The sequence below is a fragment of the Shewanella sp. KT0246 genome, assembly GCF_019654955.1.
GTDB classification, from domain to species: Bacteria; Pseudomonadota; Gammaproteobacteria; order Enterobacterales; family Shewanellaceae; genus Shewanella; species Shewanella goraebulensis.
Map to the genome: position 1 here is coordinate 1 of NZ_BPEV01000024.1, position 57,671 is coordinate 57,671.

The following is a 57,671-nucleotide window of genomic DNA, read 5'->3' on the forward strand; positions in this document are numbered from 1 at the left end:
CGGAAGAATCTACATCCTGTTTGTTACATATTGCTATGAACACTCATCGTTACATTGATAATAATTTTGATTGCCACCTAAGTGACAATTTCGATTAACTCAACACCTGTGAGTGTCCACACAGATTTACTTGTTTGATTGTTAAAGAGCGTGATATCAATTTTTCAGATATCGCCGTTAGACGCTAGGTCGTTGGCTTGAGGAGGCGTATTCTACACTTCCCGTTGTTGGCGTCAAGCGTTTTTTAAACTAATTTAAAAACTCTTTTCTGCCCGTTAATTATGAAGTTTAAAAGCTTCTTAATTAACACTGATTCGTTGAGCCTATTGGCCTGCCGCCGTGTCAGTGGATGCGCATTATAGGGAGATTCTGAAACCGTGCAAGGGCTTTTTTGAAGATTATTCACTTTAAAGGTTCGCTTGCTGAGATTTTAAACTAATCAGCTATTTTTTATGCTTTTTTAGCAGCAAAGCAGCCCTTTTAGGCCTTATACTTAACCTAATTACATTAATCAGGGATTTTTATATGTTTAGCTCAATTCGTTCTTATCAGGGAATTCATCCTACTTTAGCTGATAATGTCTATGTAGATAGTGCAGCAGTAATCGTTGGTGATATCACATTAGATCATGATGCGAGTATTTGGCCAATGGTTGCAGCTCGTGGTGATGTCAATGTCATAAAGATTGGTAAACGCAGCAATGTTCAGGATGGTTCGGTATTACATGTAACTCGTAAATCACCTTCTAACCCAGAAGGAAATCCATTACTAATTGGTGATGATGTTACGATTGGTCATAAAGCTATGCTTCATGGATGCAGTGTGGGTAATCGCGTTCTCGTTGGTATGGGTGCAATCATTCTTGATGGCGCGGTAATTGAAGATGATGTGATTTTAGGTGCTGGCTCATTGGTTCCACCAGGTAAGATATTACAGAGCGGCTATTTATATGTTGGCAGTCCTTGTAAACAAGTACGCCCACTAACAGAAAAAGAACTCGCTTTCTTGCCCCAATCTGCTGACAACTATGTACGATTAAAAAACGAGTACCTCGTTGACTTGCAGCAGTCGAGCTAATTTACACTCAATCATTAGACATGAATTAAGCCTTGCTCATCGAATGATTCTGATTCGATGAGTATTTCAGCTAAATCCTCTATATCAAATCGAACAAGTTCAAACGCTGCAATTGCTTGTTGTTCATTTTGAATGTTCATCGATGCCATCTTTTCTAGAGTAGCAAGGCTAATTATACACGTCACACTCATACCTTGTACCTGAACAATTAAGGACAGCTGTTTGCTTGCTTGATCCCATTCAACTATATCTGTAAAGATAATACTTTGATTCATACTGCTAACCTTTAAGACAATTGACCACGTAGAGTGTCATGCACCACTTGAGTCTTTGGCATGACTCCACGCCAGATACTAAAGCTCTGTGCAGCTTGCCCAACTAACATTCCTAGACCATCAGCAACTTGATTCGCACCTTGAGATAAGGCCCATTGATTAAACAAGGTCACTTCGGCGCCGTAAGACATGTCGTAACATTGAGTGGCTGAATTAATAATACTTGGAGGTAAGGCAATGAGTTCTCCAGCTAGGCCAGCTGAAGTTGAATTTATAATAAGATCGAAAGGCGAATCTAACTCATCAATTGATTTCGCAGTAACATCACCAAACTCTATAAATAATTCAGCAAGGTTTTGCGCTTTACTATAAGTACGATTACAAATAGTCAGCTTTACACCCGCTTGCAGTAACGGTTTAATACAACCTCTCGCTGCACCACCGGCACCTACAAGTAATAGCCGTTTACCAGCAATTTCGCCAAAGTGCTGTATTACATCGGTTACTAAACCTACGCCATCAGTATTGTCGCCACGAATACGGCCATCAGGTAAATAGATAAGGGTATTTACTGCACCAGCAAGCTTAGCTAAATCACTTAGCTCATCACAAGCTGTAAAGGCTTGCTCTTTAAAAGGCGCAGTTACATTAGCGCCTTTGCCACCAGCAGTAAAAAAAGCCATTAATGATTGAGAGAATTGATCCACCGGCGCAAGAATTGCTTGATAGCTCATCGTTTGCTGAGTTTGTTTAGCAAACTCTGTATGAATATATGGCGATTTACTTTGTGCGATTGGATTGCCAAATACAGCATACTTATCGGTCATCAATATTCTCTCTTTCATCTATAGTTTGTTAGCTCATGCCTTACTTTGTGTAAGCCTGCGGCATTGAGGATTTGGTCATATAGCGGTCACGCAATACATCTTGACGGCTTTCAGTGCTTTGCTCTTCACCGCCAATCCACATTTTCTCAATATGGCTACTGTACTCAAACGGATCGCCACTCCACAGTACGATATCTGCTGGCATTCCAACAGCTATACGCCCAGCATCAAGGTGAAAGGTATCTGCAACATTACTGGTTATCGACGCCATAGCTTCTTGATAATCCATACCATTTGCAACGGCATTACCCGCACTGTAGCGTAAAGCATAATTACCATGAGCATCACCAGGTGTTGCGAGCACCACTTTGACGCCAGCTTTACTTAATTTGCCTGCGTTATCCAGCGAATTATGCAAAGAGTCAAAACTTTCAGGTAAGTTTCTCAGTGCGTCCATCACAACAGGAATACCCGCTTTAGCAATTTCATCAGCCAGTGTGATCGCATCAGCAGCTTCAAGTAATACCAAATCAATGTTAAATCGCTGCTTAAGTTTAATCAGCTGCAGAATATCACTGCCGCGATCAGCATATGCGATTAATGGCTTATCACCACTGAGTACAGCATTAATGATTAACTCTTCTTTAGTTGGATCTTTAGCTGCGTCTTTATCGGACTTTTTGCTTTTTGCCTTAGTAAGTGCTTTTTGACGCTCATCCAATTTATTAATTAGATTTTGCATACCAATAATACGCGAACCGTCATGCTTAGCGCCTAATGACACAAACAATGCTTGCTCGGTTGCAATCACACTGTCCCAATCGCCAGTTAGTGTGACTTCAATTGTTTGTCCCGAAAAGATAGTTTCACCACCACCTGGTGCCACAATATTACGGGTTATCCCACCTTTCCTCGCAAAAGGTATCGCTACGCTTTTTGGATTAAAAGCTAAGCTTGGATCAAAGGTCATATCAGCGGCTTTATCGTTAGTGTCGCGCGTCATTTTCTCTTGGCTCACTTCAACCAGGCCTAGTGAGTTCATCGCACCAATAAAACCTGGGGTTAAAATGCCGCCTTTAGCGTCAATAATCGTGTCGGCAGTCACAACCTCAGGATTTACCTGAATAATTTTACCATCTTCAATAATGACTGATGCATTGGTCAGCACGCCTTGATCTGTCGAGGTATAAATTTTAGCGTTAGTTACCGCCAAGGTGTCTGCTTGAACTATTGCTGGCAATAAACCTGCAAGCATTGAGATAGCAACGAGTGAATAATTAAAATGTTTCAATGTCTTGCTCCTTATTGTTGGCCTAGCATAAAGTCACTTTTTGCTCGATAAGCATCATCTTGTCTATCGAACACTTTAGCCCCGTCGATGAATACTTTATTTACCTGAGCATAAACGCTAAATGGATTGCTATTCCAGATAACTACATCAGCATTTTTACCCACTTCAAGGGAACCGGTTTTATCAGCAATACCTAGAGACTTGGCAGCATTAGAGGTGATCCAGCTGATAACATGCTCTTCAGTTAACTCAAACCCATGTTGATTGGCGCTATACATGATTTTGGCTGTTTCTTGGTTTAAACGTTGAATTGTGCTGCTTGAGTCTGAATGCACCACAGCACAAGAGTTTTTAACCGCATCAACCATTGCTACATTTTCAACGATCATATCGTTGGCTTCCATTTTAAAGCCCCACCAATCTGGCCACATGGCTGCACAATTACCATTTTCGGCAAGTAGATCAGCAATTTTATAGCCTTCAATGGCATGATGGAACGTACCAGAGTGGTAGTTAAATTCTTTGCCTAAGTCCACCATCATCGCCATTTCTTCGGCTTTATAACAATGGTTATGAATTAAGATCTCCCCTTCTAATACACTTTTCAGTGTGTCTTTGGTTAAATCCCGCTCTGGCGCTTGTGGATTTAAACCAGCAGCATAGTCTGACTCATATTTATCCCATGCACGCTTGTATTCTGTAGCTTCGATAAAAGCTTGGCGATAACCAGCCATATTGCCCATTCTCGTCATAGGAGCAACTTTTTGCCCCCTACCATAAGCCCCTTTAGGGTTCTCACCACAGGCCATTTTTAGACCATATGGCGCATCAGGAAATTTCATTGCCTGCATGGTCGTCGCAGGGGTATTTTTTAACGTAACACCACGGCCACCAATTAAGTTGGCTGAGCCAGGAAGAATTTGTAGTGTAGTCACCCCGCCTTCACGAGCGCGGTTAAATGCAGGATCTTGTGGCCAAACACTATGTTCAGCCCAGACTTCTGCTGTATTTGGGTTGGTCACTTCATTGCCGTCATTATGGGCATCAGCGCCAGGGCTTGGGTAAACACCTAAATGTGAGTGCACATCAATAATACCAGGAGTAATCCACATATCTGTTGCATCAACAACTGTAGCACCAGCAATTAACTCACCAGCAAGCTGAGCGCCTAGCGCTTTGATTTTTCCATCAATCATTAATACATCAGCTTGCTCAAGCTTTTCGCCTGTACCAGTGAGCACGGTTGCATTCGTTAATAAAGTTGAGTTACGTGGCAGAGCCTGATAAGTGCTCGGATAAGGATTTTTGTTGATAGTGACTTGTGGATCTTGCTGTTGTGTTTGATTACACCCCAGCAAAGCAACTGATATCGCAATGACCGTAAGAGACGGTGCGAATTTGGACATGTCTTACTCCCTGTTATTATTGTTTTTAATCTAACTCTAATAATTTAACGGGGTTATGAAAGGAAATACAGTCAATGTGTGAATAGATTTGTAGCAAAACATTAACAAATTGGATTTTATGGTTTTATCTTTGTGTGCACCAAGCTATAAAATGTCGCTATAATCATCAAAATAGCAATGAACTCTAATTAGCAGCATTTAATAATGAATTGGTTTAAAAAGATTTTTGCAACTAAGCAACAGCAAGATGATAGAGATCCCTCTCAGTCCAATGCCTATGATTTAATTGGTGGTGAGAAAACAATTCGCTTGATTGCTCATTGTTTTTATCAGCAAATGCAACAACGCACTGACACCCAAAGTTTACTGGCCATTCATCGAGCACCGATTGCTGACTCCGAACAGAAACTATTTGAATTTTTAAGTGGTTGGTTAGGTGGGCCGCAGTTGTACCATCAGAAATACGGCCATCCCGCTTTAAGAGCAAGGCATATGCCATTCGCTATTGATCAAACGATGGTGGATCAATGGTTAACCTGTATGGAACAAGCTATTATTCAGGCAATAAAAAAGCCTGAACATCGACAAGTGATATTTCAGGCCATTTCAACTCTCGCCAATAATATGCGAAATAAAGATTAACTCTCGAGTTTTAACCAGTCTTGTGGCTTAAGGTAACGCTCGTATAATTCAGCTTCTTGAGAGTCTTCCTCTGGCGTAAAGCCATACTCCCAACGTACTAGCGGTGGCATCGACATCAATATTGACTCGGTGCGCCCTCCTGTTTGTAGGCCAAACAATGTGCCTCGGTCATAAACCAAGTTAAATTCAACATAGCGTCCGCGGCGGTATAACTGAAACTGGCGTTCATCATCGTTATATTCAAGCTCTTTGTTACGCTCTACAATTGGCGCATAAGCATTTAAGAATCCGCTTCCCACTGCTTGCATAAATTCAAAGCTTTTTTCAAAACCATGCTCATTGAGATCATCAAAGAATAAGCCACCAACACCACGAGTTTCATTACGATGTGGCAAGAAAAAGTATTCATCACACCATTTCTTATATTTAGGGTAAACATCTTCACCAAATGGTGCACAAATGTCTGCAGCAGTTTGATGCCAAGAAACAACATCTTCCTCGAAAGGATAATAAGGAGTTAAGTCAAACCCTCCGCCAAACCACCAAACAGGATCGGCACCATCTTTATGGGCAATAAAAAATCGCACATTCGCATGTGTCGTCGGAATAAATGGATTATTAGGATGAATAACTAATGAAACGCCCATAGCTTCAAAACTACGGCCAGCTAATTCCGGTCGATGCGCTGTAGCCGAAGCAGGCATGGCAGCGCCCATCACATGAGAAAAATTAACCCCAGCTTGTTCGAACACTTTACCTTTGGTTAATACTCTACTGGTTCCACCTCCGCCTTCAGCACGCTCCCATGACTCGGCTTGAAAAGTTGCTTTACCATCCAAGGCTTCAAGGCCTTCACAAATGCTTGCTTGAAGTGATAACAAATATTGTTTTACTACTGAGGCATCAGGTAGTGCCATATCAAAATCCTTATTGTCCATTACGTAATATTTTACCACTACGGGCATCAATAATTGTCGAAGGCTGGCGTTGTGAACCTAATTCACCCACGACCAGCGCTGTAATATCGTTAGAGAAAGTATGCTCAATTTCAGCAGCAGACATCGCGGGATCATGACCCGCAATATTGGCACTGCTTGATACAAAAGGCTTGTTAACGGTATCGCATAAAGCTCTGACTACAGGGTGCGAAGAAACACGCACGGCAATTGAGTCAAACTCGCCACATAGAAGTTTACTTACACCCGCTTTAATTGGCATAACAAAGGTAAAAGGGCCCGGCCATTTGCTGAATGCAAAAGCGAGTTGGGCTTCAGATAATTGGGACTCGTCGATATAAGGCTTAAGTTGCTGATAGTCACTGGCAACTAAAATTAAGCCTTTTTGCCAAGGTCGCTGCTTTATATCCAGCAATTTTTGAATAGCAGCAAGATTATCAGGATCACACCCAAGGCCATAAACCGCCTCTGTGGGGTAGGCTATAACGCCTCCTTCAACAAACACCTTGTTAATTTCAGATGGCTGCAACCGCTGCATGAAATACCCTTTAACCTTTTTAAATTAATGGCAAATTATACAGACAATACAGATATGAACAAATACTGATATACATTCAGCTAAATGAAAATATTAAAGCGGACGCTTATATTTACAAGATTTTTGAGGACATTCTAAACGGCTACCAGCAGCACCTTTTCGTTCAACCAAAATGCCGAAGTCACATTCAGGACAGATCTCGTTATGTGGCGGGTAGTTCACTAAATATTTGCACTTAGGGTAACTGCTGCAAGCAAAAAAAGTTTTACCATAACGGCTAGTACGCGACTCAAGGTGGCCCTTTTTACAATGTGGGCAGGTTATCTCTTCCGCTTCTGCATCATGATCATGTTTTTCGATATGAGAGCAAGCTGGATAATTAGTGCAGCCAATAAAAATCCCAAATCGACCAGACTTTACAGCGAGCTCATTACCACATTCCGGGCATTCAGAACCTTCAATAACTTGTGTCTCTATTGACTCGTGTTGCACTAGCGGTCGGGTAAAATCACAAGTCGGATAATTATTACAACCAACAAAGCCACCATGTTTGCTATTTTTAACCGACAATTCGCAGCCACACTTAGGGCAGAGCTCAAACTCTTTTTCTAAAGCATGCTCGTGAGCGCTAAATAACTGCTGATCAATTTTAGACATGTGACTCTCAATTAAGATGTAAGACCGAAGCTGAGTTCTGCCTTTCATTTGTTGTATAGAATATAGTAGCAAAAATGAAGATCAAAAAAGGAGGCCTAGCCTCCTTTTTAATCACTTTGTCATAAATAGTGAAACCTTAAGAATGTAAACGGCCATCAGGCTGTTCAAAAATAAGATCTTCCATTTGTTCATAAGCTGATTCGTTACCTGGTACATTAAACAGCACCATCAACACCACCCATTTTAAATCTTCCAAGATTAAGGAGGTTTCGTCTAACGCCATTACACGCTCGATGACCATTTCACGCGTTTCAACAGTCAACACTTGGATTTGCTCTAAAAACAAAATAAAGCCGCGGCTTTCTACATCCAACTTAGCCATTTCGTCTTTGGTATAAATACGAAATGAATGCTGAGCATGATTACACAAGTAAGGCTTATCGCTTTCTTGTAAATCAGCTAAACGCTCTAGCCACGATAAGGCTTTTAAAATGTCAGCTTGATGAAAACCCGCACGGGTTAGCTCTTTAGTAAGTTCATCTTCATCAACTAATAGTTCAACTTCACTATGAACATAGTTCTCAAAAAGATACATGAGGATATCAAACATATGGTTATCTCCTCTCTAGTCTGACGTAACCACCAGGCACTTGCGTAACCCAGCCCTGTAATTCAAGTTCAAGCATTTCTACTAACACCAGATCTATCGACTTCCCGCTATGCTCGACTACCGTGTCTATACTAGTAGTCTCATAACCTACACTAGCTAACAGCGCAGAAAATGGCAAATTTGTTGTATTATCTTCTATATGGTGACGATTAGCGACATCTTCAAGGTGAAAGCTTGTCAATGTGGACAATTCTTCAACAACATCTGCAGCACACTCTACTAATTTCGCCCCATTTTTTAACAAATCATGGCAACCCTGACTGTATCCACCAGCAACAGAACCCGGCACAGCGAACACTTCACGGTTTTGCTCCATGGCTAACCTTGCAGTGATTAATGACCCACTCTTGCGTGTTGCTTCGACTACAATACTGCCAAGAGATAAACCACTTATGATTCGATTGCGCTTGGGGAAGTTACCAGCAAAAGGGCCTATTTTAGGCCAGTATTCACTGACAACACAGCCTGACTGTTGAATCTGCTGATATAAATTACTGTGTCTTTTGGGATAGATACAATCAACTCCAGTACCCAATACGGCAACCGTCGTGCCGTTATTGCCTAATGCCGCTTTATGAGCAGCACCATCTATACCCGTTGCCATACCACTGGTTATCGAAAAACCTAATTGTACCAGCTCCGCAGCCAATGCATTGGCCGTATTCAAACCGCCTACGGATGCATTTCGACTTCCCACCATACCAACAGAAGGTAACAGTAAGCTTTCTAACTGACCTTTCACGAAAAGTACTGAGGGAGGATCTGAGATTTGCTTCAATAATGCAGGATATTCGGGATCGGAAAGGCACAGAATATGGTGGTTGGAGGATTGTTGTTGCCATTCAAGCGCGGCATCAACTTTGTCAAAGTCTATCTGACATTGTGAAAGCAGCTTTGCCGATAGCGGCAAAGACTGCTTTTCGAACTCTAAACGTTGCCTTAATTCCTCAACATCCATTTGAGTCAGCAATTGTTGAATCCGAGCGGGTCCTAGCCCGGATACTGCACAAACAACTAGCCAGTCGACCAGCTTATCAGATATTTATTCGCCTCTTAAGTCAGTACTTTTGGGCGAGACCAATTTGTCATCAACACGCACAGGACGTTCATTTGCAACAATAATAGCCATACTGGTTTTTTCAAAGACTTTGAATACCATTAATTTACCGTGATAAACATCAGGCATCATGTAAACATCATCATCTGACACTTTAGCTTTCATACGGTCATAAGCACTACGTTCAAGTGTTGATACAGGCATACCATCACCATTAATAACTATTTGCTCACCATTACGATAGATTGAAAAAACATGTCCAGTCTCAATATTGTCTTGCTCACCTTTATCTAAGTAAACAATATCCAACTTACCGACTTCTCGAATATCTTTTTCAAGTGCAATGACATTAGCAGGAGCGGTTTCTGGAGCAGCTTTAGGAATAAAATAAGCCGACATCAACGCTTCGTCCTCGACAGGTGCAACCCTAAAACCTGCTTTGGTTTCACGTAAGCTACTTAAAAGCTGCACTTTTGAAATTGCGCCTGATTCCGTCACCCGACCACTAGCCGTTAAGATAATTTCTTGTCCTAAAGTATCGCCAGTTTCTTTATCTAGAAACTCACGACCTTCTAGATAAATAGCAAGTTTCTCACCAACGGGTAAATTCGCATTAATATAAACCACATCGTTAACCACATGATGACGTGATTCTCTTTCGCCATCCAATATCATCGGCAATCCTGCTACCCACTCAGGGTCAACAATGCGGTTCTGGACTAAATACGGTTGAATTAAAGCAAGATCAATAGCTGGAATTGGGCCACCTTTGGCACTAATACGCCCTTCTGGTCCTTTTTTGATATGCTGTTTTAATACCAAGCGAGGTTCACCATCGATAAATACGAGAGTTAATCTATCGCCAGGATAAATAAGATGTGGATTCGCAATCTGTGGATTTGCGCCCCATAATTTAGGCCAACGCCAAGGATCATCTAAAAAGAAAGCTGAGATATCCCAGAGGGTATCACCTTTCTTAACGATATATGAGTCAGGGTGACCTGACTTTAATGTTAATGTATCTGCATTAACTAACAGTGTACTAAGTGTCAAAAACGCGAGTAAAAATATCCGTTTCATGGTTCATTCCATGTGTTTAGCTCTTTATTAGAGCTTTTGCTGTTATTGATGGTCAGTAAGGATTAAAATTAACCCATTAACTTAGTCAGTATAGCTAACTGGCTGAAATTTGACAGACTTGTTAAGAGTTTATATATGCCATTATTAAAAGTTTTACGCTTTCCAGACGAAAGATTACGTACTGTAGCCAAGCCAGTAACCGATTTCGGCGAAGGACTACAAACCCAAATAGATAACATGTTAGAAACAATGTATGAAGAAAAAGGCATTGGTTTAGCGGCAACCCAAGTGGATTTCCATCAACAATTGATAGTGATGGACTTACAAGACGAGGTAGATCGTCCAACAATTTTCATTAATCCTGAAATTATTGCTAAAAGCGGCGATTTCACAAATGAAGAAGGTTGTTTATCGGTTCCTGGTATTTATGCCAAAGTTGATCGCTCTGAATTTGTCACTTTGAAAGCGTTAGACCGTAACGGTGAAGAATTCACAGTTGAAGCGGACGAGTTATTTGCTATCTGTCTTCAGCATGAAATGGATCATCTACAAGGTAAGCTTTTCGTTGATTACTTATCAAAGATGAAACGTGACCGCATTAAGAAAAAGCTTGAGAAAGAAGCACGTTTAGAAGCTAAAGAAGCATAGGACTCCATTTGAAACCGTTAAATATTATCTTTGCTGGTACCCCTGACTTTGCAGCTTTACACCTGCAAGCCCTTATCGACTCCGAACATAATGTGGTTGCGGTATACTCGCAACCAGATAGACCTGCAGGTCGAGGCAAAAAGCTCCAAGCAAGCCCAGTTAAGCAGTTGGCTGTTGCTAATGACATTCCTGTTTATCAGCCACCTTCGCTTCGCAAAGAGGAAGCTCAAACTGAGCTTGCCTCTTTAAATGCCGATATTATGGTGGTTGTGGCTTATGGGTTAATCCTGCCAAAGATAGTATTAGACACTCCTCGCTTAGGTTGCATTAACGTCCATGGTTCTATTTTGCCTAGATGGCGAGGCGCCGCACCTATTCAACGTGCTTTATGGGCCGGTGATAGTGAAACTGGTGTGACGATTATGCAAATGGACATCGGTCTAGATACCGGTGACATGCTGTTAAAAACCTCATTAAAAATTGAAGATACTGATACTTCAGCCACTTTATACAGCAAACTTGCTGAGCAAGGTCCTGCTGCGCTCATAGAAGCATTAGTGGGTATTAGTGATGGCTCAATCATCCCAGAAGTACAAGATGAAGCGTTAGCTAATTACGCTGAAAAATTGTCAAAAGAAGAAGCGCAAATCGATTGGAGCAAGGACGCTAAACTGCTCTGGCAAGAAATTCGCGCGTTCAATCCTTGGCCTGCAAGTCACTTTTCACTGCAAGGAAATACTATTAAGGTTTGGCAAGCGCATTACTCTGCCGAGCAAACTAATGCAGCCCCGGGAACGATTATTGAAAGTAATAAGCAAGGCGTCACTGTTGCGACAGGTAACGGCACGCTGCAGCTGCAAGTTATGCAACTACCAGGCAAGAAGCAAATGCCTGTGGCAGATATTTTAAATTCTCGCGCAGAATGGTTTGCTAAAGGCACCTGCTTTATTAGCGCTGATGAACACAAAGAGGCACAAGCTTAATGAATGTTAGAGCCCTTGCTGCAAGAGCCATTTTCAATGTGTTAGAAAAAGGTATCTCGCTATCAGTTGCCCTGCCAGATCAACAACAGCACTTAGAAAACGGTAAGGATAAAGCGCTATTAGCTGAGCTTTGTTATGGTGTAATGCGCCAATTACCGCAATTAGACAAGTGCGTTAGTGACTGTTTAAGTAAGCCATTTAAAGGCAAACAACGAGTATTGCACCAATTACTTTTAGTCGGTTGCTACCAACTCTACTTCACTCGTATTCCTGCTCATGCCGCGATTTCAGAAACTGCCGAAGCCTGTCGACAAATGAAATTTGATGGTCTTGTCAAAGTCATCAATGGTGTTTTGCGCAACATTCAGCGCAAAGATGCACCATTAAATACAGACAATGACACGTTAAAATACAACACACCAGCTTGGTTTATAAAGCGCCTTAAAAGTGCTTACCCAGCAAACTGGGCTGAGATCATTGAGCAAAGCCATCAACGTCCTCCGATGTGGTTGCGTAACAATCAATTATCGCAAACCCGCGATAGTTACTTAAGCCAACTTGCTGAACAAGACATTGAAGCAACGGCTGGTGATAGTGATGATGCTATTTTATTAGCTGCGCCAAAAGATGTCATGCAATTACCCGGCTTTGCTGAAGGTTCTGCATCAGTTCAAGATGGAGCAGCTCAATGGGCCGCAACCTTATTAGCCCCTCAGGCAAATGAGCAAGTTCTTGATGCTTGCGCAGCACCTGGCGGTAAAACCTGTCACACCATCGAGTGTGAGGCTAGTATTTCAATGGTAGCCGTTGATTTTGATGCTAAACGTTTAGAGCGAGTGCAACAAAATCTGGACAGATTAAATTTAAAAGCGCAAGTTATTCATGGTGATGCAGCCGATATTGATAGTTGGTGGCAAGGTGATAAGTTTGACCGCATTCTATTAGATGCACCTTGCTCAGCAACTGGCGTTATCCGTCGCCACCCCGATATTAAATGGTTACGTAAAAATAGCGATATTGAAGAACTAGCTCTACTACAACAGCAAATCATTGATCATTGCTGGAAATGGCTAAAACCAGGCGGCACCATGCTATATGCGACCTGCTCGATTTTGCCCCAAGAGAATAGTCAGCAAATAGAACAGTTTTTACAGCGCACACCCGATGCGACATTAGTACCGATTGCTCAGCAATCGTCAGTTGACGACATTGGATGGCAAATCCTACCCGGTCAAAACAATATGGATGGCTTTTATTACGCCCGCTTAGTTAAAGCGGATTAAGCGTGTTATAGCAGGGATACCAGCACAGTAATGAAGATTATTATTTTAGGCGCAGGACAAGTTGGCGGTACACTCGCTGAAAACCTTGTTGGCGAGAACAACGATATTACCCTTGTTGATAATGACCGAACTCGGGTTAAATATTTACAAGATAAGTTCGACTTGCAGACGGTTATTGGCCACGGTGCACACCCAAGCACCTTGAAAAAAGCCGGCGCAGAAGATGCAGACATGCTCATTGCTGTGACCAATAGCGACGAATGTAATATGGCGGCATGCCATATTGCTTATAGCTTATTTGGCACACCAACCAAAATTGCTCGTATCCGCTCAGAAGCCTATTTAGACCTTCAAGAAAAGCTCTTCATCAATACCGAAGTAAAAGGCAGTGATGCTAAAACCCGTGGTGGTTTTGTTATTGATGAACTCATCGCACCTGAACAACTGGTCACATCCTACATTGAACGCTTAGTGCAGTACCCTGGTGCGTTACAGGTGCTTCAGTTTGCCCGTGGAAAGCTTAGTTTAGTTGCTGTAAAAGCCTATTATGGTGGCCCATTAGTGGGTAACGCTCTGGCTGCACTTCGTGAACACATGCCTAACATTGATACCCGCGTTGCGGCTATTTTCCGTAAAGGCAAAGCCATTATGCCCCGTGGAACTACGATTATTGAAGCCGATGATGAAGTCTTCTTTGTTGCTGATACTCGCCACGTTCGCGCGGTAATGAGCGAGATGCAAAAGCTGGATAATTCATACCGTAATATCATGATTGCGGGTGGTGGTAATATTGGCTTTGGTTTAGCTAAGCGCCTACAAAAAAATCATTCAGTCAAACTGATTGAGCACAGTTTAGAGCGGGCTGAAAGCCTGTCTGAAAAACTCGAAAACTGCACCGTGTTTAATGGTGACGCTTCGGATCAGGAACTGTTACTTGAAGAGCACATAGATCAAACCGATGTCTTTATTGCCGTCACCAATGATGACGAAGCTAATATCATGTCTGCACTGCTAGCGAAACGTATGGGCGCCAAAAAGGTCATGGTGCTTATTCAACGAGAGGCCTATGTGGATATCGTTCAAGAAGCCAATATTGATATCGCCATTTCTCCTCAGCAAACCACAATCTCTGCTTTACTAACTCATATTCGCCAAGGCGATATCTGTAACGTATATTCATTACGACGTGGCGCTGCTGAAGCGATTGAAGCCATTGCTCATGGTAACTCATCGACGTCTAAAGTTGTCGGTAAGCAAATCAGCGACATCAAACTTCCGCCAGGGACGACCATCGGTGCAATTGTGCGAAATGATGAAGTAATCATGGGCCACGATAAAACCATTATCGAAGAAGGAGATCATGTGATTTTATTCTTAGTAAACAAGAAATTTATTGGCGATGTAGAAAAGCTATTCCAACCGAGTGCGTTTTTCTTCTAGCGACCCATGCTAAATTTAAAGCCGCTGCTATTTGTCGTTGGTATATTTTTATCTATTCTCACCGGTTTCATGCTGGTGCCAATGGCTTTTGCGCTTTTTTACCACGAAGAAACCATCGGTGACTTTATGATGTCCGGGTTGTTTACCGGGTTAGTCGCCATTCTTTGTATTCAAACTGGGCGAACGAAACACGTTAACCTCAACATTCGTGATATGTTTTTTCTCACCACCATCACCTGGTTAATTGTCAGTTTATTTGCAGCATTACCCTTTACGCTTTATCACGGTATCAACTATACCGACGCCTTTTTTGAAACTATGTCTGGCATTACGACTACTGGTTCAACCGTGTTGTCGGGGCTTGATGACATGGACCACAGCATATTAATTTGGCGCTCATTATTACAATGGCTCGGCGGTATTGGTTTTATCGTCATGGCAGTGGCTATTTTGCCCTTTCTCAATGTCGGTGGTATGCGCTTATTTCGCACAGAATCTTCCGACTGGGGAGATAAAACTACCCCTCGTACCCAACATATGGCTAAACACCTATTCAAAATCTATGTGTTACTTACAATCATTTGTGCTTTGGCTTATCACATGTCGGGAATGCATTGGTTTGAAGCGATTAATCATGCAATGACCACCCTTTCAACGGGCGGTTATTCAACTTCCGACAGTTCAATGTCTTCATTTACCCCTACTGCGCATTGGGTAGGTGTTTTATTTATGGCGGCTGGTGGATTACCTTTATTAATGTTCGTTCAGGCGATTCAACAGCGCTCATTTAAAGTGTGGAACGATGAGCAAGTAAAAGGCTTCATTAAGTTTATTACGTTTGCCTCTATTGGCCTTGGCACTTGGTTATGGCTAAAGTCCGATATGGATTACCTAGATGCATTGAGGCTTTCTAGCTTCAATGTCGTTTCAGTCGTAACAACAACGGGGTATGGTCTGACGGATTACCAAGCATGGGGAGCATTCGCTAGCCTAGCGTTTTTATTTCTGATGTTTGTTGGTAGTTGCTCAGGCTCGACATCTGGTGGCATAAAAATATTCCGCTTTCAGATATCCATAAAGGTCATGTACCAACAACTAACTCAGCAGTTTCACCCACAAGCCGTAATTAAAAAACGCTATAACAGTCGCACTATCGATAACGATATCATTCGTTCAATAATGGCATTTATTATGTTATTCCTACTGATGATTTTATTACTGACAGCCATCTTAGTGTTAACGGGTTTAGATGCTATCACCAGTATTACTGGTGCTATCACCGCTGTAACAAATGTTGGGCCAGGATTGGGGCCTGTTATCGGTCCTGCAGGAAACTTTTCTAGCTTGCCGGATATTGCGAAATGGGCTTTAGCCTTTGGGATGTTATTAGGCAGACTTGAGATAATTACTGTAGCAGTGCTATTTGCGCCCAAGTTCTGGAAATACTAGCTTTGGAAGTACTAGTTTTGGAAATACTAACGTTTCGATATTCACGCATTAAGTAACAGTGTCAGTGGTATTATCAACTACTTTTTTATTTCTTTCAGGCAATAAAAAGGTGACGCCTTTATAGCATCACCTATCAACTTTTCTTTATTATCTTTGAGAAAGCTTTTGAGTCGGCTTTTGAACAAGCTTGACTAAAATGTCTTAGCTCACCGCTTCAGGCTTAATCAAGCTAACAACATGATCAGCATAAACTTTGACGTCATCCCAATCAGTGTAATCAATCACTGTAGATGGATCGGTCGGGCCATCGGTCATTTTCATGATTAAACGAATGGCTAAACTGTCATACCAAGTCCAAGACGGGTAATTAACTTTTCCGGGAATAATCTTCACATCTTGTGGTGTCCAAGGCGAAAGCTCGATGAACTTTTGTAGATATTTATTATTCTCAGGAATACGTTTCTCTGGTTTACGAGCAACCACATTGACACAGAAGAAGCTATTCGGTTTATTGCTTAACTCAGCTTGATAGCGCGTTACAAATTCAAATACTGACTTATGGTAAGAGCCATAAAGAACGCAAGCACCAAGTGCAATTGCATCATAGCTAGCCCAATCAATGTCAGCATGATTATTATCAAGAATATTGACCACATCACACTGATGACCATTGTGTACAATCTGCTCAGCTATCGCACGACTAATTTGCGCCGTATGACCGCCTCTTGAGTAATAAATCACTAATGTTTTTGCCATTTTTACACCGATGGTTGCTCTAATAGGCAATCATTGTGGCAAAAAAAGCCATTTCAATCGTGCTCTTTGATCACAAATTAGAAATGACTCATATATTTGAACGATAAAATTGAGATCTGGGTTAGCCAGCAGTATGATGCCAATTAAGTAATAAATTAAAGTATATAGTCAGGTAAGGTATATAGATGTCTGAAAATATTGATGTAGATTCGATGTTAGGTAGTGCGGAAATGGCAGCCAAATGGCTAAAGGCTATTGCTAACCCGTATCGTTTGATGATCTTGTGTTTATTACTCGACAAAGAACACAGCGTGACTGAGCTTAACGAGAAGGTGCCACTAAGCCAATCAGCGTTGTCACAACACCTTGCAGTCATTCGAGCCCAAGATTTAGTGAATACTCGTAAAAGCTCGCAAAATGTTTACTATACATTGAAGAATGAAGAAGTGACCGAAGTCATTTCCATTTTACATCGTTTATATTGCGCTAAGTAGCTTGCTTTTTCTCTGCTGTATCAGGCTTTGACTCTAGCTCAAAGCCTAGCTTTCCCCTTCTAAAGACTCAATGTTTAGAGCAGCTTAAACTCGTTAGCAAACTCATCCACCTTTTGCCAATCAGTAAACTCATAGGTACCTTTGGTATCGGTGGGCCCTTTAGTCATCCACATAATAAAGCGAATCATGACTCTGTCGATGGTTCGATATTTAGGGTAATCAATTTTGCCAGCAAACACGCCCAGAAGTTTAGGTTTCCAAGTAGAAAGCGTTAAGAACTTTTGCATGTAGGGGTTAGTTTCTGGAGTGTTTTTCTCAGACTTTCTTGCCACAACATTTACAGTAAAAAAAGCGCTGTTAACCTTCTCTAAAGTCGCAGCATGCTGAGTAATAAATTCAAATAATGCTGGTCGATGCTTACCATAACGAATACTCGCACCAATTAAAATCTTATCAAAATTTTCTAATACCAATGAGTCAGCTTGCTCAAGGGAAGCTATTGTCACTTGCTCGTCTGTTATTTCTAATTGCTGTTTTATCTTCTCGCATATTGCCAGTGTTTGACCGTCAACGGTTGAGTAAATAATAAGGTTGTTCGACATTTTAATTCCTTGTAAATGGCCATTCCCTGTCAGTGAAGAAAAAATAAATTAGTTTTTCCAAAAAGTCGGCGTAAACAGCACTAACAAGGTAAACACTTCAAGACGACCAAATAGCATCGCCAATACTAGCACCCATTTAGCACCATCTGTCACACTGGCATAGTTACTGGCAACATCACCTAAACCTGGACCTAAGTTATTAATACTGGCCGCTGTGGCACTAAATGCGGTAATGGCATCCATCTCCATTGCCATTAGCAATACCATACAAACCACAAACACTAATGCATAAGCAGAGAAGAATCCCCAAACCGCATCAATCACACGGTCAGGCAATGCCGAACCACCAATTCGAATCGAATACATGGCTTTTGGATGAATAAGCCGTTTCATCTCGCGCGAACCTTGTAGCAGCAGTAACACGAAGCGAATAACTTTCATGCCGCCACCAGTAGAACCGGCACAACCACCAATAAAGCTAGAGAAGATCAATAAGATTGGCAAAAACAGCGGCCACGAATGAAAGCTTTCAGTACCAAAACCCGCAGTCGTTGAAATTGACACCACTTGGAAAAAAGCATAATCAAGTGTTTGTTCTGGAGTATCATAAATACCCGAACTATAAAGCGTGGCAAAACATATTGCTGTTAACGCTAATTGAATTCCGATTAATGCTTTAAATTCTGCATCACGAAAGTAAACTTTAAAGTTAATTCCGCGCCAACTAAAAGCAGCAAAGTGCAAACTAAAATTCACCGCAGCAATCAATAAGAATACAGCACAAATCACGTTAATCAGTGGGCTATCAAAATAACCGATACTGGCATCGTGAGTCGAAAAACCACCAATGGCAATTGTCGAAAATGAATGACAAATAGCGTCAAAACCACTCATACCAGCAAAGTAAAATGCAGTTGCACAAGCCACGGTTAATAATAGATAGATATACCAAAGCGCTTTCGCTGTTTCAGCAATCCTGGGTTTCATCTTGCTGTCTTTAACAGGTCCAGGGATTTCCGCTTTATATAGCTGCATCCCACCAATACCTAATAGCGGCAAAATAGCCACCGCCAGCACAATGATACCCATGCCGCCCATCCACTGTAGTAGATGACGATAGAATAAAATGGCTTTAGGCAAGTCATCGAGGCCAACAATCACTGTTGCACCAGTAGTGGTTAACGCGGAAAAGGATTCAAAAAAGCTGTCAGTCCAACTGAGATTGGGCTCTGTGGAGAAAATAAATGGCAGTGCACCAATGGAACCAAGAACGGTCCAGAATAGCACCACAATAAGGAAGCCTTCGCGAGTTCGCAAATCCCCCTTTTGACGACGGTTGGGATACCACAATAAAAAGCCTAAAAATAAGCTAACACAAAATGCCTGAATAAAAGCAGTGCCGCCGCCATCTTGATAAAGAATGGCAACCAATGCTGGCGGCAACATGGTGATAGAAAATAATCCCATCAACAAGCCGGTTATTCTGATAATTGTTTTATATTGCATTTATTATTGCACTAGTTTGCATGGCATTGGTTTTAGACCGTGTAAATTTCACAGTTATATAACCTTATATTCTGGCATACTTTTTCCAACCATCAAACGTTAAACTTCGCCTTAAGCTGCCCTTGAGTTTGGGTCGCCAGTTCTCGATTAAAATCATCATGAAATGCTTTTGCTATTTCGAATTCGATTTCTATCGCATCAGTAAAGTTTTTATTGATAATAATGCCGTCAAACTGATTGATCAGGTATTCCACATTATTAAGTTGCGGGTAACTGCATACCAAAGAAGAAGCATAACGAATGTACTTGGTGACTGTCGACAGTTCGGTTAAACCCGATTTGATCCCTGAGGAATAAGCACGGACTAAACCGCCAACCCCAAGTTTAGTACCACCAAAAAAACGCACCACGATAGCACCAATTTCACCAATACCTGAACCTTGTAATGTGGCTAACATTGGCCTACCAGCACTACCAGCTGGCTCACCATCATCGCTGCTGCCGATAGCAATACTATTTTGAGGATCGGACGCCACAAAAGCATAGCAGTAATGGCTAGCTCCTGGGTATTCGCTCTTTATGTTAGTAAGTACACACTTCAATTGAGCTTCACTAATGCAGTGGAACAGCACAGTAATGAAGCGGCTGTGTTTGATATCTTCCTCAATCGTCAGTGCTTGATTAGGAATTAAGTATTGTTCAGTCAATCAGGCCAAGCTCTCGAGTCATATTTTCATTGTGATCTTGGTGAACAATAACATTATCTTCAATACGAATACCGCCGTAAGGACGCAATTCATTAACCGTATCCCAGTTTATTTGTGATTGGCGCTGATCGGCTTTTAATTCGCCTAATAATGAATCAATAATATAAATACCCGGCTCGATAGTGAATACTTGGTTGGCTTGTATTTCACGAGTACACCGTAAGAATGGATGCCCTTCAGGAGTAGGAATGTGAGTACCACGTTCATCCAGTAAAAAACCGCCCATATCATGAACCTGTAAACCAAGCATATGGCCTAAACCATGAGGGAAGAACACGCTGGTTATTCCTTGCTCTACTAATCCCTGAGCATCACCCGTTGCTAAATTAAATTCCAACATTAATTCAGCTAATTTGGCATGAGTAGTTAAATGAAGATCGGTATATTTAACCCCTGGTTTCATCATATCGACAATGGCCAGCTGCATCTTGTTCATTTCTACAATGAGTTCATAAAAGCGGTTTTTCTCAAACGAATAAGTTCGAGTGATATCTGATGCATAACCATTATAGTTAGCCCCAGCATCAATCAAAAATGATAACCGTGGAGACGGAATTTGATGCTCAAGTGCGGTGTAATGCAAAATGGCAGCATTTTGATTAAGGGCAACAATATTGCCATATGGCACTTCATTTTCGGTTTGGCCAATCGCCGATAAATATTGCTGCTGGATTTCAAACTCACTACCACCATTATAAAAGGCATTCTTAGCAGCTAGGTGCCCTTTTACTGCAATTTGGTTAGCACGGCGAAGGCACTCTAATTCATACTGAGTTTTATCTGCACGGTGATAATGTAAGTAATTTAAAACTGAATCGGGGTTACGTCTGCTCATTCCTAATACTTCAGCGACATCAAGATGTTCACCTAAGTAAGCCCAGTCCGCAATATTATTAGGTAATAACTCAGCAACACGGTCAGCTTTAGTAAGTAGTTTAATATCAAAATGTTCAGCCCAAAAATCGTTTGGCTCATCACTGACTTTATGCCAAAAATCGACTGGACGATAAAATATTAATTGTGGTTTATCAGTGCCGTTGGCCACAATCCAACAATTAGGGTTATCCAATACAGGCAACCAAGCTTTAAATTGAGGATTAACTTTAAACGGGTAGCTTAAATCATCTAAAAACTGTCGATGATCCTGACCGGAATGTATCACCAAACCAGCAAGTTGTTCTCGAGAGACAATCTCGGCAACCCGACGATTTAATTCTGCAATGTGCGCATGATAAAAATTAGCTAGCTGATCCATTTTTGCTATCCCTGTGGTGTTATTTTTCTTGTTTAAGAACCTGTGAAGTGTATCACAAAGGGCAAAAATGCCTCCAGCAGATAAAAATTTAAACGTCCGTTTAAATTGAGTGTTGTAATTTGTCTCATTTCGTCGCACACTGTTTGGCAACTGGTCAAATGATGGCCGTCGCTGCTGTGATAAAAAGCTAGATATCAAAGCTAAATAACAACACAGTAATTGTGATGTGGAAGTCGCTTTTAGCAAAAAGGAAGCAAGCAATGATCTACCAAAGTCCTACAATTCAAGTAGAGTTATTAGAGGATAACATTGCCAAGTTGTGTTTCGATGCACCTGGCTCAGTTAACAAATTCGATAAAGAAACTCTCTCTTCATTAGATGCTGCTCTTGAAAGCATCAAGCAAAACACTAGCATTCAAGGTTTATTACTAACATCAGGTAAGAGTACCTTTATTGTTGGTGCCGATATTACTGAATTCCTAGGTTTGTTCGAACTAGATGATGCAACACTATTAGCTTGGGTTGAACAAGCTAGTGCGGTATTTGATAAACTTGAAGACTTACCTTTCCCAACAGCTTCTGCTGTTAACGGGTTTGCACTTGGTGGTGGTTGTGAAGCCATTCTTGCTACTGACTTACGTATCGCAGATACCAATGCTCGTATCGGCTTACCAGAAACCAAGTTAGGTCTTATTCCTGGTTTTGGTGGCACAGTTCGTTTACCTCGTGTAATTGGTGCAGATAACGCTCTTGAGTGGATTACCACAGGTAAAGACCAACGTCCTGAAGCTGCATTAAAAGTTGGCGCAATTGACGCTGTAGTGGCTCCAGAGAATTTAGAAGCAGCAGCATTGCAAATGCTTAAAGATGCTATTGCTGAAAAGCTTGATTGGCAGTCTCGTCGTAATCGCAAGCTTAAGGCATTAACCTTACCTAAGCTTGAAGCAATGATGTCATTCGCCACAGCTAAAGGCATGGTATTCAAAGTTGCAGGCAAACATTACCCAGCACCAATGATGGCTGTTAGCGTCATTGAGCAAGCAGCAACACTTGACCGCGCTGAAGCACTAAAAGTTGAAAACAAAGCATTCATCAAGTTAGCAAAAACTGAAGTAGCAACCTCACTGATTGGTATTTTCTTAAATGATCAATTTGTAAAAGGTAAAGCTAAAAAAGCAGGCAAGCTTGCTAAGAAAGTAAACAATGCAGCCGTACTAGGTGCTGGCATCATGGGCGGCGGTATTGCTTACCAAAGCGCAAGTAAAGGCACACCGATTGTTATGAAAGACATCGCACAGCCTGCGTTAGATTTAGGCTTAGGCGAAGCTGCTAAATTGTTAACTGCACAAGTTAAACGTGGCCGCTCTACTCCAGCTAAAATGGCTGCGGTTCTTAATAACATCACTCCAGCTTTAGATTACGCGCCAGTTAAAGATGCTGACGTTGTCGTTGAAGCCGTTGTTGAGCATCCAAAAGTTAAAGCATCTGTACTTGCTGAAGTTGAACAGTATGTTGCTGATGACGCCATCATCGCATCAAACACCTCGACCATTTCAATTAACCTACTAGCGAAAAGCATGAAAAAACCTGAGCGTTTTTGTGGCATGCACTTCTTTAACCCTGTGCATAAAATGCCTTTGGTTGAAGTTATTCGTGGCGAGAATTCATCTGAAGAAACCATTGCTTCTGTTGTCGCTTACGCGAGCAAAATGGGTAAAACACCCATCGTTGTTAACGATTGCCCAGGCTTCTTCGTTAACCGCGTATTGTTCCCATACTTTGCAGGTTTCAGTGGCTTATTAGCCGATGGTGCTGACTTTGCTAAAGTCGATAAAGTGATGGAGAAGCAGTTCGGTTGGCCAATGGGTCCTGCTTACTTACTTGATGTTGTTGGTTTAGATACAGGACATCATGCACAAGCAGTCATGGCTGAAGGCTTCCCAGATCGCATGGGTAAGAATGGTAAAGATGCTATCGATATCATGTTTGAAAGCCAACGTTTTGGCCAGAAGAACACTAAAGGTTTCTACTCTTACTCTGTTGACCGTCGCGGAAAACCGAAAAAAGATTTAGATCCAACAAGCTACGAGTTGCTTGGTAAAGAATTTGGTGAACTAAAAGACTTTGAAACTGATGAGATTATCGCACGCTGTATGATCCCTATGGTTATCGAAACGGTTCGCTGTTTAGAAGAAGGCATTATTGCTTCTCCAGCTGAAGGCGATATGGGCCTTGTTTACGGTATTGGTTTCCCACCATTTAGAGGCGGTGTATTCCGTTACTTAGATACTATGGGTGTCGCTAACTTTGTCGCAATGGCTGACAAATTTGCACACTTAGGTGGCCTATATCAAGTGACTGACGCAATGCGCGAGCTTGCAGCTACTAACGGCACATACTACCCAGCCTAATCAGCAGTAAAGGAATAACATCATGAAAAACGCTGTAATCGTCGACTGCATTCGTACTCCGATGGGCCGCTCTAAGGCTGGAGTATTTAGAAATGTACGAGCAGAAACTCTTTCTGCTGAACTAATGAAATCATTATTAAGCCGCAACAGTAAACTTGATCCAAATGACATCGAAGATGTTATCTGGGGTTGTGTGCAACAAACTTTGGAACAAGGTTTTAATATCGCACGTAATGCTGCGTTATTGGCTGGGATTCCAAAATCAGCCGGTGCTGTAACCGTAAACCGTTTATGTGGTTCATCAATGGATGCGCTTCACCAAGCCACTCGCGCCATCATGACAGGTCAAGGCGACACCTTCATCGTCGGTGGTGTTGAGCATATGGGTCACGTACCAATGAACCATGGCGTAGACTTCCATCCAGGTCTTGCAAGTAACGTTGCTAAAGCCTCAGGTATGATGGGTTTAACCGCTGAAATGCTTGGCAAAATGTATGGAATTACTCGTGAGCAACAAGATGCATTTGCTGTGCGTTCACATCAACGTGCCCATGCGGCAACTGTTGAAGGTCGTTTTGATAGTGAGATCGTACCGGTTGAAGGTCACGATGCTAATGGTGCACTAATCAAGGTGACTCACGATGAAGTTATCCGCCCAGAAACGTCACTTGAATCTTTATCTGGATTGCGCCCTGCGTTTGACCCAGCTAACGGTACAGTAACAGCTGGTACTTCTTCAGCTTTATCTGATGGCGCTTCTGCAATGTTAGTTATGGAAGAAGAAAAAGCCAAAGCACTAGGCCTACCTATTCGTGCTCGCATCCGTTCAATGGCTGTTGCCGGTTGTGATGCTGCAATCATGGGTTACGGCCCAGTTCCTGCAACGAAGAAAGCTCTGGCTCGTGCAGGTCTTAACATTGATGATATGGACGTAATTGAGTTGAACGAAGCGTTCGCTGCTCAGTCTCTTCCATGTGTTAAAGACTTAGGTCTAACCGATGTGGTTGATGAGAAAGTGAACTTAAATGGCGGCGCAATTGCATTAGGTCACCCATTAGGTTGTTCAGGTACTCGTATTTCAACGACCTTGATTAACTTGATGGAAGCTAAAGATGCGAAATATGGTCTTGCAACTATGTGTATTGGTTTAGGCCAAGGTATTGCGACTATTTTTGAGCGCGTTGAAAGCTAAAATTTAAATATAAATAAAAAGCCGTATCACATCTCGTGATACGGCTTTTTTTGTAATATCAATATTAGTAACGCTTAATAGCTTTTAACTCACGAATATCTGCTTCAAAACTTTGAATTTCTTCCGCTGAAACATACTTTTTTAATTGTTTCATAGAGCCTTGATAAAACTTAGTCATTGCATCGGCATAAGCCTTTCCAACATTATCGACTAAAACATCTGGCTTGCTAGCATGCTTCATAGCCCCACCTATAGCCCCCGCGATAATACCATTACCACCAGCTTTCGTTTCCCATTGAGTTATGTATTCCTCAGAGATATTTAACTTTGTTAAGTCTACTCTTTTTTGCGACATAACTTGACCAGTTAATGGTTCAATAAACTTTATGATAAATGATCCATCAATGCTTATCGTGCCAGTTTCTTGTGCATAAGAAGAAAAAGACTTGGTATTAACATTTGCTTTACCGACTTTTATATCGAACTGAGGGACAATAGCTAAATAACTATTCTTCTTGTCACCATAGGTTATCTCATCAAAAGTTTCATACGGACCAGAATAGGTGAAACCTTTACGTGTGATTAGAGTTTCAACACCATTTTGGAATGCACTTCTTACCTTTTCATTATATTGACCACGAATATTCACAAAATCATTAGAACGAGGACTTGATTGTACTATTCCAAATGGACTTTGAGTTGTAGTACGCTGCTCATAGGCAGTAAATGCGCCCCCAGGCTTAACTATTGCAATTTTCTTATCGACAGATTCTTGTTGTGCACCAAAATCAAAATTTGTATCTACGACTCCAGATTCCTTTTTTACTGGAATTGCAGAGCAAGCAGTAAGTGATAATACCGCTAGAGTTAAAACTAATTTTTTCATGAAATATATTCCTTTATTTTAAAATAACAAGCAGATGACATATTACATCACAACCATTAACACTTATAGGCGAGCATTATATTTAACACATAAAATTCATACACTTATGACACACCATAAAGTGTAAAACTCTATATATTTATCGAGTTTGATTAATATATCCAAAAAATCACGAATGAATAAAATTAAATCCCGTATCACCCACCATTAAGTGATAGCAAACAAAAACGAAACAATTTGTATCAATAGCTAAAAAGCATGTTTCACGTGGAACATGCTGTCTTAGTTCACGAAATACTAATAAAGCCTAAGATAGCCACTTGCAACACTCATTAAGCAGAGTAAAATTAGCGCAATTAATGTCAGTCAGTCGTATATAAGAGTTGGTATGAGCGAAATTTTTTCTACAGCAGAGCATCACCTAGATGCACTTGGTTTGCGTTGTCCAGAACCTGTAATGATGATCCGTAAAACAGTCCGGAAAATGGCTGAAGGTGAAACCTTGTTGATCACTGCTGACGACCCTGCAACTACCAGAGATATCCCAAGTTTTTGTGAATTTATGGATCACACACTGATTGCAAGTGACACTGAACAAACGCCATATAAATATATGATCAAAAAAGGACTTTAATCATGTCGACACTCAAAGCTATTGCTTACAAAACCGCAAAAAAAGGCCAAATGAATCCAGTATTTTGCGCCAACGTAAGCCTGCTCAAAGGTGTTGAAAATGATGTATTTGGTCGTCCAGGTAAGCGTCAAGTCACTGTGATGTCATTAGAACAATGGCAAACAGCTTGTCAGGAAATTAAAGCTGATTTAGATTGGCTAACTCGCCGCGCTAATATTTTAATAGATAACTATCAATTTAGCGTTGCAGATGTAGGTAAACACATTTCTATTGGTAATGATGTGACCTTACTTATCACTGGTGAAACAGATCCTTGCGCCAAGATGGAAATGGCTCATTCTGGATTAGAGAAAGCGCTACAACCATACTGGCGTGGTGGCGTAACCTGTAAAGTTGTCAGTGAAGGCTTAATTCAGGTTGATGATAAAGTAACGATTACCTAGCCTAGGATGCCTCTTTGAAGAGGCATATAAATCTACCCCATTTTTATGCTGCAACTTATTACAAAATATAGATCGTAAGTACTCCATTCTAGAGCAATAATATTTCTTATAAATTACACTTCAGAAGTAACATAGACACATCGCCTAAAAAGGCTGCTTATCTTGGCAGTACTTAACAAGTTTTTTTGTTACTTGCCAAATATAAAACTTTGCCCAAACGAAACCAAGTAACTGAATCTTCTAAAGTCGGCTTTTTGATTTACCCCACCTATGACTGTCATCATTTGAAACAGAATAAATGTTTAGTTATTGCCAAATATGTGCGATAAATATCATCAGTTTTTTAACTATCAAACAACACTCAATTGATAAAAGTGTAACTCTACCTATAACGATAATCATAATAACGGACTGTGCATGTTTACCTCAAAAATAAAACCACTCTATACCGCGATGGCGCTGAGTTTAGCCAGTGCTTCGCTTGCTGTTAACGCCACAGAAGAAACTGAAAAATGGCAAGTTAACGCTCCTGCAAACGCACCTTTAGAAAAACTACAGATTGATGTTACCGAAGGCACGTGGATGAATATCAGTGTTTCTCCTGACGGGAAAACCATTGTGTTTGATTTACTAGGTGACATATACCAAATGCCAATCAGTGGCGGGGAAGCAAAAAAGCTAGCTTCTGGAATTGCTTGGCAAATGCAACCTGTCTACAGCCCAGATGGAAAGCAAATAGCGTTCACATCTGATGAAGACGGCGGCGATAATATTTGGGTAATGAATGCTGATGGTAGCAATCAACGTGCAGTAACCTCTGAAACATTCCGTTTATTAAACAGCCCCGCATGGAGCCCTGACTCACAATACTTGGTTGCACGTAAACACTTTACTGCAAGCCGAAGCTTAGGTGCTGGTGAAGTTTGGATGTATCACGTAGCTGGTGGTGAAGGTGTTAAATTAACTGAACGCCCTAATGATCAAAAAGATTTAGGTGAGCCAGCTTATTCGCCTGATGGCCGATATATCTACTTCAGCCAAGATGCTACACCGGGTAAAACATTCCACTACTCAAAAGATTCGGTTAAAGGCATTTATAAAATTAAGCGCTACGATACTCAAACCGGTGATATTGAAGTATTAATTGAAGGCACTGGTGGTGCAATTCGCCCAACGCCAAGTCCAGATGGAACTAAACTCGCTTACATCAAGCGCGATGGTTTCCAATCAACACTGTATTTACTGGACTTAAAGTCAGGTAAACATACTAAACTTTACGGTGACCTTGACCGCGACATGCAAGAAACATGGGCTATTCACGGCGTTTACCCAACCATGTCATGGACACAAGACAATGAAGAGATTGTTTTCTGGGCCAAAGGTAAAATAAACAAACTAAACGTTGAGGACCAAGAAGTTGAGAATATTCCTTTCTCCGTCAAAACAGAACTGGATGTCCAACCTTCTGTACGCTTTACTCAAAACCTTGACCAAGACGAGTTTGATGTAAAAATGCTGCGTATGGCGCAAGTATCACCTAATGGCGAAAAGGTAGTATTTGAAGCATTAGGTAAACTTTGGATCCGTGACATTGAAGATGGTAAACAAAAACGTTTAACTCGTTTAGATGACGATATTAATGAGCTTTTCCCACAATGGTCTCGCGATGGGAAAAATATTGTATTTACAACTTGGAATGATCAAGACCAAGGAACTGTCAGCATTGTTAGTGCTAAAGGCGGACGCAGTAAAGAATTGACCAGCGAGCCGGGTAAATATGTAGAGCCAACCTTTTCTCCTGATGGCAAAGTTGTTGTATACCGTAAAGCTAAAGGCGGATACGTGACACCTCGAACTTGGTCGCAAGAGCCTGGTTTGTATAAAGTTGATATAAAGAAAAAGAAAAACATCAAAATTACAGCTAGTGGCTACCAACCTCAGTTCGGTGCAGATTCAAAACGTGTTTTCTTTATGGATTATGGTGAGACACCTGAACTATCGTCAATTAGCTTAGACGGCTTCGAAAAACGCACCCATTACACCAGTGAACATGCAACAGAGTTTCGTGTATCGCCTAACGGTGAACATTTAGCTTTCTCTGAACGTTTCCGTGTTTACGTTACTCCATTTGCTAAGCACGGTGAAACGGTTCGTATAAGCCCTAAAGCAACCAACCTTCCTGTAACTCAATTAAGTGTCCGTGCTGGCGAGAGCATAAGTTGGAATAATAAGAGCAATGAACTTTATTGGACTCTTGGGCCTGACTTATATCAAGCCGCTGTTGATACTCAATATGCTAAGACTGAAGATGAAATAAAACCAACAGTCACTGCTATTGGTTTTAAAGAAAAGGCAGATGTTCCACGTGGAACAATCGCCTTTGTTGGCGGTAAAGTTATTACCATGGAAAATGATCAAGTCATTGAAAATGGTGTAGTCATCGTTACTGACAATAAGATTGTTAGTGTTGGTGATGCTAGCGTAACCATACCGAAAGGTGCACAGGTTATCGATATTAAAGGTAAAACTTTGATGCCTGGTTTATTCGATGCTCACGCTCATGGTGGTCAAGCTGACGATGAAATCATACCTCAACAAAACTGGCAGTTATACTCTGGTCTATCGTTAGGCGTTACAGCAATTCATGATCCATCAAATGATACGACTGAAATCTTTGCAGCATCTGAGCAGCAAAAGGCAGGCAATATTGTCGGCCCACGTATATTCTCAACGGGTACCATTCTATATGGTGCAAATGCTCCAGGATATACGTCTCATGTCGACTCGTTAGATGATGCTAAATTTCACTTAGAGCGATTAAAGAAAGTCGGTGCTTTTAGTGTGAAGAGTTATAACCAACCACGTCGTAACCAACGTCAACAAGTCATTCAAGCTGCACGTGAATTAGAAATGATGGTTGTGCCTGAAGGCGGAAGCTTACTACAACATAACTTATCAATGATTGCTGATGGTCATACAACTATCGAGCATTCACTTCCTGCTGGTTCAATCTACAGTGATATTAAGCAGTTTTGGAGTCAAACAGAAGTTGCCTATACACCTACTCTAGTTGTTGCCTACGGTGGTATTTCAGGTGAACACTATTGGTATGATAAGACCGATGTTTGGGCTCACCCTCGCCTAAGCATGTATGTACCAAGTGATATATTGAATGCTCGTTCGATGCGCAGAACTAAAGCACCAGATGCGCATTACAATCATTTCAATGTTGCTCGTGTAGCCAATGAACTTAATGACATTGGAATCCATCCAAATATCGGTGCTCATGGTCAACGTGAAGGCTTAGCCGCACATTGGGAAATGTGGATGTTTGCCCAAGGTGGTATGAGCAATATGGACGTACTTAAAACAGCTACGATTAATCCAGCTAAAACCTTTGGTATGGACCATCAAATAGGTTCAATTAAAGCAGGTAAATTGGCTGACTTAATTGTCATTGATGGCAATCCATTAGAAGATATTCGCACTACGGATAAAGTCACTTACACTATGGCTAACGGTAAATTATATAACGCTGAAACCATGGATCAGTTAAATGGTGAAGAGATAAAACGTAAGCCATTTTTCTTTGAAACTGTTAAATAGCTTAACCTGTAGCTATTAATTTAAAAGGGATGTTCCACGTGGAACATCCCTTTTTTTATTACTAGTGACATATTTTAAATATCACTTTCCATAGCGAAAACAATCTGTTGTATGATCGTTAACCATACCTACCGCTTGCATAAATGCATAACAAATCGTTGGTCCAACAAAGTTAAAGCCGAGCTTTTTAAGTGCTTTTGACATCGCTTCTGATTCAACAGTTTGTGCTGGAACTTCTGACATTGAACTGAAATGATTAACCTTAGGCTTACCACCAACGAAATCCCATAAGAAAGTAGAGAAGTCATTGCCTGCATCTACAAAGGCCAAATATGCTTTAGCATTTATAATTATAGAATTGACCTTCAAACGATTTCTAACAATCCCTGGATTTAACAGCAGTTGTTCTACTTTCTCATCGTCAAAAGTAGCAATAATCTTAGGGTCAAAATTGGCGAACAAAGCTTGGTAATTATGCTGCTTTTTTAAAATGGTAATCCATGACAGTCCCGCTTGCTGTCCATCAAGGCATAACTTCTCAAATAGCTCGATAGAATCATAAACTGGCCTTCCCCAAACATTATCGTGATAATCGATATAAAGAGAGTCATTACTTAACCAAGCACAACGTTTCTGATCCATTTGTATTGCCCATTTCAATTTTTAGTCTCTACGTTAAAAAATAACCTACATCTGTATTAATCTACAAGGTATAATCAAAACCATTTTCTATTTTTAGCCTCAACCAGTAGATAAGCGGACATGACGACGAAACACGACGTAAAGACATTCCAGGGCTTCATTATGACCCTGCAGGAATACTGGGCGCAGCAAGGTTGCGCAATCGTTCAACCATTAGACATGGAAGTGGGTGCAGGCACTTTCCACCCGATGACATTTTTACGTTCATTAGGCCCAGAGCCAATGAGCAGTGCTTACGTGCAACCATGTCGTCGACCTACAGATGGTCGCTATGGTGAAAACCCTAACCGACTTCAACATTACTACCAATTCCAAGTAGTGCTTAAGCCTTCTCCAAGTAACATCCAAGAGCTATATCTTGGCTCATTAGAAGCGCTTGGTGTTGATATGGGCGTTCATGACGTTCGTTTTGTTGAAGACAACTGGGAATCGCCAACACTTGGTGCTTGGGGTTTAGGTTGGGAAGTCTGGTTAAATGGCATGGAAGTGTCGCAATTTACCTACTTCCAACAAGTTGGTGGCTTAGAATGTAAGCCAGTAACTGGTGAAATCACTTACGGTTTAGAGCGTCTTGCGATGTATATCCAAGAAGTCGACAGCGTATACGACCTTGTCTGGACTGACGGCCCTATGGGTAAAGTCATGTACGGTGACATTTTCCATCAAAATGAAGTTGAGCAATCAACGTATAACTTCGAACATGCTGATGTTGAAGTGCTATTTAAGCAATTTGATGACTGTGAAAAAGCCTGTCAAAAACTGTTAGCGCTTGAAAAACCGCTACCATTACCAGCTTATGAGCAAGTAATGAAAGCCTCGCACGCATTTAACTTACTCGATGCCCGCCATGCTATTTCAGTTACTGAACGCCAACGTTATATCTTACGTGTTCGTACTATGGCAAAAGGTGTTGCAGAATCTTATTACCAAGCACGTGAAGCGCTTGGTTTCCCAATGTGTAAGTAGAGGTAGAATATGAACGTTGAAAACTTACTCATTGAAGTGGGTACTGAAGAATTACCGCCAAAAGCATTACGTAAACTGGCAGAATCATTTCTTGCTAACTTTACTGAAGAGCTAACTAAAGCTGAGTTAGCTTATGAAAATGCAACTTGGTATGCGGCGCCTCGCCGTTTAGCAATTAGTGTTGAACAACTTGCTGTTGCGCAAGCTGACAAAGTGGTTGAGAAACGCGGACCTGCAGTTGCTCAAGCATTTGACGCTGAAGGAAACCCAACTAAAGCCGCTATGGGCTGGGCTCGTGGTAACGGAATCACTGTTGAACAAGCTGACCGTCTAAAAACAGACAAGGGCGAATGGTTATTACACCAAGCTAAAGTGGTTGGTGTTGAAACCAAGTCTTTAATTGCTGCAATGGCACAAAAGTCTTTAGATAAATTACCTATCCCTAAACCAATGCGTTGGGGTAGTAATACAACACAATTTATCCGCCCAGTTCATACTGTCACTATGCTTTTAGGTGATGAACTCGTTGCTGGTGAATTGTTAGGTATCGAATCAGCTCGCACTATTCGTGGTCATCGTTTCATGGGTGTTGATACCTTTGAATTAGATCATGCAGACAACTACTTAACTGAACTTGAAACGCAGGGTAAAGTATTAGCTGATTACCAACGTCGTAAAGACATCATTAAAGAAAATGCAGAAATAGCTGCCAAAGAAATTGGCGGCGTTGCAGAGCTTGAAGATGACTTACTTGAAGAAGTAACCGCATTAGTTGAATGGCCTGTTGTGTTAACAGCAAGCTTTGAAGAAAAGTTCTTAGATGTTCCTGCTGAAGCTTTGGTTTACACCATGAAAGGCGATCAAAAATACTTCCCAGTATTTGATAAAGCAGGCCAACTATTACCAAATTTTATCTTTGTGACTAACATTGAGTCTAAAGATCCTCAGCAGATTATTTCAGGTAACGAAAAAGTGGTTCGCCCTCGTCTTGCCGATGCTGAATTCTTCTTTGAAACTGATAAAAAACAGTCATTAGAAACTCGTCTAGCCAGCTTAGAGTCTGTTGTTTTCCAAAAACAATTAGGCACGATTAAAGCTCGCGTTGAGCGTATCTCTGCAATGGCTGGTTTCATTGCCACCAGCATTAACGCTAATAGCGAAGAAGCCGCTCGTGCAGGCTTACTGTCTAAATCTGACCTAATGACCAACATGGTGATGGAGTTTACTGATCTTCAAGGCACTATGGGCATGCATTACGCACGCTTAGATGGTGAAACTGAAGCTGTTGCAGTTGCCTTAGCTGAACAATACAAGCCTAAGTTCTCTGGCGATACTGTGCCAACAGCACCGATTTCTATCTGTGTCGCGTTAGCTGAAAAACTCGATACTTTAGTGGGTATTTTTGGTATTGGGCAAGCACCTAAGGGCGCAGCAGATCCATTCGCACTTCGTCGTGCAGCTATCGGTATTTTACGTCTTTGTTTAGAAAACAACTTACCGCTAGATTTAGTTGATTTAATTGCTAAAGCAAAAGAATTACACGGTGAAAACCTAACTAACGAAAACGTATCTGAACAGGTTCTTGAGTTCTTTATGGGCCGTTTCCGTTCTTGGTATCAAGATCAAGGTGTAGGCGTTGACGTTATTCTCGCTGTACTAGCACGTAAACCAACTGCACCTGCTGATTTTGAAAGCCGCATTAAAGCTGTGGCTCACTTTAGAACGTTAGAGCAAGCATCAGCTCTTGCTGCTGCTAATAAGCGTGTATCTAACATCTTGGCTAAAGTTGAAGGCGAAATCCCATCTACTATTGATTCTGGGCTTCTCGTTGAAAGTGCTGAGAAAGCATTAGCTGAAAAGTTAGCTGAACTGCAACCACAACTTGCACCATTATTTGCTGCAGCAAACTATCAACAAGCATTAGATCTTCTTGCTGGTTTACGTGAAAGCGTTGATACCTTCTTCGAAGATGTAATGGTTATGGCAGATGATGCAGCACTTAAGAATAACCGTTTAGCACTTCTTAATAGTCTACGTGAGCAATTCTTACATGCCGCTGATATTTCATTATTACAATAATGATATCTGAGTCATCACAACAAAAGCGCGCCTTATGGCGCGTTTTTTTATGGCTAACATCAGTGTAGATTAAATGAACATCCAACTAAAGTTACATTATAGAGTGATTAACTTTTGATGCAGTAACTCAAACTCATCATGGCTAATAGCGACTTGAGAAAGCAACTGCGACTGCGCCTGCTCTGTCAGCTTATCCACCTGTTTAAGCATCGAACATTCACTAATGATATTGGCACGCCATATTATCAAAGCCATGCTATCTGTTGGTTTGTGATGACAGTTAGCCAATTGGGTTAACGGCACTTCAAATTCAGCGGGTAATTGCCAATATTTAACAAGCAATGCGCTGAGTCCTAATGACTTGGTCGTCATGACTTGCTTAAACAATATCGAACTAGGCTGCTCACCAGGTTCAGCTTGTCGAAACGCTTCAATCATCATTTTAAAAATAGCAATTTTGCCAACGTCATGTAGTAAGCCTAAAAAGAATGCGGTATCACCATCATATTCTGCAAGTTCATTAGCTAAAAAGGCTACCTGCATAGAGTGGCGCCAAATTTCAGCGCCAAAGCGTCTGAAATAAATAGGCTTAATGTTAATCATTTCCTTCATTAAGCTTGTTCGTACAAATAGTTGTAATTGGCTTAAACCAATCTGCACAACAGCTTGTTGCAAGCTGGTGATTTGCTTATCAGAGCGTTTGAAAGCACTCGAATTACACAACTTCAATACTTCAATACTCAATACCGGATCTTGCTCTATCCGCAGAAGCAAAGACTTAGTATCGACATCTGATTGAGCTATTTGTCTGTCTACTTCTGATAATCGACTAGGTAGTTTAAGTACCTTTTCAGCAATAGCCTGCGGCGCTGTAAAAGCCTGTTCAATCTTAGTCAGCACACTGCGCTCTAAGTCATTTGCCATTGCACCTGTATCTTGGCTACTTGATGGAAATAACAAACTATAAAACAGTGCACTAGCATCAAGAACACTTGTCGGCACGGCAACGGAGACTTGCTCAGTAGTTTGTTGATGACTAGCTTGCTTTGGCCTAGACGCAACTTGTGAATTAGCTGGGCGTTTTAATAACACAGATTGTTGGCTGTCTAATGATTTAGCAGCATTGACCTCTTGGGTCGGACGAACATTAAACAACTTATAAAATAGCTTTTTAAACATGACAAAATACCACTTAGACAGGTAACAACATTGGAAAAAGCTGGTTTAAAAGGGTTAAAACTAAAAATGGGTGCCACTTGGCACCCATTTAATTTAACAGAGATGCATTATACGTCTAAGTTAGCAACGTTCAGCGCGTTGGTTTCAATGAAGTCACGACGCGGCTCTACTTGATCGCCCATTAAGGTCGTGAATAATTGGTCAGCACCAACAGCATCTTCAATGGTCACTCGTAACATACGGCGTGTTTCAGGATCCATTGTAGTTTCCCACAATTGTTCAGGGTTCATTTCACCCAACCCTTTATAACGTTGAATGTATAAACCACGTTTCGCTTCGCTCATGGTCCAGTCAAGTGCTTCAATAAAGCTCTCAACTTCTTTCATGCGCTCGCCACGTTTGATGTAACCACCTTCTTCAATCATACCGTCTAACGCTTTACCTAACTTAGCAATTAGCGTGTAGTCATTTGACTGGAAGAAGTCGTAGCTGAACAAGTAATTAGTATCAATACCGTGCTTACGAATAGTTAGGCTAGGTAAGTAAGCTTTACGCTCTGGATCTAATACTGGCTCTATGCTGTAGATAACACCATCAGACTCAAGTTCAATTAAGTCTGCGACGAATGCATCACACCACTGTTTCATTTGCCCCTCATCAGACAACATTTCATTTGAAATGCCTGGATGGTGGATCATGCGATTAGTAATCGACTCAGGGTAGCGTTTAGCTAAACGTTCAATAATCGCTTCAACTTCACGGTACTGAGCCACTAAACGCTCTAGTGGTTCACCTGACATGCCAGGTGCACCAGCAGTTGGGTAAATATGAGTGCCATCTAACGCTTGCGTTGTTAAGTACTCAGTTAATGCTGGCTCATCTTTTAGATATTGCTCTTGCTTACCTTTTTTAACTTTAAATAAAGGTGGCTGTGCAATATAGATATAACCGCGCTCAATCAACTCTGGCATTTGACGGAAGAAGAAGGTCAATAGCAGCGTACGAATGTGCGAGCCATCGACGTCGGCATCGGTCATGATGATGATGTTATGGTAACGAGTCTTTTCTGGGTCATAGTCTTCACGACCAATACCACAGCCTAATGCAGTAATCAGTGTTGCCACTTCTTGAGAAGAAAGCATTTTATCAAAACGTGCTTTTTCAACGTTTAGAATTTTACCTTTAAGCGGAAGAATCGCTTGGTTTTTACGGTTACGTCCCTGCTTGGCTGATCCGCCAGCAGAGTCCCCTTCCACTATGTAGATTTCAGAAAGGCCAGGGTCTTTCTCTTGGCAATCTGCAAGTTTACCAGGTAAACCGCCTAAATCTAATGCGCCTTTACGACGAGTCATTTCACGGGCTTTACGTGCCGCTTCACGAGCGCGCGCTGCATCAACAATCTTACCGACAATCAGTTTAGCATCGACAGGGTTTTCTAATAGGTAATCATTTAACTGCTCACCCATTGTTTGTTCTACTGCACCTTTAACTTCACTTGATACCAATTTATCTTTGGTCTGTGAGCTAAATTTAGGGTCGGGTACTTTTACTGAAATAACCGCGGTTAAACCTTCACGAGCATCATCACCCGTTGCACTGGTTTTACCTTTCTTATTGAAACCTTCGCGCTCCATGTAGTTATTTAAGTTACGTGTTAATGCACCACGGAAACCCGCTAAGTGAGTACCACCATCACGCTGTGGAATGTTGTTGGTAAAACAGAAAATACTTTCCTGGTAACCATCATTCCATTGCATTGCTACTTCAACTGTAATGCCATCTTCACGCTCATGGGTGAAATGGAAGACATCTTTGTTAATAGGTGTTTTGTTACGGTTTAGGTAATCAACAAATGCGCTAATACCACCATCGTATTTAAAGAATTCATCACGCTCATCACGCTCGTCAACCAAGCGAATACCCACACCTGAGTTCAAGAATGATAATTCACGCACACGCTTGGCAAGAATATCAAAGTGGAACAAAGTATCAGAGAAGGTTTCAGGGCTTGGCCAAAAACGGATATGAGTACCAGTTTTATCAGAGTCGCCTACTGGAGCAATTGGGGCGTCAGGTACACCCATAGTGTAAAACTGTTCGTAAATATGGCCATCACGACGAATGGTCATTTGCAGCTTTTCAGACAGCGCGTTTACTACTGAAACACCTACACCGTGCAAACCACCAGATACTTTGTATGAGTTATCATCAAACTTACCACCAGCATGAAGTACGGTCATAATAACTTCAGCTGCTGAAACCCCTTCCTCTTCATGGATAGCAACTGGGACACCACGGCCATCATCTGTTACAGACACTGAGCCGTCAGCATGAATGGTTATAGTAATGTCATTACAGTGGCCAGCTAAGGCTTCATCGATAGAGTTATCGACCACTTCGAATACCATGTGATGAAGACCCGTACCATCATCTGTATCACCGATGTACATCCCTGGTCTCTTACGAACTGCATCAAGGCCTTTTAAAACCTTAATACTCGAAGAATCATAACTATTCTCTGACATATTTCTCTCTCGTTTTTATTCAACTACCGTGACTTGCCCATGTTCCACATGAAACATTTTACTTGGCGGGCTTGCCAGCGAATCGACTATTGCAACAGGATCAATCGCTGTGACAAAAATTTGTGCACCGGTTTCGGTTAACTGTTTTAGCAATAGTTGCCTATGTTGTGCATCCAACTCAGATGGAAGATCATCCACAAGGTAAATACTATGCTTGTTTTGTTGTTCTTGAAGCAATTTGCCTTGTGCAATACGCAGTGCACAGACTAATAATTTTAACTGTCCTCGGGATAATGCATCCTGCACAGGAAGGTTGCCAACGCGTAATCGTAAATCCGCTTTATGTGGTCCACTGCCTGTATTTCCCGATGATAAATCTCTGTGATATTGAGTTTCGAGTAACTCTGCAAAATCCGTTTTGCTATCCCAGCCGCGAGTAAAGGAAACTTTAATATCAACTCGTGGTAAAAACTCTTTGATTATACCCTTAAGTAGCTCATTTAACGAGTCTACATATTGATTTCGTATCGAAGTAACTTGTTCAGCATACCGTACCAATTCCTTATCCCAAAATTGAATTGTGGCATAAGAAGAACCATCTCTAAGAAGTTGATTTCTTTGCTTTAAAATTCTTCTTGTATTCACCCATGCTTGATAAAAATTAACGTCCGCATGAAAAGCGCCCCAGTCGATAAATTGTCGGCGGGCTTTTGGGCCTTCAAATAGCAAAGAAAAACTTTCCGGTGTGATAACTTGAATGGGTAATGTTTCAGCCAAAACCGACAAACGCTTCACTTTGTCGCCATTTAATTTGACATCAATATCGCCATTTCGAAAACGTCTTAAACCTAATTTAGCTTCGCCCGAAGCCATTTCTAGTTGAGCAAATAAAGTTAAACTATCTTGCTCAATATTAATCACTCTTTGAGATAAATGACTGCGAAAAGAACGCCCCATTCCCAAAAAATATATAGCTTCTAATATACTGGTTTTTCCGCTGCCATTTTCACCATAAATCAGATTTAAACCTGACTCTGGTTGTAATGACGCCGAAAGGATATTGCGAAACTGGGCGATATTAAGACGGGTTAAACTCATGAGTGGTAATTTCTCAAACCTATCAACAAAGAAGTAAAACTAAAAAAGGTGCCTTAATGTAGCACCTTTTGGGATAAAAACGTCGCAGTAATCTATTTAGATCATGTCAAAATTATAAACGCATAGGCATCACGACATACATTGAATCTTCTTCGGCGTGGTTTTCTATCAACGCACTCGAGTTTCCATCAATCAGAGTGATTCTGACGTCGTCACTGGCTAAGTTATTTAATACATCGAGTAGATAACTCACATTAAAGCCAATTTCTAAGTTTTCAGAATTGTATTCAACGTCGATAATTTCTTCTGCTTCTTCTTGCTCAGGGTTGTTTGCTGTAATGCGCAATAATCCTGGCTCAAGCTGAATACGAACCCCACGGAACTTCTCATTCGATAAAATTGAAGCGCGAGTTAATGCTTGTTTTAAATGATTACGACTCGCGACTACAATCTTATTACCGCCTTTAGGTAACACGCGACGATAATCAGGAAAACGTCCATCAACAAGCTTACTGGTAAATACGGCATTATCGGTGGTGGCACGAATAGCACTATCACCAATAGCAATATTAATCTCTTTGTCTTCGCTCTCTAATAAGCGCGACATTTCAACCACACCTTTACGCGGCACAATCACTTGCTTTTCTGGTAATTCGATACCAATATCACGATGACTGAGTGCTAAACGGTGTCCATCTGTCGCAATCGCTTTTAACGAGTTACCCGCAGTTTCAAAAAGTAAGCCATTTAAATAGTATCGAACATCTTGGTTCGCCATTGAGAACTGGGTCGAATCAATAATCGACTTTAATGTGCCCTGCTTTAAACTGAATTCAATCTCTGCTTGGAAAGCTTCAACATTGGGGTAATCAGATGCTGGCAAAGTGGCTAAAGAAAAACGGCTACGGCCTGAGCGTAATAACCATTTGTTTTCTTGTTGTTCAATTTTGATTTCGACTTGTTCAGGAAGAGACTTGACGATATCTAAAAGCTTTTTAGCGGGAACAGTCGTGCTACCGACTTCAATGTCACCTTGAATAGGCGCTTGGCCTACAAGCTCCACTTCTAAATCCGTACCTGTCAGCTTAAGTGAGTACTCACTAACTTCCACGAGTAGATTAGATAAAATCGGCAAGTTATGACGTCTTTCTACTGCGCCACACACTAATTGAAGTGGTTTTAATAGGGCATCCCTATCAATTGAAAATTTCATTCGTCTCAATTTCCTGATATTAAGAAGATAATGTACGTATCAAGTTAGCATAATCTTCTTTAATGTCATGACTTTCTTCACGCAATTGGGCAATTTTTCTGCATGCGTGTAATACGGTAGTATGATCACGACCTCCAAAGGCATCCCCAATTTCAGGCAAGCTTTGGTTTGTGAGTTCTTTTGATAATGCCATCGCTACTTGACGAGGTCTCGCAACACTACGAGAACGACGCTTAGATAGCATGTCAGCCATTTTAATTTTGTAGTACTCAGCCACGGTCTTTTGAATATTATCAATCGTGACCAGTTTTTCTTGTAGCGCTAATAAATCACGCAATGCTTCACGAACAAAATCAATCGTAATCGGTCGACCAGTAAAGTTAGCATTGGCAATAACACGGTTTAATGCGCCTTCTAATTCACGCACATTTGAACGTAAACGTTTGGCAATAAAGAACGCCACTTCATCTGGAAGGTTAATGCCACTCTCTTGTGCTTTACGCATCAAGATCGCCACACGAGTTTCCAGTTCAGGCGGCTCAATAGCAACCGTAAGACCCCAACCAAAACGAGATTTTAAACGATCTTCTACCCCATCGATTTCTTTAGGGTATTTATCAGATGTCAAAATGATCTGATGATTACCTTCTAATAGTGCATTGAAGGTATGAAAGAATTCTTCTTGTGAACGATCTTTATTGGCAAAGAATTGAATGTCATCAATAAAGAGTGCATCAACACTACGGTAATAACGTTTGAAATCTTCAATCGCATTATTCTGTAATGCTTTAACCATATCCTGAACAAAACGCTCAGAGTGCATATAAACCACTTTAGCATTGGGATTATTTTTAATAATCCCATTGCCTACTGCATGCAATAAATGGGTTTTACCTAAACCGGTGCCGCCATATAAAAATAATGGGTTGTATGCACCACCTGGGTTTTCTGCCACTTGCAGCGCTGCAGCTTTACCTAGTTGGTTTGATTTACCTTCAACGAAATTATCAAACTGATAAGTAGGATTAATATTACTGCGATGATTAGCATGCTCAACAGGCTCAGCTTGAGTATTAAATGCTGTACTGACACGCGGCTTAGCTTGTGTACTTTGCGGCTGTCTAACTTCTGCTTTTACTGGTGCAGGAGTTCTGACTGCTGACGGGCGGCTACCAATATCAAAACGCAGCTTAGGGGCATTTCCACCTAACTGTTCAGTAAAAAATTGATTGATGATATTGATGTACTTATCTCGAACCCAATCGAGTACAAAACGATTAGGTGCATAAAGTACCAAAGTATCGCCATCCATTTCAGCTTGTAGCGGACGGATCCACATACTGAATTGCTGCGCAGAAAGTTCGTCTTGCAGCCTGTCGATACATTGTTGCCAAAGTGAAACCGCCACTTAATATTCCTTAATATCGTTTGTTGAAGGAGGGGTATTCTATCGTTAGATCTCAATGATCGCTATCGATAAAAAAATTTTTATCCCCAGCCTGATCATTGTATGTGGATATCTGTGATCTTTAAAGATCAAAAACGATCCAATTAATCGCATTAGTTCGCAGATCCTGCTTTATTAACCGATCACTCTTGATCTATAATAGCCGCGCTTTGATCTCGTTAAACAGCCTTTGATCCACTACATGTAGTGTTGATTCACAGAGTTATCCACATCCTGTGGTGAATTATTGGAGTTTAATGAAAAAGTAATTAGGTAAAAATTGTGCATATAGCTACTTTCCTTGTTGACGGTAGTGATTAAAGTGATTACAATTCGGCCTCTTTTTTGCCCTTGCCTCTTATTTTAAGAATGTAAGGTTTATTAACTACTAAATATACGGATTGCCAAAATGAGTAAACGTACTTTTCAACCAAGCAACCTGAAGCGTAAGCGTTCTCACGGCTTCCGCGCACGTATGGCCACTGTAGGCGGCCGTAAAGTGATTGCACGTCGTCGTGCAAAAGGTCGCGCTCGTTTATCTGCTTAATCGGTAGATATTCATAGTGACTAGCTATGCTTTTACGCGGGAGTTACGTCTGTTAACTCCCGCGCAATTCAAATCTGTATTTTCAAATCCCATCAAAGCATCTTCTGCTGAAATAACTCTGCTCGCTATACCTAATTCAGAACAACATCCTCGTATTGGATTAACAGTTGCAAAACGTTTTGTTAAAAACGCCAGTGATCGTAATCGTATTAAGCGAATAATCAGAACAAATTTCCGTTTAAGTCAGCACGACATTCCAAATCTTGATATTGTTGTCTTGGTTCGAAATGGTGTGGTCGATATGGAAAATGCAGAACTACATAAGTTAACAGAGAAGTTATGGCGCAAACTCAGTCGCCGTTACAATGGCTAGCCACTAAGGCTATTCGTGGTTACCAACTTCTTATCAGCCCCATGCTGGGACCTCGCTGTAGATTCAACCCAACGTGCTCTTATTATGCGATTGATGCAATAAAAACGCATGGAACTGCGAAAGGTTGTTGGCTTGCAGCGAAACGCATACTAAAATGTCACCCTTTACATCCCGGCGGAAGTGATCCCGTCCCCCCTAAAAATGACAGGTGTAACAAATAGGCTATGGAATCTCAACGCAATTTAATGCTTATCGCACTACTGTTTGTCAGTTTTTTACTTTGGCAAGCATGGCAAGACGATAAAGCACCACAACCGACAGCAACACAATCGGTTGTTCAAACGAATAACGTACCTTCGTCAAATATTGGCGATGTACCCGATGCTGATTCAAGCATGCCTGTTCAATTACCGGCGACTCAAAATCTGATTACAGTTAACACTGATCAGCTAAACATCAAAATCGACCCAGTAGGTGGTGATATTGTTTATGCTGCACTTGTTGACCATAAAGTTGAAATCGATAGCGATGAAGCTTTTGTTCTTTTAGAGCAAAACGGTGCATTCAATTATATTTCTCAAAGTGGCTTAATCGGACGTGATGGTATTGATAGCAGTACTCACGGTCGTGCTCATTTTTCTGCTGAATCAGAACTATATGAATTAGCAGCTGGCCAAGACACTTTATCTGTACCATTAAGCTATGTAGATGCAAATGGCGCAAGCTATACCAAAGTATTTACTTTCACTCGTGGCCAGTTTGATGTGACCGTTGATTACAATGTAAACAACACCACAGCAGCGCCGCTTCAAATGCAAATGTACGGTCAGATTAAGCAAACCGTTCAAGCATCTGAAAGCAGTATGATGATGCCGACTTACCGTGGTGCCGCATTCTCTACTCAGAATGTTCGTTACGAAAAGTATGATTTTGAAGATATTGCTAAAAGTAACTTAAACCAACAAACACTAGGCGGTTGGGCAGCAATGCTTCAACATTACTATGTGTCGGCTTGGGTACCACCAGCAAATGATTCGAACACTATTTTCACCAGCATGAGTGCTGGTGGACAAGCCAACATTGGTTTCCGCGGTGCGGTGCATGATATTGCTCCAGGTACCCAGCAAACTATTAGTGCTCAGTTCTTCGTAGGTCCTAAAGACCAAAAAGCACTTTCTAGTATTTCTGAAACCTTAAACCTTGTAGTTGATTATGGTTTCCTTTGGTGGCTAGCAATCCCTATTTACAAGTTACTGATGTTCTTCCAGTCAATTGTAACTAACTGGGGTATGGCTATTATCTTAATTACGTTATCTGTTCGTGGTCTTTTATATCCACTGACTAAAGCGCAATACACCTCAATGGCGAAAATGCGTAACCTACAGCCTAAACTTGCTGAACTGAAAGAACGTTTCGGTGATGACCGTCAAAAGATGGGTCAAGCTATGATGGAGCTGTACAAGAAAGAAAAAGTTAACCCTATGGGTGGCTGTCTTCCTATCTTGCTGCAAATGCCTATTTTCATCGCATTATACTGGGTACTACTAGAAAGTTATGAATTGCGTCATGCACCATTCATGCTTTGGATTGACGATTTATCGGTTCAAGATCCTTACTACGTACTACCGTTACTAATGGGTGTGTCTATGTGGTTAATGCAGAAAATGCAGCCTATGGCACCAACCATGGATCCTATGCAAGTTAAGATGATGCAGTGGATGCCAGTTATCTTTACTGTGTTCTTCCTATGGTTCCCATCAGGACTAGTTCTTTACTGGTTAGTTGGTAACTTAGTGGCAATCACACAACAAAAGATTATTTATGCCGGTTTAGAGAAAAAAGGCTTAAAATAAGTCATAGCTCGAACTGATATAATCTTTAAAGGCGGCTATTAAGCCGCCTTTTCCTTTACTATTTTCAACAAGGTTTTCTTCAATGACAGACACTATCGTGGCACAAGCAACCGCACCAGGTCGTGGCGGCGTCGGTATCATTCGTGTATCAGGTGATAAAGCAACTGAAGTCGCACAAAGCGTTTTAGGCCATTTACCTAAAACCCGTTATGCCGACTACTGTGACTTTAAAAGTGTGACTGGTGAAGTCATTGACCAAGGGATAGCCTTGTTCTTTAAAGGACCTAACTCCTTTACTGGTGAAGATGTATTGGAACTACAAGGTCACGGCGGCCAAATCGTATTAGATATGCTAATAAAGCGTGTTATGGAAGTCGATGGGCTTCGTATAGCTAAACCGGGTGAGTTTAGTGAGCAGGCCTTTATGAACGACAAGCTTGATTTAACCCAAGCAGAAGCCATAGCTGACTTAATTGATGCCACCAGCGAGCAAGCCGCTAAAAGCGCGTTAAACTCGCTCCAAGGTGAGTTCTCGGATGAAGTACATCAACTCGTTGAGCAAGTGACTAACTTGCGTTTATACGTCGAAGCAGCGATTGATTTTCCAGATGAAGAAGTCGATTTTTTATCAGACGGTAAAATTGCTAACTCGCTTTATAACATCATCGACAAACTCGATTCTGTGCAAGCCAGTGCTAAACAGGGTTCGATTATTCGCGAAGGCATGAAAGTTGTCATTGCAGGTCGCCCTAACGCGGGTAAATCTAGTTTATTGAATGCGTTAGCAGGTAAAGAATCCGCTATTGTGACTGAAATAGCTGGCACGACTCGTGATGTTTTGCGCGAGCATATCCATTTAGATGGCATGCCACTGCATATTATTGATACCGCTGGTTTACGTGATACAGCTGATACGGTTGAAAAAATTGGGATTGAGCGTGCATGGGATGAGATAGCAACTGCAGACCGGGTGTTATTCATGGTTGATGGCACCACGACTACCGACGTTAATCCACATGATATTTGGCCTGACTTTATAGACCGCCTGCCATCAAGACTTGGAGTCACCGTTGTTCGTAACAAAGCCGATTTAACCGGCGAGCCTGTTATGACCACAGATGAGCACGGTTATAACGTTTATCGCATTTCAGCTAAAACAGGCTTAGGCGTTGAAGAACTTAAACAACACCTTAAGACCCTCATGGGTTATCAAAGCAACCTTGAGGGTGGTTTTATCGCCCGTCGTCGCCATTTAGAAGCATTAGACTTAGCCGCAAGCCACTTACAACTGGGTAAAGAACAACTGGAAGTGTATTTGGCTGGGGAATTACTCGCAGAAGAGCTACGAATGGCTCAGATGGCATTGTCAGAAATTACCGGTAAGTTCACCTCAGATGATCTCCTCGGTAAAATCTTTAGTTCTTTTTGTATTGGTAAATAGCCCTTATGAGTTTAGCAAATACCGTCATCGTACTCGATTTCGAAACCACCGGCTTATCACCTGATAACGCTGATAGAGCCATTGAAATTGGTGCAGTTAAACTGGTTGATGGTGAAGTGGTTGAATCGTTTCAAGAATTAATGAACCCAGGATGTCGGGTAAATAGTTTTATTGAAAACTACACAGGTATTAGCAATCAAATGCTGCAAACAGCCGATAACTGCGAAACTGTCATGGCGCGGTTTGCTGATTTTATTGGAGACTTCAACCTTGTAGCCCATAACGCCAGCTTTGATAAGAAATTTTTAGATGCCGAGTTTCAGCGAATTAATCACCAATACTCAGGTCAGTTTGCTTGCTCTTTATTGCTGTCTCGCAGAATAAGTCAAGATGCGCCAAACCATAAGCTCGGAACCTTGGTTGATTACCACCAACTCCCCAATAATGGTGTTTTTCACCGTGCGTTAGCCGATGCCACGATGACGGGTCATTTATGGCTCCACCAGCTTGAAACAATTAAACTACACCAACCTCAGCAAGCTGTGACTTTTGATAAAATTCAAAAAATTACAGGTATGCCAAAGGCGAAAGTCATGGCCTTTTTAGCACAATAACCTTTCAACAAAGTAATTAAGTTTATTATGCCGCCGATTGCTGTTGCGGCATGCTACTTAACCATTCTTTAAATTTAGTAATCGCAGGTAACCTTTTATCTGAGTGCCCTAACAACTGAACAATGGCATAGCAGTACTGGTAATATAACTGGACATCATTACCGTCTTTATCGGCATCATCACAATTAATCATTGCACCACGTAAATAGCTAAGCACTAATTCATCGCGATTAAATCCTTCAACCTTCCCTATTTTTGCAATCATGCTATGAAACCATACAGAGTAAGCATCGTAACTTTGCTGATAAGCTAACTGATATACCTCACTCGCTTGAGATAAAACATCAGAATTAGGCATGACTCTTTCAATGACGAAGGTTTTATTAACTAAGGTATCGTGTAAACGCCAACATTGATGAGCTAAAAACTGAATAAGCGGGTCTTGATAATGTTGTTCATCAAGTTCAGCCTGAGCATTCCAACGATTTAAGTCATTAATTGCCACCGCTACCATTAAATCAACCTCGCTAGGGAAATGGTTATAAATAGTCCCTTTAGATATCTGGCTAGCTTGAACTAAATGAGAACGACATAAATCAAATGTTTTACGTCCTTTTAAACAACGCTGAGATACTTCAACTAGGTATTCTCCTCTTTGCTGCCAAGTACTCATGATGTATCCCTTACTTTGATTGAAAAATATGTTATCAGTTCACATTCACACAATAACAAGCTTTTTACGTTCTCGATATTAAGTAATACTGATACCACTATGATCAATCTCAATAGCCAGATTATCTAAAGCCAATGTTAAAAATTGAATTACTAGAAAGCTTCATCGCGGTAGCCGAAAATGGCAACCTTTCAAAAGCTGCAGAACAGATTTGCCGGACTCAATCAGCATTAAGTCTGCAAATTAAAAAGCTTGAAGAAAGTGTTGGGCAGCCATTATTAATCCGCGATAACAAAGGTGTTACACTTACCGACTCAGGTGTAACTTTGCTTAACTACGCCTATAAAATGATGCAACTAAACTCAAAGGCTTTAGATGACTTAAAGGATTGCCAAAATCGAGAAATCATTCGACTTGGTGTCCCAACTGATTATATAAAACGTTACTTGAGCAGCTGTTTATTAGAATTTATTCGTGAATTTACCCGCATAGAGCTGGTGATTGATACTGACGTTAGCGGTAATTTATATAAGCGCTTACAACAAGGCGAATTTGATGTCATTGTAGCGACTCATTGGCAAACACCAGCAAATGGGGAATTGTTATTTGAACGACGCTTTCATTGGGTTGCTGCCAAAAATGGTAATGCTCACAAACGTAGCGTGATTCCAATGGCATTATATCCAGAAAACTGCCCTATTCGTGCCCAAGTATTTGCTAATCATCAACTGACTATGCGCTCGATCAATGTGCTGCTATCAACTCCTTCACCGCAAGCCTTGTGCATGGCGGTTGAAAATGATCTAACCATCGCACCAGTCGCTGAATTTCGTATTAGCGATAAAATGCAGATATTAGATCCGGTTGAACATGGACTTCCCATTTTACCTGTCTTTAATGAAGCGCTTTATCTGAACCCAGATACCCAAACAGATGCAACTCAACAACTGATCTCGTTAATTAAAGCCAATGTTGAAAACTTAGCAGAAGTTGCTGATAGCTAATTATCTATTGTGCATCAGACTAAAAGCCAACTTAAGTAAGTTGGCTTTTTACTTTTCTATAGCTGATAGAAATTACGCGTAGTTTTGATCATATGTCTATATTCAATCGATAAAAAAAGCCCCTAACTATTAAGTTAGAGGCTTATCAAAAAGTGACTACGCTATTAATTGAAAGGGGAAAACAAACAACCAATGCATTAAGCCACTTTTAATACTGACTTAAAATATCGTATTTACTTTTTATGTTTGTCGTATTTGAACGTATGGCAATCGCTACAGATAGGCTCTTTAGCTTTATGCTCACCATGACACTCCTGACAAGGTAACTCTTTACCGTAATGTAAGTTATTGTGCGGATTCTGCCACTTGTCTTCTTCACTACGTGCTGTTGTTTCAGCTAATTCATCAACATCGTGACATTGCTGACAAGCTTGATCAGATGGAAATTGCTTGATGCCATTGTCATGACATGCCTTACAATCTTTTCCGATAACTTCCTGATGGTGATCTCTAATTTCTACGGCTTGAACTGTCGCACTACTTAAGCAAAGTAATCCCAATGCAAGCATCATCTTTAATGTGTTCATCAATAATTCCTCTTGTGTTTTGGGACTAAACTTTCATCATGCTGCGGGCGGCTGTCATTCCCATGACCATACATTCAGGAATAGAACAACTACCTAAACGACTGACACCATGAATACCACCACACACTTCACCTGCGGCATATAAACCAGCAATAGGATTACCAGTAAAGCTGTCTTTTACTTCTGCTTTAGTTGTAATTTGCACACCACCTTGGCAGTAATGCACTTTTGGCCATAAACGAACAACGGTAAACGGTGCTTCAATGTACTTGTCTTTCGCCTTGGTCATATTCTTACCAAATTGAGTATCTTCACCTGACTTAACGTACTGGTTATATTCTTCAATTTGCGTTTTAAGTGCTTTAGTTGGCACTTTAAAATGAGAGGCAAGTTCTTCAATAGAATCAAACTTCCAACCCACATTGTACTTAATGACTTTCTTAGTATTAGGATGCTTTTTAGAATCCTTATAACTGGTGATTAAGATTGGAGGTAGCGCATTTCCTTGTTCATCACGACATGCAAGCTCGGCATCAGCACGAGTTTTACGGTCAGCAATTTCGTTCATAAAGCGTTTACCCGTTAAACGGTTAATCGCAATTGAATGTGGGAAATTGTAAATTGAGTAGTTAGACACGTAACCAAAACCACCTTCATCAGGTGATGCCCAAGGGCCAGATTGAATATGCGCTAAATGAACAGGTACGGCACCTAAGCGGAACATTTCATACATGCCTTCGCCTGTAGCACCAGGAGCATTGGTACAACCTACTTCAGAGGTTAACGTTGGATCTTGCGCCATACGAAGATTAACGTTTTGAGCAAAACCACCTGTCGCCATAATCACACCACGTTTAGCGCGAATATTAATAACTTTACCTGGCTGGTCTTCATCAAAGTGGTAGTTGTCTCGCATTTTAACGCCAAGTACTTCGCCGTTATCACCAATCAAGAAACCTTCAAACTTAGAACGGTTATGAGTATGAACCCCCAATTCACGACACTTATGTAATAACGGTTGAGTGATACCTGCACCACAACTCACGGTTGTTTGATAAGTACGTGCAACAGAGTGACCACCAAGCTGTTGCAAGTATGGATGGTACTCAGAGCCCGCATCAAAAGTCATTTGTAATGCTTCCATTGCATGCTCAGCAACATGGCGAAGTAGTGCTTCATCGGCAATACCACGTCCAGCAGCCATTTGATCAGCGACCATGCGATCAACAGAATCTTTTACGCCTTCTTTAGATTGCATTGGCGTTCCTGGCGCAGCAAATAAGCCACCATTAATCGCTGAATTACCACCAAAGTAAGACATTTTTTCAAAAATATGTACATCTTTTGCACCTAGTTTTGTTGCCTCAATCCCTGCAGCTAAGCCAGCAAAACCAGAACCAATAATAACGATTTCAACTTCTTTATCCCACTTAACACCGTCCGCTTTTTCAGAAACAGCCATCGCTGGAGCTACCATTGCAGCACCTGCTGCTGCACCTAACCCTGCGATAAATTTACGGCGTCCTAACAGATCTACATTACTCATAGGTCATCACCCTTTGTTTAAATTGACTCCTTCATCATAAAGATGGAATCAATTCCAAAAAGGGAATCTACCAAGGTTTAATTATATCTAAATAGGTATATTTACAGAAATGAACCATAGCGCATATTTTAATCAAATATAGCCGTATGCTAACGATTTGGAATCAATTCCAAAACGCTGGCTATCTAAAAAATTAAATGAACGGCTTAAGTTACTTTTGAGAAAGACACTCTGTTAATTTATCGACCAATAATCTGACTTTTGGTGATAAGTGACGGTTTTGAGGATACAAAGCCCAAATACCTTCTTTTTCTTGCTGGAAAGAGGCCAATAACACCTTTAGTTTATTCTCGCTAATTGCTTGCTTAACGTAGTAACCAGGTAATTGCACAATCCCCAAACCTTTTAATGCCGCATCAAGCAAACTAATGCCGCTACTGCATTGCAAATTACCCTGCACTTTAATACTTCTGTTTTTACCTGATTCATTAAAGTGCCAATGTGATTGAGAACCAATTAAACAATTATGCTGACTGAGTTCCGATAAAGAATATGGCGCACCAAAACGATTAATATACTCAGGTGCAGCACACACAAATTGCTCACGACTGGTTAGTCGCTTTGCCATCATACTAGAGTCTGGTAATCGGCCTAAACGAATAGCTAAATCATAACCACCCTCAACTAAATCTAGTTGCCTGTTTGTTAATTCACAAATTACTTCGACATCAGGGTATTGCTGCATATAGTCAGTCACAACCGGCATAATAAACTTCTCACCATAAGTCACAGGTGCTGTCAGTTTAATTAGCCCCTGAGGTTTATTTTGCAAACTACTAATGGCACGCTCAGCCTCTTCAAGGCCATCAATCACTTGTCTGCAATGGCGATAAAACACTTGGCCTTCTTCAGTAAGTGACACTTTTCGAGTAGTGCGATAAAAAAGTTTAGTATTTAATCTATTTTCAATCTGACTAATTTGGCGACTAACTTGCGCGGTTGAAATAGACAAACGCTTTCCCGCCGAGGTAAAACTGTCAGTTTCAGCCACTGCGACAAATTCATAAACTCCTTCCCATGGCAGCATTATTACTCTCTCGTAAAAGTCATTTACTATTTAAGCTTATTATCAACTGACAGAAAATAAATACAATAGAATAATGATCTACACTGAGTAGATAAAATTTATAACCCATCTTCAATAAGGACAAACATAATGTCAGCTCAATTTATTAAATCAAAAGCCGCTGTAGCGTGGGGACCAGGTCAACCTTTATCCGTTGAAGAAGTTGATGTTATGTACCCGAAAGCGGGAGAAGTGATGGTAAAGATTATCGCTTCGGGTGTTTGTCATACTGACGCATTTACCCTATCAGGTGATGATCCAGAAGGTGTTTTCCCGGCAATTCTGGGTCATGAAGGTGGCGGGATTGTTGAAATGGTCGGTGAAGGAGTCACCAGCGTTAAAGTCGGTGACCATGTTATTCCTCTTTACACCGCAGAATGTGGCAAATGTAAGTTCTGTACATCAGGTAAAACCAACCTATGTAGCGCAGTACGTGAGACCCAAGGTAAAGGCTTAATGCCTGATGGTACTACTCGCTTTTATAAAGATGGTGAGCCAATTTTCCATTATATGGGTTGTTCAACATTCTCCGAGTACACCGTATTACCTGAGATCTCGCTTGCAAAAGTGAATAAAGATGCCCCATTAGAAGAAGTCTGTTTATTAGGTTGTGGTGTCACAACCGGTATGGGTGCTGTGCTGAATACCGCTAAAGTTCAAAAAGGCGATACGGTGGCTATTTTTGGTTTAGGTGGCATTGGTTTATCGGCCATAATTGGCGCAACCATGGCTGGTGCATCACGCATTATCGGTATTGACTTAAATGAATCTAAATTTGAGCTAGCCACTAAACTTGGTGCGACAGATTGCATTAACCCTAAAAACTACGACAAACCAATTCAAGATGTCATTGTTGAGTTAACTGATGGCGGTGTTGATTTCTCATTCGAGTGTATTGGTAACGTTAATGTCATGCGCAGCGCGCTAGAATGTTGTCATAAAGGCTGGGGCGAGTCAGTGGTCATTGGTGTTGCTGGTGCAGGCCAAGAAATCTCAACCCGTCCATTCCAATTAGTGACAGGCCGAGTTTGGAAAGGTAGCGCTTTTGGTGGTGTTAAAGGTCGTAGTGAATTACCAGGTATTGTAGAACAATACTTAAATGGTGAATTTAAATTAGATCATTTCATTACTCATACCATGGGACTTGAAGGGATCAACGATGCTTTCGATCTCATGCATAACGGTGAGAGCATCCGTACAGTCATTCATTTCGATAAGTAAACTTTTCTTCAGATCAATTTAAAACCTTGTCCATAGTTAAAATTATGGACAAGGTATAAATCAAATTCTAATTCAATAGCATGCCGCTTATAGGATCTCGAATGACCATTGAAAATATCAGCAGTAATAAAGCATTTGGCGGCTGGTTAAAGCAATACACCCACATTTCAACCACCGTTAATTGCAGTATGCGTTTTGCTATTTATTTACCACCTCAAGCAGCATCACAAAAAGTGCCTGTGCTTTATTGGTTATCAGGTTTAACCTGTACAGATGAAAATGTTATGCAAAAATCAGGTATTCAACGTATAGCAGCGGAACTGGGTATCGCAATTGTCGCTCCTGATACTAGCCCACGTGGTGAGAATGTCGCAGACGACAGCGAAGGTGCTTATGATTTTGGTCTAGGCGCAGGTTTTTATGTCAATGCGACTCAAGCCCCTTTTAATACCCATTATCAAATGTATGACTACGTTGTGAACGAGTTGCCAGAACTCATTGAACAACACTTTCCTGTTTCTCAGCAGCGCAGCATAAGTGGTCACTCAATGGGCGGTCATGGTGCTATCAGTATCGGTCTTAAAAATCCGCAGCGTTATCAGTCAATCTCAGCATTCAGTCCGATTTGTAATCCTATTAATTGCCCTTGGGGACAAAAGGCTTTTAATGGTTATCTAGGTACAGATAAACAAGATTGGCTTGAATATGACAGCACGGAATTAATGAAGCTTACTCAAGCCTCTGTTCCTATGCTGGTGGACCAAGGTAGCGATGACAGCTTCTTAGCTGAGCAGTTAAAACCACAAGCCTTAATCGATGTTGCTAAAGAACAGGAATACCCTTTAACCTTGCGCATGCAAGAAGGCTACGATCATAGCTACTATTTTATTAGTAGTTTTATCGAAGACCATTTAAGGTTCCATGCAAAGTATTTATAAGTAGAAAGCTATAACGAAAATGATCAATGAGCCTTTGCCTAAAAAAAATAGGTCATTGTTTCATGTGAAACATAGTTAGACTTTCAAAATAGAAATAGCAACCTTATAAAGATTGTAAAAAGCCTCAATGTGAATAACATTGAGGCTTTTATATAGGCATTAACGCACATAGATAATGAAGAAAATAACTTCATAGAAAGACTAATTAACGCAATAACTCATCTTTGTCTCAGTCATTTTTCTGTTAAGTGCATTAGCCTTTAATGTCGCTAAAAGTGCAACCACCGAACATCCAAACATAATCAGCACCATGGGCCATAAAGCATCTTTCAACAGTAATGCTGTTATTCCACTAATAATTGCACCGATGAAAAACTGCATAGATCCCATTAACGCAGAAGCAGTACCAGCACTTTTACCAAAGTGCTTTAAAAAGCCAACGCTTGCATTAGATATTGTCCCACCTGTCGCCGCCATACAGATAACAAAGCCAGAAACAGCAAACCATAGATTATTTGGCATAATCAAAATTGAGCTGAACAAAACAAATCCACCGAACACTTTTAGCCCTAAAAATGCCAACAGCATTTGCTCTGCGTCATAACGATTAAGCAAATAGGCATTTAAACGATTAATAATCACAATTCCCACAACATTAGCAATAAATAGCCCTGAAAAGAGCGTTTCGCTAACACCAAACTTAACTAAATAAGCAAAAGGTGCATTGGTAATAAATGTGATTAATAGCGCATAAGAAAACACTTGTGCAATTAAATATCCCCGTGCAGGTTTGAACTTAAGAACACTTTTAAAGCTAGTGCTAGGCATGGTATCACTAGCCTTTATATGCTTTGGCATAACAAAAAATGCACAGATTGCCACAAGGAATGCGAAAATAGCAGATGATAAGAAAATCCAGTGCCAGCTGGATATTTTCATGATTAAGGTACCAATAGCGGGTGCAATAGAAGGGGCTATCATCATAATTAGCATCACAAGTGAGAATACTTTCGCCGCTTCTTTTCCTTCAGCATTATCACGAATAGTGGCAGGTACAACGACAACAGCCATGCCGCCGCCAATCGATTGCAAGCAACGCCAAAGCCAAAAAAACTCCAAAGAATCGACTAAAGCTAACACTAGACTGCATACACCAAACACCAGTAAACCTAATGACATGATTGGCTGACGGCCAAATTTATCAGATAGTGGTCCGCCGACTAACTGACCAATTGCCATCCCGAAAACATACATGCTGACGGTAATCGCAATCAAAGAAGTATCGACATTGAAATCAGTTGCAATGATTGGAATCGCTGGCAGATAACTATCGATAGCGTATGGAGTCATCGCAAAAACAGCAGCAAGTAACAGAATTAAGCTTTTAGATATGGATTGTTGCATTTACACCTCTAAAGTATCTTTCCAGAAAGATACTAGCTAGATTTTACCTTTCTAGCAAGATATATTACTTGCAACACCCACTGATTAAATGAATAGATTTTGCCAAAACAGGAAAGTGTCGATAGCATTTTACAATCAACAAAAATTAATTGGCCTGAAGCATACGACCATATTTCTCCGTCGATTCTTAAATTGCTCAGAGCTCATCATCACATCAGAACAGATCTCGAAGAGCTATTAGGTCATTACCAAATACAAGGTGCAGACTTCGGTATTCTGGCAACCTTGAGAAGAAGTGGCGAACCTTATTGTTTGTCACCAACCACCCTTTATCACTCTCTACTATTCAGTTCAGGCGGTTTAACAAAAGTACTAAACAGGATGAAGCAAGCTGAGCTAATAGAAAGACTTGATAATCCTGACGACAAGCGTAGCAAGCTGGTTAAGTTATCACCAATGGGAAAAGAACTGGTTGACGCTATCATCGTTGAGCTTCATAAAAATGAACGAAAAAAATTAGCAATTTTGTCAGAAGATGAGATAAAACAGTTAGATAAACTACTCAGTAAACTACTATTGAGTTGGAATTAACACTTAGCATCAATAAAAAATGCCAGCTAAATGTTAGCTGACATTTGATGTATTTCCATTCATTAATGATGATTTGTAGTCAGTGACTTATTGGCAAGTTTAGCAAAGTAACGTTTAGATTCTGCCCTCACCTTTGGCGCAAGTAAAATAGCAGACGTCATCGTCGGAATAGCCATTAAGGCATATGCCGCATCAATAATATTAACGATTTCTTGAATGCTTGCCGTTGCTGCAAATAAAATCGCACACAAGAAAAAGTACTGATATAAACGTAACCTTTGACGACCAAATAAAAAAGCAAAACACTGGCCACCATAAAAAGCTTGAGTAAAAATGGTACTGATACTGAAAAACACCACACACAATATCAATAAATAAGGCCCTACTCCTGGCATTGTCATTTCAAACGCTTGGGCAGATAAATTAACACCTTGCGCTTCACCTGTTTGCCAAACCCCAGAAATTAAGATGATCATTGCTGTTGCAGTACAAACTAACAAAGTGTCAATGGCAGGACCAAGCATAGCGACAAGGCCTTCTTTAACAGGTTCATTAGTTCTCGCACTACCATGAGCCATCACTTCGGTACCAATACCCGCTTCATTTGAAAAAGCTGCGCGGCGAATACCAATTAGCATCGTACCTAATATGCCGCCCCCAACAGAGTTTAATGAAAAAGCCTCAGTAAAAATTAATGCAAAGTAATGAGGTATTTCAGTTATATGAGTCGCAATAACATAAAAAGCACAGCTCATATAAATAAGGATCATCAATGGCACCACCTTTGATGCCACAGATGCAATACGTTTGATCCCGCCTAAAATAACGCTAGCAACAATCAGCATAACAACGATACCTAGTGATAAATCGATCCAAAAAGTAGATTCATTAGCTGGAAAATATCCTGGTTTTACAATTAGCCATTCACGAATAATCTGTACCAGTTGATTGGAGTTAAATAATGGAAAGTTACCCACTAGACCTACAACACAAAAGAAGACAGCTAAAAAGTGCCACTTTTTAGATAACCCTTGAGTAATAATGTACATAGGGCCACCTTGCACATCACCATTTTCATCTTTGCCTCGATACATAATAGCTAAAGTACAGGTAAAGAATTTGGTTGCCATTCCGACGATGGCACTGATCCACATCCAAAAAATGGCACCAGGACCACCCACCATAATAGCCACAGCAACACTGCCAATATTGCCCATACCAACGGTTCCAGCCATAGCACTGGACAGTGCACCGGCATGAGTAATATGACCTTCAGCGCCTTTATCAGGGTATTTTCCACGCACAATATTGATAGCATGACCGATATAACGAAATGGGATAAACCTAGAATAAATAAGGAAAAATAGGCCACCACCGACTAAAAGAACCAACATGTGTGGTCCCCATGCTAAATCAGCAATTTCAGCCGTAATAGAAACAAGAGACATAGGTAAGTTACAGGTTTGTTAAAAGTTATCTTTGAAAATACGGACAAAAACCGCTTTGTGCAATGACAAATCTGCGTAAACTATGACTTAAACTATGGCTAATAGTGGCCAAAATTAAGGTAATAGCATGGCAAAAGTAGAGATATTAGTCGGTACGACACAAGGCGGAACCGAATATGTTGCTGATGATATGGCAGCTCAACTGACCGATTTAGGTCATCAAATCCAGATACATTTAACACCAGATCTAGCAGATTTAGACCGA

54 protein-coding genes (1 of these 54 running past the window's edge) are annotated in these 57,671 nt (G+C 41.0%); 26 read left to right on the plus strand and 28 right to left on the minus strand.

From position 1 onward, the window contains the following. The first annotated feature begins 525 nt into the window (after positions 1 to 525). Positions 526 to 1,077: a gamma carbonic anhydrase family protein gene (locus K5Q58_RS12965; protein WP_220754354.1), complete on the plus strand. Its 552-nt coding sequence runs from the start codon at positions 526 to 528 to the stop codon at positions 1,075 to 1,077. 14 nt (positions 1,078 to 1,091) lie between these two features. On the opposite strand, the gene K5Q58_RS12970 is transcribed toward K5Q58_RS12965, so the two are convergent. Genes K5Q58_RS12970 through K5Q58_RS12985 form a run of 4 tightly spaced genes read right to left on the minus strand, consistent with a single transcriptional unit; the run spans position 1,092 to position 4,876 of the window. After that, positions 1,092 to 1,352 (minus strand): DUF1488 domain-containing protein, encoded by a 261-nt coding sequence (locus tag K5Q58_RS12970; protein ID WP_220754355.1) that lies wholly within the window; start codon positions 1,350 to 1,352, stop codon positions 1,092 to 1,094. 11 nt (positions 1,353 to 1,363) lie between these two features. Continuing rightward, entirely contained in the window at positions 1,364 to 2,179 is an 816-nt protein-coding gene (gene aroE, locus K5Q58_RS12975; protein WP_220754356.1) for a shikimate dehydrogenase, read from the minus strand. A 40-nt stretch (positions 2,180 to 2,219) separates the two neighbouring features. Continuing rightward, complete coding sequence (locus K5Q58_RS12980; protein WP_220754428.1) at positions 2,220 to 3,434, minus strand: amidohydrolase family protein; 1,215 nt, start codon at positions 3,432 to 3,434, stop codon at positions 2,220 to 2,222. 47 nt (positions 3,435 to 3,481) lie between these two features. Then, a complete protein-coding gene (locus K5Q58_RS12985) occupies positions 3,482 to 4,876 on the minus strand; it encodes an amidohydrolase (protein WP_220754357.1) in 1,395 nt (464 codons plus the stop codon). A 204-nt stretch (positions 4,877 to 5,080) separates the two neighbouring features. Between K5Q58_RS12985 and K5Q58_RS12990 the strand changes: the two genes are divergently transcribed. After that, a complete protein-coding gene (locus K5Q58_RS12990) occupies positions 5,081 to 5,518 on the plus strand; it encodes a group II truncated hemoglobin (RefSeq protein WP_220754358.1) in 438 nt (145 codons plus the stop codon). On the opposite strand, the gene hemF is transcribed toward K5Q58_RS12990, so the two are convergent. The 6 genes from hemF to K5Q58_RS13020 form a co-directional block, all read right to left on the minus strand. Further along, complete coding sequence (hemF, locus tag K5Q58_RS12995) at positions 5,515 to 6,435, minus strand: oxygen-dependent coproporphyrinogen oxidase (RefSeq protein WP_220754359.1); 921 nt, start codon at positions 6,433 to 6,435, stop codon at positions 5,515 to 5,517. The genes K5Q58_RS12990 and hemF overlap by 4 nt on opposite strands. A gap of 10 nt (positions 6,436 to 6,445) precedes the next feature. Further along, positions 6,446 to 7,012 (minus strand): L-threonylcarbamoyladenylate synthase, encoded by a 567-nt coding sequence (locus K5Q58_RS13000; protein WP_220754360.1) that lies wholly within the window; start codon positions 7,010 to 7,012, stop codon positions 6,446 to 6,448. A 93-nt stretch (positions 7,013 to 7,105) separates the two neighbouring features. After that, positions 7,106 to 7,669, minus strand: coding sequence for a type I DNA topoisomerase (locus tag K5Q58_RS13005; protein ID WP_220754361.1), 564 nt, complete (start codon positions 7,667 to 7,669; stop codon positions 7,106 to 7,108). Between the two features lie 136 nt (positions 7,670 to 7,805). Continuing rightward, positions 7,806 to 8,279, minus strand: coding sequence for a DUF494 family protein (locus tag K5Q58_RS13010; RefSeq protein ID WP_220754362.1), 474 nt, complete (start codon positions 8,277 to 8,279; stop codon positions 7,806 to 7,808). 4 nt (positions 8,280 to 8,283) lie between these two features. After that, complete coding sequence (dprA, locus tag K5Q58_RS13015; protein WP_220754429.1) at positions 8,284 to 9,297, minus strand: DNA-processing protein DprA; 1,014 nt, start codon at positions 9,295 to 9,297, stop codon at positions 8,284 to 8,286. 84 nt (positions 9,298 to 9,381) lie between these two features. Further along, positions 9,382 to 10,476, minus strand: coding sequence for a LysM peptidoglycan-binding domain-containing protein (locus tag K5Q58_RS13020; protein WP_220754363.1), 1,095 nt, complete (start codon positions 10,474 to 10,476; stop codon positions 9,382 to 9,384). A 135-nt stretch (positions 10,477 to 10,611) separates the two neighbouring features. Here K5Q58_RS13020 and def point away from each other — a divergent pair, with 135 nt between their 5' ends. The 5 genes from def to K5Q58_RS13045 are packed head-to-tail and all read left to right on the plus strand — an operon-like array spanning position 10,612 to position 16,279. After that, positions 10,612 to 11,124 carry a peptide deformylase gene (gene def, locus K5Q58_RS13025; RefSeq protein ID WP_220754364.1) on the plus strand — a complete coding sequence of 171 codons (513 nt, stop codon included), beginning with the start codon at positions 10,612 to 10,614 and terminating at the stop codon, positions 11,122 to 11,124. Between the two features lie 8 nt (positions 11,125 to 11,132). Further along, on the plus strand, positions 11,133 to 12,107 hold the full coding sequence (gene fmt / locus K5Q58_RS13030) for a methionyl-tRNA formyltransferase (protein ID WP_220754365.1): 975 nt from the start codon (positions 11,133 to 11,135) through the stop codon (positions 12,105 to 12,107). Further along, a complete protein-coding gene (gene rsmB, locus K5Q58_RS13035; RefSeq protein ID WP_220754366.1) occupies positions 12,107 to 13,390 on the plus strand; it encodes a 16S rRNA (cytosine(967)-C(5))-methyltransferase RsmB in 1,284 nt (427 codons plus the stop codon). The genes fmt and rsmB overlap by 1 nt, the downstream gene beginning before the upstream one ends. A 30-nt stretch (positions 13,391 to 13,420) precedes the next feature. Beyond that, positions 13,421 to 14,830, plus strand: a complete 1,410-nt coding sequence (gene trkA, locus K5Q58_RS13040; RefSeq protein ID WP_153915666.1) for a Trk system potassium transporter TrkA — start codon at positions 13,421 to 13,423, stop codon at positions 14,828 to 14,830. 6 nt (positions 14,831 to 14,836) lie between these two features. Further along, positions 14,837 to 16,279 (plus strand): TrkH family potassium uptake protein, encoded by a 1,443-nt coding sequence (locus K5Q58_RS13045; protein ID WP_220754367.1) that lies wholly within the window; start codon positions 14,837 to 14,839, stop codon positions 16,277 to 16,279. Between the two features lie 201 nt (positions 16,280 to 16,480). Here K5Q58_RS13045 and hemG (K5Q58_RS13050) read toward each other — a convergent pair whose 3' ends face one another. Then, positions 16,481 to 17,035: a menaquinone-dependent protoporphyrinogen IX dehydrogenase gene (hemG, locus tag K5Q58_RS13050; RefSeq protein ID WP_220754368.1), complete on the minus strand. Its 555-nt coding sequence runs from the start codon at positions 17,033 to 17,035 to the stop codon at positions 16,481 to 16,483. Between the two features lie 185 nt (positions 17,036 to 17,220). Here hemG (K5Q58_RS13050) and K5Q58_RS13055 point away from each other — a divergent pair, with 185 nt between their 5' ends. Further along, positions 17,221 to 17,529, plus strand: coding sequence for a metalloregulator ArsR/SmtB family transcription factor (locus K5Q58_RS13055; protein ID WP_220754369.1), 309 nt, complete (start codon positions 17,221 to 17,223; stop codon positions 17,527 to 17,529). Positions 17,530 to 17,603: 74 nt separating this feature from the next. On the opposite strand, the gene hemG (K5Q58_RS13060) is transcribed toward K5Q58_RS13055, so the two are convergent. From hemG (K5Q58_RS13060) to pepQ, 4 genes are all read right to left on the minus strand, one after another. Further along, positions 17,604 to 18,131, minus strand: a complete 528-nt coding sequence (hemG, locus tag K5Q58_RS13060; protein WP_220754370.1) for a menaquinone-dependent protoporphyrinogen IX dehydrogenase — start codon at positions 18,129 to 18,131, stop codon at positions 17,604 to 17,606. A gap of 48 nt (positions 18,132 to 18,179) precedes the next feature. Continuing rightward, positions 18,180 to 19,637 carry a TrkH family potassium uptake protein gene (locus tag K5Q58_RS13065; RefSeq protein ID WP_220754371.1) on the minus strand — a complete coding sequence of 486 codons (1,458 nt, stop codon included), beginning with the start codon at positions 19,635 to 19,637 and terminating at the stop codon, positions 18,180 to 18,182. A gap of 92 nt (positions 19,638 to 19,729) precedes the next feature. Beyond that, entirely contained in the window at positions 19,730 to 20,344 is a 615-nt protein-coding gene (locus K5Q58_RS13070) for a YigZ family protein (RefSeq protein WP_220754372.1), read from the minus strand. Then, the gene (gene pepQ / locus K5Q58_RS13075) at positions 20,337 to 21,659 is read right to left on the minus strand and encodes a Xaa-Pro dipeptidase (RefSeq protein ID WP_220754373.1); all 1,323 of its coding nucleotides are present in this window, start codon (positions 21,657 to 21,659) and stop codon (positions 20,337 to 20,339) included. Before pepQ ends, K5Q58_RS13070 begins: the two co-directional genes overlap by 8 nt. Positions 21,660 to 21,919: 260 nt before the next feature. Between pepQ and fadB the strand changes: the two genes are divergently transcribed. Then, a complete protein-coding gene (gene fadB / locus K5Q58_RS13080; protein ID WP_220754374.1) occupies positions 21,920 to 24,070 on the plus strand; it encodes a fatty acid oxidation complex subunit alpha FadB in 2,151 nt (716 codons plus the stop codon). Positions 24,071 to 24,092: 22 nt separating this feature from the next. Further along, positions 24,093 to 25,262: an acetyl-CoA C-acyltransferase FadA gene (gene fadA / locus K5Q58_RS13085; RefSeq protein ID WP_220754375.1), complete on the plus strand. Its 1,170-nt coding sequence runs from the start codon at positions 24,093 to 24,095 to the stop codon at positions 25,260 to 25,262. Between the two features lie 64 nt (positions 25,263 to 25,326). Here fadA and K5Q58_RS13090 read toward each other — a convergent pair whose 3' ends face one another. Beyond that, the gene (locus tag K5Q58_RS13090; RefSeq protein ID WP_220754376.1) at positions 25,327 to 26,148 is read right to left on the minus strand and encodes an HpaA family protein; all 822 of its coding nucleotides are present in this window, start codon (positions 26,146 to 26,148) and stop codon (positions 25,327 to 25,329) included. A gap of 388 nt (positions 26,149 to 26,536) precedes the next feature. Here K5Q58_RS13090 and tusA point away from each other — a divergent pair, with 388 nt between their 5' ends. The 3 genes from tusA (at position 26,537) to K5Q58_RS13105 (ending at position 30,831) form a co-directional block, all read left to right on the plus strand. Further along, a complete protein-coding gene (gene tusA / locus K5Q58_RS13095) occupies positions 26,537 to 26,782 on the plus strand; it encodes a sulfurtransferase TusA (protein WP_220754377.1) in 246 nt (81 codons plus the stop codon). A 2-nt stretch (positions 26,783 to 26,784) separates the two neighbouring features. After that, complete coding sequence (locus K5Q58_RS13100; RefSeq protein WP_220754378.1) at positions 26,785 to 27,225, plus strand: MOSC domain-containing protein; 441 nt, start codon at positions 26,785 to 26,787, stop codon at positions 27,223 to 27,225. Between the two features lie 417 nt (positions 27,226 to 27,642). Continuing rightward, on the plus strand, positions 27,643 to 30,831 hold the full coding sequence (locus tag K5Q58_RS13105) for an amidohydrolase family protein (protein ID WP_220754379.1): 3,189 nt from the start codon (positions 27,643 to 27,645) through the stop codon (positions 30,829 to 30,831). Positions 30,832 to 30,912: 81 nt separating this feature from the next. Here K5Q58_RS13105 and K5Q58_RS13110 read toward each other — a convergent pair whose 3' ends face one another. Then, positions 30,913 to 31,473 carry a DNA-3-methyladenine glycosylase I gene (locus K5Q58_RS13110; protein WP_220754380.1) on the minus strand — a complete coding sequence of 187 codons (561 nt, stop codon included), beginning with the start codon at positions 31,471 to 31,473 and terminating at the stop codon, positions 30,913 to 30,915. A 120-nt stretch (positions 31,474 to 31,593) separates the two neighbouring features. Between K5Q58_RS13110 and glyQ the strand changes: the two genes are divergently transcribed. Further along, positions 31,594 to 32,499, plus strand: a complete 906-nt coding sequence (gene glyQ / locus K5Q58_RS13115; RefSeq protein WP_153915680.1) for a glycine--tRNA ligase subunit alpha — start codon at positions 31,594 to 31,596, stop codon at positions 32,497 to 32,499. 9 nt (positions 32,500 to 32,508) lie between these two features. Next, positions 32,509 to 34,578, plus strand: coding sequence for a glycine--tRNA ligase subunit beta (gene glyS / locus K5Q58_RS13120; protein WP_220754381.1), 2,070 nt, complete (start codon positions 32,509 to 32,511; stop codon positions 34,576 to 34,578). A 96-nt stretch (positions 34,579 to 34,674) separates the two neighbouring features. Here the strand turns inward: glyS and K5Q58_RS13125 are convergent, their stop codons facing one another. The 5 genes from K5Q58_RS13125 to dnaA form a co-directional block, all read right to left on the minus strand. Next, on the minus strand, positions 34,675 to 35,757 hold the full coding sequence (locus K5Q58_RS13125; RefSeq protein WP_220754382.1) for an HDOD domain-containing protein: 1,083 nt from the start codon (positions 35,755 to 35,757) through the stop codon (positions 34,675 to 34,677). Positions 35,758 to 35,864: 107 nt separating this feature from the next. Continuing rightward, positions 35,865 to 38,282: a DNA topoisomerase (ATP-hydrolyzing) subunit B gene (gene gyrB, locus K5Q58_RS13130; protein WP_220754383.1), complete on the minus strand. Its 2,418-nt coding sequence runs from the start codon at positions 38,280 to 38,282 to the stop codon at positions 35,865 to 35,867. Between the two features lie 15 nt (positions 38,283 to 38,297). After that, a complete protein-coding gene (gene recF, locus K5Q58_RS13135; RefSeq protein ID WP_220754384.1) occupies positions 38,298 to 39,380 on the minus strand; it encodes a DNA replication/repair protein RecF in 1,083 nt (360 codons plus the stop codon). Positions 39,381 to 39,492: 112 nt separating this feature from the next. After that, a complete protein-coding gene (dnaN, locus tag K5Q58_RS13140) occupies positions 39,493 to 40,593 on the minus strand; it encodes a DNA polymerase III subunit beta (protein ID WP_220754385.1) in 1,101 nt (366 codons plus the stop codon). Between the two features lie 19 nt (positions 40,594 to 40,612). Next, a complete protein-coding gene (gene dnaA, locus K5Q58_RS13145) occupies positions 40,613 to 42,001 on the minus strand; it encodes a chromosomal replication initiator protein DnaA (protein WP_220754386.1) in 1,389 nt (462 codons plus the stop codon). Positions 42,002 to 42,449: 448 nt separating this feature from the next. On the opposite strand from dnaA, the gene rpmH reads away from it, so the two are divergent. The 6 genes from rpmH to K5Q58_RS13175 all read left to right on the plus strand — a co-directional run bounded on the left by rpmH (position 42,450) and on the right by K5Q58_RS13175 (position 46,868). Beyond that, positions 42,450 to 42,587 carry a 50S ribosomal protein L34 gene (rpmH, locus tag K5Q58_RS13150; protein WP_011867659.1) on the plus strand — a complete coding sequence of 46 codons (138 nt, stop codon included), beginning with the start codon at positions 42,450 to 42,452 and terminating at the stop codon, positions 42,585 to 42,587. 16 nt (positions 42,588 to 42,603) lie between these two features. Beyond that, positions 42,604 to 42,960: a ribonuclease P protein component gene (gene rnpA, locus K5Q58_RS13155; protein WP_102529117.1), complete on the plus strand. Its 357-nt coding sequence runs from the start codon at positions 42,604 to 42,606 to the stop codon at positions 42,958 to 42,960. Next, complete coding sequence (gene yidD, locus K5Q58_RS13160; RefSeq protein ID WP_220754387.1) at positions 42,927 to 43,181, plus strand: membrane protein insertion efficiency factor YidD; 255 nt, start codon at positions 42,927 to 42,929, stop codon at positions 43,179 to 43,181. Before rnpA ends, yidD begins: the two co-directional genes overlap by 34 nt. A gap of 3 nt (positions 43,182 to 43,184) precedes the next feature. Next, entirely contained in the window at positions 43,185 to 44,813 is a 1,629-nt protein-coding gene (gene yidC / locus K5Q58_RS13165; RefSeq protein ID WP_220754388.1) for a membrane protein insertase YidC, read from the plus strand. A gap of 82 nt (positions 44,814 to 44,895) precedes the next feature. Next, entirely contained in the window at positions 44,896 to 46,254 is a 1,359-nt protein-coding gene (mnmE, locus tag K5Q58_RS13170; protein WP_220754389.1) for a tRNA uridine-5-carboxymethylaminomethyl(34) synthesis GTPase MnmE, read from the plus strand. Positions 46,255 to 46,259: 5 nt separating this feature from the next. Then, on the plus strand, positions 46,260 to 46,868 hold the full coding sequence (locus K5Q58_RS13175; RefSeq protein WP_220754390.1) for a PolC-type DNA polymerase III: 609 nt from the start codon (positions 46,260 to 46,262) through the stop codon (positions 46,866 to 46,868). Positions 46,869 to 46,893: 25 nt separating this feature from the next. Here the strand turns inward: K5Q58_RS13175 and K5Q58_RS13180 are convergent, their stop codons facing one another. Beyond that, positions 46,894 to 47,541 carry a TetR/AcrR family transcriptional regulator gene (locus K5Q58_RS13180; protein ID WP_220754391.1) on the minus strand — a complete coding sequence of 216 codons (648 nt, stop codon included), beginning with the start codon at positions 47,539 to 47,541 and terminating at the stop codon, positions 46,894 to 46,896. Positions 47,542 to 47,675: 134 nt separating this feature from the next. Here K5Q58_RS13180 and K5Q58_RS13185 point away from each other — a divergent pair, with 134 nt between their 5' ends. Further along, positions 47,676 to 48,545 carry a LysR family transcriptional regulator gene (locus K5Q58_RS13185; RefSeq protein WP_220754392.1) on the plus strand — a complete coding sequence of 290 codons (870 nt, stop codon included), beginning with the start codon at positions 47,676 to 47,678 and terminating at the stop codon, positions 48,543 to 48,545. Positions 48,546 to 48,778: 233 nt separating this feature from the next. Here K5Q58_RS13185 and K5Q58_RS13190 read toward each other — a convergent pair whose 3' ends face one another. The 3 genes from K5Q58_RS13190 to K5Q58_RS13200 form a co-directional block, all read right to left on the minus strand. Further along, entirely contained in the window at positions 48,779 to 49,132 is a 354-nt protein-coding gene (locus tag K5Q58_RS13190) for a cytochrome c3 family protein (protein WP_220754393.1), read from the minus strand. 25 nt (positions 49,133 to 49,157) lie between these two features. Continuing rightward, the gene (locus tag K5Q58_RS13195; RefSeq protein WP_220754394.1) at positions 49,158 to 50,678 is read right to left on the minus strand and encodes a flavocytochrome c; all 1,521 of its coding nucleotides are present in this window, start codon (positions 50,676 to 50,678) and stop codon (positions 49,158 to 49,160) included. 211 nt (positions 50,679 to 50,889) lie between these two features. Continuing rightward, complete coding sequence (locus K5Q58_RS13200; RefSeq protein WP_220754395.1) at positions 50,890 to 51,765, minus strand: LysR substrate-binding domain-containing protein; 876 nt, start codon at positions 51,763 to 51,765, stop codon at positions 50,890 to 50,892. A 129-nt stretch (positions 51,766 to 51,894) separates the two neighbouring features. On the opposite strand from K5Q58_RS13200, the gene K5Q58_RS13205 reads away from it, so the two are divergent. Together K5Q58_RS13205 and fghA are read left to right on the plus strand one after the other, a co-directional pair. Next, positions 51,895 to 53,025: an S-(hydroxymethyl)glutathione dehydrogenase/class III alcohol dehydrogenase gene (locus K5Q58_RS13205; protein ID WP_220754396.1), complete on the plus strand. Its 1,131-nt coding sequence runs from the start codon at positions 51,895 to 51,897 to the stop codon at positions 53,023 to 53,025. Positions 53,026 to 53,126: 101 nt separating this feature from the next. Beyond that, on the plus strand, positions 53,127 to 53,963 hold the full coding sequence (gene fghA, locus K5Q58_RS13210; RefSeq protein ID WP_308443238.1) for an S-formylglutathione hydrolase: 837 nt from the start codon (positions 53,127 to 53,129) through the stop codon (positions 53,961 to 53,963). A gap of 201 nt (positions 53,964 to 54,164) precedes the next feature. On the opposite strand, the gene K5Q58_RS13215 is transcribed toward fghA, so the two are convergent. Further along, positions 54,165 to 55,367 carry a multidrug effflux MFS transporter gene (locus K5Q58_RS13215; RefSeq protein WP_220754397.1) on the minus strand — a complete coding sequence of 401 codons (1,203 nt, stop codon included), beginning with the start codon at positions 55,365 to 55,367 and terminating at the stop codon, positions 54,165 to 54,167. Positions 55,368 to 55,466: 99 nt separating this feature from the next. Between K5Q58_RS13215 and K5Q58_RS13220 the strand changes: the two genes are divergently transcribed. Further along, entirely contained in the window at positions 55,467 to 55,958 is a 492-nt protein-coding gene (locus K5Q58_RS13220; RefSeq protein ID WP_220754398.1) for a MarR family winged helix-turn-helix transcriptional regulator, read from the plus strand. 62 nt (positions 55,959 to 56,020) lie between these two features. Here K5Q58_RS13220 and K5Q58_RS13225 read toward each other — a convergent pair whose 3' ends face one another. Beyond that, on the minus strand, positions 56,021 to 57,406 hold the full coding sequence (locus K5Q58_RS13225) for a sodium:alanine symporter family protein (protein WP_220754399.1): 1,386 nt from the start codon (positions 57,404 to 57,406) through the stop codon (positions 56,021 to 56,023). 127 nt (positions 57,407 to 57,533) lie between these two features. On the opposite strand from K5Q58_RS13225, the gene mioC reads away from it, so the two are divergent. Beyond that, positions 57,534 to 57,671: the start of an FMN-binding protein MioC gene (gene mioC, locus K5Q58_RS13230; protein ID WP_220754400.1), read on the plus strand. 306 nt of this gene lie beyond the right edge of the window; only the first 138 of its 444 coding nucleotides appear in the window; the start codon lies at positions 57,534 to 57,536; its stop codon lies off the right edge, out of view.

Coding starts and splice junctions, on each gene's coding strand:
- K5Q58_RS13105 (WP_220754379.1), top strand. CDS start 27,643: ATGTTTACCTCAAAAATAAAACCACTCTATACCGCGATGGCGCTGAGT.
- K5Q58_RS12990 (WP_220754358.1), top strand. CDS start 5,081: ATGAATTGGTTTAAAAAGATTTTTGCAACTAAGCAACAGCAAGATGAT.
- yidD (WP_220754387.1), top strand. CDS start 42,927: ATGGCGCAAACTCAGTCGCCGTTACAATGGCTAGCCACTAAGGCTATT.
- glyS (WP_220754381.1), top strand. CDS start 32,509: ATGAACGTTGAAAACTTACTCATTGAAGTGGGTACTGAAGAATTACCG.
- dnaN (WP_220754385.1), bottom strand. CDS start 40,593: ATGAAATTTTCAATTGATAGGGATGCCCTATTAAAACCACTTCAATTA.
- fadB (WP_220754374.1), top strand. CDS start 21,920: ATGATCTACCAAAGTCCTACAATTCAAGTAGAGTTATTAGAGGATAAC.
- hemG (WP_220754368.1), bottom strand. CDS start 17,035: ATGGCAAAAACATTAGTGATTTATTACTCAAGAGGCGGTCATACGGCG.
- rpmH (WP_011867659.1), top strand. CDS start 42,450: ATGAGTAAACGTACTTTTCAACCAAGCAACCTGAAGCGTAAGCGTTCT.
- K5Q58_RS13100 (WP_220754378.1), top strand. CDS start 26,785: ATGTCGACACTCAAAGCTATTGCTTACAAAACCGCAAAAAAAGGCCAA.
- K5Q58_RS13090 (WP_220754376.1), bottom strand. CDS start 26,148: ATGAAAAAATTAGTTTTAACTCTAGCGGTATTATCACTTACTGCTTGC.
- dprA (WP_220754429.1), bottom strand. CDS start 9,297: ATGGATGTTGAGGAATTAAGGCAACGTTTAGAGTTCGAAAAGCAGTCT.
- K5Q58_RS13045 (WP_220754367.1), top strand. CDS start 14,837: ATGCTAAATTTAAAGCCGCTGCTATTTGTCGTTGGTATATTTTTATCT.
- pepQ (WP_220754373.1), bottom strand. CDS start 21,659: ATGGATCAGCTAGCTAATTTTTATCATGCGCACATTGCAGAATTAAAT.
- K5Q58_RS12965 (WP_220754354.1), top strand. CDS start 526: ATGTTTAGCTCAATTCGTTCTTATCAGGGAATTCATCCTACTTTAGCT.
- K5Q58_RS13175 (WP_220754390.1), top strand. CDS start 46,260: ATGAGTTTAGCAAATACCGTCATCGTACTCGATTTCGAAACCACCGGC.
- K5Q58_RS13065 (WP_220754371.1), bottom strand. CDS start 19,637: ATGCAATATAAAACAATTATCAGAATAACCGGCTTGTTGATGGGATTA.
- K5Q58_RS13005 (WP_220754361.1), bottom strand. CDS start 7,669: ATGTCTAAAATTGATCAGCAGTTATTTAGCGCTCACGAGCATGCTTTA.
- K5Q58_RS13200 (WP_220754395.1), bottom strand. CDS start 51,765: ATGCTGCCATGGGAAGGAGTTTATGAATTTGTCGCAGTGGCTGAAACT.
- hemG (WP_220754370.1), bottom strand. CDS start 18,131: ATGTCGAACAACCTTATTATTTACTCAACCGTTGACGGTCAAACACTG.
- K5Q58_RS13180 (WP_220754391.1), bottom strand. CDS start 47,541: ATGAGTACTTGGCAGCAAAGAGGAGAATACCTAGTTGAAGTATCTCAG.
- K5Q58_RS13110 (WP_220754380.1), bottom strand. CDS start 31,473: ATGGATCAGAAACGTTGTGCTTGGTTAAGTAATGACTCTCTTTATATC.
- K5Q58_RS12985 (WP_220754357.1), bottom strand. CDS start 4,876: ATGTCCAAATTCGCACCGTCTCTTACGGTCATTGCGATATCAGTTGCT.
- def (WP_220754364.1), top strand. CDS start 10,612: ATGCCATTATTAAAAGTTTTACGCTTTCCAGACGAAAGATTACGTACT.
- K5Q58_RS12980 (WP_220754428.1), bottom strand. CDS start 3,434: ATGCTTGCAGGTTTATTGCCAGCAATAGTTCAAGCAGACACCTTGGCG.
- yidC (WP_220754388.1), top strand. CDS start 43,185: ATGGAATCTCAACGCAATTTAATGCTTATCGCACTACTGTTTGTCAGT.
- K5Q58_RS13215 (WP_220754397.1), bottom strand. CDS start 55,367: ATGCAACAATCCATATCTAAAAGCTTAATTCTGTTACTTGCTGCTGTT.
- gyrB (WP_220754383.1), bottom strand. CDS start 38,282: ATGTCAGAGAATAGTTATGATTCTTCGAGTATTAAGGTTTTAAAAGGC.
- aroE (WP_220754356.1), bottom strand. CDS start 2,179: ATGACCGATAAGTATGCTGTATTTGGCAATCCAATCGCACAAAGTAAA.
- K5Q58_RS13195 (WP_220754394.1), bottom strand. CDS start 50,678: ATGAGTAATGTAGATCTGTTAGGACGCCGTAAATTTATCGCAGGGTTA.
- mnmE (WP_220754389.1), top strand. CDS start 44,896: ATGACAGACACTATCGTGGCACAAGCAACCGCACCAGGTCGTGGCGGC.
- K5Q58_RS13190 (WP_220754393.1), bottom strand. CDS start 49,132: ATGAACACATTAAAGATGATGCTTGCATTGGGATTACTTTGCTTAAGT.
- recF (WP_220754384.1), bottom strand. CDS start 39,380: ATGAGTTTAACCCGTCTTAATATCGCCCAGTTTCGCAATATCCTTTCG.
- K5Q58_RS13225 (WP_220754399.1), bottom strand. CDS start 57,406: ATGTCTCTTGTTTCTATTACGGCTGAAATTGCTGATTTAGCATGGGGA.
- K5Q58_RS13185 (WP_220754392.1), top strand. CDS start 47,676: ATGTTAAAAATTGAATTACTAGAAAGCTTCATCGCGGTAGCCGAAAAT.
- K5Q58_RS13000 (WP_220754360.1), bottom strand. CDS start 7,012: ATGCAGCGGTTGCAGCCATCTGAAATTAACAAGGTGTTTGTTGAAGGA.
- fghA (WP_308443238.1), top strand. CDS start 53,127: ATGACCATTGAAAATATCAGCAGTAATAAAGCATTTGGCGGCTGGTTA.
- K5Q58_RS13010 (WP_220754362.1), bottom strand. CDS start 8,279: ATGTTTGATATCCTCATGTATCTTTTTGAGAACTATGTTCATAGTGAA.
- trkA (WP_153915666.1), top strand. CDS start 13,421: ATGAAGATTATTATTTTAGGCGCAGGACAAGTTGGCGGTACACTCGCT.
- K5Q58_RS13055 (WP_220754369.1), top strand. CDS start 17,221: ATGTCTGAAAATATTGATGTAGATTCGATGTTAGGTAGTGCGGAAATG.
- K5Q58_RS12970 (WP_220754355.1), bottom strand. CDS start 1,352: ATGAATCAAAGTATTATCTTTACAGATATAGTTGAATGGGATCAAGCA.
- rsmB (WP_220754366.1), top strand. CDS start 12,107: ATGAATGTTAGAGCCCTTGCTGCAAGAGCCATTTTCAATGTGTTAGAA.
- K5Q58_RS13020 (WP_220754363.1), bottom strand. CDS start 10,476: ATGAAACGGATATTTTTACTCGCGTTTTTGACACTTAGTACACTGTTA.
- tusA (WP_220754377.1), top strand. CDS start 26,537: ATGAGCGAAATTTTTTCTACAGCAGAGCATCACCTAGATGCACTTGGT.
- K5Q58_RS13205 (WP_220754396.1), top strand. CDS start 51,895: ATGTCAGCTCAATTTATTAAATCAAAAGCCGCTGTAGCGTGGGGACCA.
- K5Q58_RS13125 (WP_220754382.1), bottom strand. CDS start 35,757: ATGTTTAAAAAGCTATTTTATAAGTTGTTTAATGTTCGTCCGACCCAA.
- glyQ (WP_153915680.1), top strand. CDS start 31,594: ATGACGACGAAACACGACGTAAAGACATTCCAGGGCTTCATTATGACC.
- hemF (WP_220754359.1), bottom strand. CDS start 6,435: ATGGCACTACCTGATGCCTCAGTAGTAAAACAATATTTGTTATCACTT.
- fadA (WP_220754375.1), top strand. CDS start 24,093: ATGAAAAACGCTGTAATCGTCGACTGCATTCGTACTCCGATGGGCCGC.